The 57,172-nt window shown below is 65.5% G+C and carries 53 protein-coding genes and 2 tRNA genes (2 of these 55 cut by a window edge); 20 read left to right on the forward strand and 35 right to left on the reverse strand.

From position 1 onward, the window contains the following. The 7 genes from QX121_RS06970 to QX121_RS07000 form a co-directional block, all read right to left on the reverse strand. A protein-coding gene (locus tag QX121_RS06970; protein WP_315811514.1) for a VCBS domain-containing protein crosses the window boundary here: on the reverse strand, positions 1–1,012 show its start. 14,030 nt of this gene lie to the left of the window's left edge; only the first 1,012 of its 15,042 coding nucleotides appear in the window; the start codon lies at positions 1,010–1,012; its stop codon lies beyond the left edge, outside the window. A 413-nt stretch (positions 1,013–1,425) separates the two neighbouring features. Beyond that, positions 1,426–1,776: a hypothetical protein gene (locus tag QX121_RS06975; protein WP_315811515.1), complete on the reverse strand. Its 351-nt coding sequence runs from the start codon at positions 1,774–1,776 to the stop codon at positions 1,426–1,428. 80 nt (positions 1,777–1,856) lie between these two features. Beyond that, the gene (locus QX121_RS06980; protein ID WP_315798697.1) at positions 1,857–2,693 is read right to left on the reverse strand and encodes a transglutaminase-like cysteine peptidase; all 837 of its coding nucleotides are present in this window, start codon (positions 2,691–2,693) and stop codon (positions 1,857–1,859) included. 454 nt (positions 2,694–3,147) lie between these two features. Continuing rightward, positions 3,148–4,482, reverse strand: coding sequence for an HlyD family type I secretion periplasmic adaptor subunit (locus QX121_RS06985; RefSeq protein WP_315737542.1), 1,335 nt, complete (start codon positions 4,480–4,482; stop codon positions 3,148–3,150). 1 nt (position 4,483) lies between these two features. Then, positions 4,484–6,667, reverse strand: coding sequence for a type I secretion system permease/ATPase (locus tag QX121_RS06990; protein ID WP_315811628.1), 2,184 nt, complete (start codon positions 6,665–6,667; stop codon positions 4,484–4,486). 251 nt (positions 6,668–6,918) lie between these two features. After that, entirely contained in the window at positions 6,919–8,448 is a 1,530-nt protein-coding gene (locus QX121_RS06995) for a TolC family outer membrane protein (protein ID WP_315798699.1), read from the reverse strand. A 637-nt stretch (positions 8,449–9,085) separates the two neighbouring features. Beyond that, positions 9,086–9,171: transfer RNA gene (locus QX121_RS07000), tRNA-Tyr, on the reverse strand. 216 nt (positions 9,172–9,387) lie between these two features. Between QX121_RS07000 and rlmB the strand changes: the two genes are divergently transcribed. Further along, a complete protein-coding gene (gene rlmB, locus QX121_RS07005) occupies positions 9,388–10,218 on the forward strand; it encodes a 23S rRNA (guanosine(2251)-2'-O)-methyltransferase RlmB (RefSeq protein ID WP_315811516.1) in 831 nt (276 codons plus the stop codon). Positions 10,219–10,275: 57 nt separating this feature from the next. Here rlmB and QX121_RS07010 read toward each other — a convergent pair whose 3' ends face one another. After that, a complete protein-coding gene (locus QX121_RS07010) occupies positions 10,276–10,788 on the reverse strand; it encodes a hypothetical protein (protein ID WP_315798700.1) in 513 nt (170 codons plus the stop codon). Between the two features lie 57 nt (positions 10,789–10,845). Beyond that, on the reverse strand, positions 10,846–11,307 hold the full coding sequence (locus QX121_RS07015; RefSeq protein ID WP_315780761.1) for a hypothetical protein: 462 nt from the start codon (positions 11,305–11,307) through the stop codon (positions 10,846–10,848). Positions 11,308–11,669: 362 nt separating this feature from the next. Here QX121_RS07015 and QX121_RS07020 point away from each other — a divergent pair, with 362 nt between their 5' ends. Then, positions 11,670–12,167 carry a hypothetical protein gene (locus QX121_RS07020; RefSeq protein ID WP_315780759.1) on the forward strand — a complete coding sequence of 166 codons (498 nt, stop codon included), beginning with the start codon at positions 11,670–11,672 and terminating at the stop codon, positions 12,165–12,167. Between the two features lie 193 nt (positions 12,168–12,360). Beyond that, a tRNA-Thr gene (locus tag QX121_RS07025) sits at positions 12,361–12,435 on the forward strand. Between the two features lie 53 nt (positions 12,436–12,488). On the opposite strand, the gene QX121_RS07030 is transcribed toward QX121_RS07025, so the two are convergent. From QX121_RS07030 to QX121_RS07040, 3 genes are all read right to left on the reverse strand, one after another. Then, positions 12,489–13,085, reverse strand: a complete 597-nt coding sequence (locus tag QX121_RS07030) for a DUF2147 domain-containing protein (protein WP_315798701.1) — start codon at positions 13,083–13,085, stop codon at positions 12,489–12,491. 172 nt (positions 13,086–13,257) lie between these two features. Then, entirely contained in the window at positions 13,258–13,920 is a 663-nt protein-coding gene (locus QX121_RS07035; RefSeq protein WP_315811517.1) for a DUF3313 domain-containing protein, read from the reverse strand. A gap of 158 nt (positions 13,921–14,078) precedes the next feature. Further along, positions 14,079–14,693: a TetR/AcrR family transcriptional regulator gene (locus tag QX121_RS07040; protein WP_409999320.1), complete on the reverse strand. Its 615-nt coding sequence runs from the start codon at positions 14,691–14,693 to the stop codon at positions 14,079–14,081. A gap of 294 nt (positions 14,694–14,987) precedes the next feature. On the opposite strand from QX121_RS07040, the gene QX121_RS07045 reads away from it, so the two are divergent. Further along, positions 14,988–15,500, forward strand: coding sequence for a hypothetical protein (locus tag QX121_RS07045; RefSeq protein WP_315754087.1), 513 nt, complete (start codon positions 14,988–14,990; stop codon positions 15,498–15,500). A 72-nt stretch (positions 15,501–15,572) separates the two neighbouring features. Here the strand turns inward: QX121_RS07045 and QX121_RS07050 are convergent, their stop codons facing one another. After that, positions 15,573–15,692 (reverse strand): glucose transporter, encoded by a 120-nt coding sequence (locus QX121_RS07050; RefSeq protein ID WP_315737533.1) that lies wholly within the window; start codon positions 15,690–15,692, stop codon positions 15,573–15,575. 169 nt (positions 15,693–15,861) lie between these two features. On the opposite strand from QX121_RS07050, the gene QX121_RS07055 reads away from it, so the two are divergent. Further along, positions 15,862–16,107 carry a hypothetical protein gene (locus tag QX121_RS07055; protein WP_315714645.1) on the forward strand — a complete coding sequence of 82 codons (246 nt, stop codon included), beginning with the start codon at positions 15,862–15,864 and terminating at the stop codon, positions 16,105–16,107. Positions 16,108–16,322: 215 nt separating this feature from the next. Here QX121_RS07055 and QX121_RS07060 read toward each other — a convergent pair whose 3' ends face one another. The 4 genes from QX121_RS07060 to QX121_RS07075 all read right to left on the reverse strand — a co-directional run bounded on the left by QX121_RS07060 (position 16,323) and on the right by QX121_RS07075 (position 18,730). Next, on the reverse strand, positions 16,323–16,562 hold the full coding sequence (locus QX121_RS07060; RefSeq protein ID WP_315737532.1) for a DUF6719 family protein: 240 nt from the start codon (positions 16,560–16,562) through the stop codon (positions 16,323–16,325). 220 nt (positions 16,563–16,782) lie between these two features. Then, positions 16,783–17,496 (reverse strand): porin family protein, encoded by a 714-nt coding sequence (locus tag QX121_RS07065; RefSeq protein ID WP_315771111.1) that lies wholly within the window; start codon positions 17,494–17,496, stop codon positions 16,783–16,785. Between the two features lie 283 nt (positions 17,497–17,779). Continuing rightward, positions 17,780–18,226 carry a hypothetical protein gene (locus QX121_RS07070; protein ID WP_315811518.1) on the reverse strand — a complete coding sequence of 149 codons (447 nt, stop codon included), beginning with the start codon at positions 18,224–18,226 and terminating at the stop codon, positions 17,780–17,782. A gap of 162 nt (positions 18,227–18,388) precedes the next feature. Next, on the reverse strand, positions 18,389–18,730 hold the full coding sequence (locus QX121_RS07075; protein ID WP_315811519.1) for a hypothetical protein: 342 nt from the start codon (positions 18,728–18,730) through the stop codon (positions 18,389–18,391). Positions 18,731–19,020: 290 nt separating this feature from the next. Between QX121_RS07075 and QX121_RS07080 the strand changes: the two genes are divergently transcribed. Then, positions 19,021–19,566: a tetratricopeptide repeat protein gene (locus QX121_RS07080; protein ID WP_315737528.1), complete on the forward strand. Its 546-nt coding sequence runs from the start codon at positions 19,021–19,023 to the stop codon at positions 19,564–19,566. A gap of 145 nt (positions 19,567–19,711) precedes the next feature. Continuing rightward, positions 19,712–21,100 (forward strand): serine hydrolase domain-containing protein, encoded by a 1,389-nt coding sequence (locus QX121_RS07085; protein ID WP_315811520.1) that lies wholly within the window; start codon positions 19,712–19,714, stop codon positions 21,098–21,100. A gap of 17 nt (positions 21,101–21,117) precedes the next feature. Here QX121_RS07085 and QX121_RS07090 read toward each other — a convergent pair whose 3' ends face one another. Continuing rightward, positions 21,118–22,707 (reverse strand): S10 family serine carboxypeptidase-like protein, encoded by a 1,590-nt coding sequence (locus QX121_RS07090; protein WP_315811521.1) that lies wholly within the window; start codon positions 22,705–22,707, stop codon positions 21,118–21,120. 251 nt (positions 22,708–22,958) lie between these two features. Here QX121_RS07090 and QX121_RS07095 point away from each other — a divergent pair, with 251 nt between their 5' ends. The 5 genes from QX121_RS07095 to QX121_RS07115 all read left to right on the forward strand — a co-directional run bounded on the left by QX121_RS07095 (position 22,959) and on the right by QX121_RS07115 (position 28,128). Beyond that, a complete protein-coding gene (locus QX121_RS07095; protein WP_315811522.1) occupies positions 22,959–23,642 on the forward strand; it encodes a hypothetical protein in 684 nt (227 codons plus the stop codon). An 18-nt stretch (positions 23,643–23,660) separates the two neighbouring features. Continuing rightward, positions 23,661–25,808, forward strand: coding sequence for an adenylate/guanylate cyclase domain-containing protein (locus QX121_RS07100; RefSeq protein WP_315811523.1), 2,148 nt, complete (start codon positions 23,661–23,663; stop codon positions 25,806–25,808). 161 nt (positions 25,809–25,969) lie between these two features. Further along, the gene (locus QX121_RS07105; protein ID WP_315776673.1) at positions 25,970–26,749 is read left to right on the forward strand and encodes an NAD kinase; all 780 of its coding nucleotides are present in this window, start codon (positions 25,970–25,972) and stop codon (positions 26,747–26,749) included. A gap of 124 nt (positions 26,750–26,873) precedes the next feature. Continuing rightward, entirely contained in the window at positions 26,874–27,419 is a 546-nt protein-coding gene (locus QX121_RS07110) for a response regulator (protein ID WP_172107934.1), read from the forward strand. Between the two features lie 124 nt (positions 27,420–27,543). Continuing rightward, the gene (locus QX121_RS07115; protein ID WP_315811524.1) at positions 27,544–28,128 is read left to right on the forward strand and encodes an Hpt domain-containing protein; all 585 of its coding nucleotides are present in this window, start codon (positions 27,544–27,546) and stop codon (positions 28,126–28,128) included. Between the two features lie 171 nt (positions 28,129–28,299). Here QX121_RS07115 and QX121_RS07120 read toward each other — a convergent pair whose 3' ends face one another. From QX121_RS07120 to folE, 4 genes are all read right to left on the reverse strand, one after another. Beyond that, the gene (locus tag QX121_RS07120; RefSeq protein WP_315754071.1) at positions 28,300–29,475 is read right to left on the reverse strand and encodes a DUF2336 domain-containing protein; all 1,176 of its coding nucleotides are present in this window, start codon (positions 29,473–29,475) and stop codon (positions 28,300–28,302) included. Positions 29,476–29,765: 290 nt separating this feature from the next. After that, complete coding sequence (locus QX121_RS07125; protein WP_315811525.1) at positions 29,766–30,797, reverse strand: lytic transglycosylase domain-containing protein; 1,032 nt, start codon at positions 30,795–30,797, stop codon at positions 29,766–29,768. A gap of 149 nt (positions 30,798–30,946) precedes the next feature. After that, on the reverse strand, positions 30,947–31,375 hold the full coding sequence (gene hisI / locus QX121_RS07130) for a phosphoribosyl-AMP cyclohydrolase (RefSeq protein ID WP_315749472.1): 429 nt from the start codon (positions 31,373–31,375) through the stop codon (positions 30,947–30,949). 29 nt (positions 31,376–31,404) lie between these two features. Further along, entirely contained in the window at positions 31,405–32,112 is a 708-nt protein-coding gene (gene folE, locus QX121_RS07135; protein WP_315737519.1) for a GTP cyclohydrolase I FolE, read from the reverse strand. 227 nt (positions 32,113–32,339) lie between these two features. On the opposite strand from folE, the gene QX121_RS07140 reads away from it, so the two are divergent. Next, positions 32,340–32,801 carry an iron-sulfur cluster assembly scaffold protein gene (locus tag QX121_RS07140; protein WP_315798710.1) on the forward strand — a complete coding sequence of 154 codons (462 nt, stop codon included), beginning with the start codon at positions 32,340–32,342 and terminating at the stop codon, positions 32,799–32,801. A 135-nt stretch (positions 32,802–32,936) separates the two neighbouring features. On the opposite strand, the gene QX121_RS07145 is transcribed toward QX121_RS07140, so the two are convergent. Next, the gene (locus QX121_RS07145; RefSeq protein WP_315780744.1) at positions 32,937–33,836 is read right to left on the reverse strand and encodes a hypothetical protein; all 900 of its coding nucleotides are present in this window, start codon (positions 33,834–33,836) and stop codon (positions 32,937–32,939) included. A 262-nt stretch (positions 33,837–34,098) separates the two neighbouring features. On the opposite strand from QX121_RS07145, the gene yidD reads away from it, so the two are divergent. After that, complete coding sequence (gene yidD, locus QX121_RS07150) at positions 34,099–34,449, forward strand: membrane protein insertion efficiency factor YidD (protein WP_315811526.1); 351 nt, start codon at positions 34,099–34,101, stop codon at positions 34,447–34,449. A gap of 164 nt (positions 34,450–34,613) precedes the next feature. Beyond that, positions 34,614–34,826, forward strand: a complete 213-nt coding sequence (locus QX121_RS07155) for a hypothetical protein (protein WP_315737515.1) — start codon at positions 34,614–34,616, stop codon at positions 34,824–34,826. Between the two features lie 10 nt (positions 34,827–34,836). Here QX121_RS07155 and QX121_RS07160 read toward each other — a convergent pair whose 3' ends face one another. Both QX121_RS07160 and QX121_RS07165 read right to left on the reverse strand, forming a co-directional pair. After that, entirely contained in the window at positions 34,837–36,075 is a 1,239-nt protein-coding gene (locus QX121_RS07160) for a hypothetical protein (protein WP_409999321.1), read from the reverse strand. Position 36,076: 1 nt separating this feature from the next. Continuing rightward, positions 36,077–37,450, reverse strand: a complete 1,374-nt coding sequence (locus tag QX121_RS07165) for an APC family permease (RefSeq protein WP_315811528.1) — start codon at positions 37,448–37,450, stop codon at positions 36,077–36,079. Between the two features lie 315 nt (positions 37,451–37,765). Between QX121_RS07165 and QX121_RS07170 the strand changes: the two genes are divergently transcribed. Further along, positions 37,766–39,001, forward strand: a complete 1,236-nt coding sequence (locus QX121_RS07170) for an alpha/beta hydrolase (RefSeq protein ID WP_409997754.1) — start codon at positions 37,766–37,768, stop codon at positions 38,999–39,001. 21 nt (positions 39,002–39,022) lie between these two features. Here QX121_RS07170 and QX121_RS07175 read toward each other — a convergent pair whose 3' ends face one another. The 3 genes from QX121_RS07175 to QX121_RS07185 all read right to left on the reverse strand — a co-directional run bounded on the left by QX121_RS07175 (position 39,023) and on the right by QX121_RS07185 (position 42,068). Continuing rightward, positions 39,023–39,373, reverse strand: coding sequence for a hypothetical protein (locus tag QX121_RS07175; protein WP_315737513.1), 351 nt, complete (start codon positions 39,371–39,373; stop codon positions 39,023–39,025). 147 nt (positions 39,374–39,520) lie between these two features. Further along, a complete protein-coding gene (locus QX121_RS07180; RefSeq protein WP_315776681.1) occupies positions 39,521–40,696 on the reverse strand; it encodes an MFS transporter in 1,176 nt (391 codons plus the stop codon). Positions 40,697–40,790: 94 nt separating this feature from the next. After that, positions 40,791–42,068 carry a hypothetical protein gene (locus QX121_RS07185; RefSeq protein WP_315811529.1) on the reverse strand — a complete coding sequence of 426 codons (1,278 nt, stop codon included), beginning with the start codon at positions 42,066–42,068 and terminating at the stop codon, positions 40,791–40,793. A 399-nt stretch (positions 42,069–42,467) separates the two neighbouring features. Between QX121_RS07185 and thrS the strand changes: the two genes are divergently transcribed. Further along, the gene (gene thrS / locus QX121_RS07190) at positions 42,468–44,534 is read left to right on the forward strand and encodes a threonine--tRNA ligase (protein WP_315811530.1); all 2,067 of its coding nucleotides are present in this window, start codon (positions 42,468–42,470) and stop codon (positions 44,532–44,534) included. A 79-nt stretch (positions 44,535–44,613) separates the two neighbouring features. Here thrS and QX121_RS07195 read toward each other — a convergent pair whose 3' ends face one another. Next, complete coding sequence (locus QX121_RS07195) at positions 44,614–45,516, reverse strand: hypothetical protein (protein WP_315811531.1); 903 nt, start codon at positions 45,514–45,516, stop codon at positions 44,614–44,616. Between the two features lie 322 nt (positions 45,517–45,838). Between QX121_RS07195 and QX121_RS07200 the strand changes: the two genes are divergently transcribed. Then, positions 45,839–46,402, forward strand: coding sequence for a nitroreductase (locus tag QX121_RS07200; protein ID WP_315737508.1), 564 nt, complete (start codon positions 45,839–45,841; stop codon positions 46,400–46,402). A 107-nt stretch (positions 46,403–46,509) separates the two neighbouring features. On the opposite strand, the gene QX121_RS07205 is transcribed toward QX121_RS07200, so the two are convergent. The 3 genes from QX121_RS07205 to QX121_RS07215 all read right to left on the reverse strand — a co-directional run bounded on the left by QX121_RS07205 (position 46,510) and on the right by QX121_RS07215 (position 51,224). Then, a complete protein-coding gene (locus QX121_RS07205) occupies positions 46,510–48,984 on the reverse strand; it encodes a putative bifunctional diguanylate cyclase/phosphodiesterase (protein ID WP_315780726.1) in 2,475 nt (824 codons plus the stop codon). Positions 48,985–49,907: 923 nt separating this feature from the next. After that, positions 49,908–50,078, reverse strand: coding sequence for an RNA polymerase sigma factor region1.1 domain-containing protein (locus QX121_RS07210; protein ID WP_315811532.1), 171 nt, complete (start codon positions 50,076–50,078; stop codon positions 49,908–49,910). Between the two features lie 81 nt (positions 50,079–50,159). Continuing rightward, positions 50,160–51,224: a hypothetical protein gene (locus tag QX121_RS07215; protein WP_315771093.1), complete on the reverse strand. Its 1,065-nt coding sequence runs from the start codon at positions 51,222–51,224 to the stop codon at positions 50,160–50,162. A gap of 273 nt (positions 51,225–51,497) precedes the next feature. On the opposite strand from QX121_RS07215, the gene QX121_RS07220 reads away from it, so the two are divergent. Further along, the gene (locus QX121_RS07220) at positions 51,498–52,529 is read left to right on the forward strand and encodes a patatin-like phospholipase family protein (RefSeq protein WP_315811533.1); all 1,032 of its coding nucleotides are present in this window, start codon (positions 51,498–51,500) and stop codon (positions 52,527–52,529) included. Here QX121_RS07220 and QX121_RS07225 read toward each other — a convergent pair. Together QX121_RS07225 and QX121_RS07230 are read right to left on the reverse strand one after the other, a co-directional pair. After that, positions 52,516–52,944 (reverse strand): CBS domain-containing protein, encoded by a 429-nt coding sequence (locus QX121_RS07225; RefSeq protein ID WP_315737503.1) that lies wholly within the window; start codon positions 52,942–52,944, stop codon positions 52,516–52,518. The genes QX121_RS07220 and QX121_RS07225 overlap by 14 nt on opposite strands. 276 nt (positions 52,945–53,220) lie before the next feature. Then, entirely contained in the window at positions 53,221–54,018 is a 798-nt protein-coding gene (locus QX121_RS07230; protein WP_315811629.1) for a rhomboid family intramembrane serine protease, read from the reverse strand. Positions 54,019–54,541: 523 nt separating this feature from the next. Here QX121_RS07230 and QX121_RS07235 point away from each other — a divergent pair. Further along, positions 54,542–55,099, forward strand: a complete 558-nt coding sequence (locus QX121_RS07235) for a PAS domain-containing protein (protein ID WP_315737502.1) — start codon at positions 54,542–54,544, stop codon at positions 55,097–55,099. A 64-nt stretch (positions 55,100–55,163) separates the two neighbouring features. Here the strand turns inward: QX121_RS07235 and QX121_RS07240 are convergent, their stop codons facing one another. Continuing rightward, positions 55,164–57,172, reverse strand: the 3' portion of a protein-coding gene (locus QX121_RS07240; RefSeq protein ID WP_315737501.1) for a tetratricopeptide repeat protein. The gene runs 1,123 nt beyond the window's last position; 2,009 of the gene's 3,132 nt are visible here — the last part of the coding sequence; its start codon lies off the right edge, out of view; it ends in the stop codon at positions 55,164–55,166.

Consider the following 57,172-nt stretch of genomic DNA (forward strand, 5'->3'; position numbering starts at 1 on the left):
CGGTGCCGGCGACCGGCGAATCGTCGTTGACGCCGATCACGATCGTCACCGGCGCGGTGTCGCCGCTGCCGTCGATGGCGATGACGTTGATGGTGAGGTTCAGCGTGTCTTCGGTGCCGAAGACCGGATGATCGAGCGGCTGCAGCAGCGTGACCGTATAGGTCCCCGCGATCGTCGCGTTGGCGTCGAGCGTGACGGTGAAGACCTGGTTGGCGACGATCGAGGGATCACTGCCGATATAGCCGATCAGCTCCGGCTGGCCGTTGACGGTGGTGATCGCAAAATGCACCTCCTGGCCGCCGGACGTCAGCCCGGCAAGACCAGGCTGTGACGCCGCAAACGCAAAGGCGCGGCCGATCACGTCGGTGCCGAAGTCGACGTTCAGCGAACCGGTAAAGCTCGTCGCCACGCCGCCGATGTCGCCGCTGCCGCCGGGCCGGCCTTCGGACAGGCCGTCCTCATTGAGCACCACGCTGTCGGCGACGCCGGCAATCGGCGTCGGATTCGGCGTGACCGGATTGTCGCCGAATTTGGTGGTGGTGTCCTCGGCTCCCAGCAGCCCAAGCGGCGTGCCGCCGATCAGCGCATCGATCTTGAACGTCCCGAAGTTCGCTCCGGCAGGCACGCCCGGCGCACCGGGCGTTCCCGCGGCGGGCAGCACCGACTGGTCGGTGGTGATGGGAAACAGCTCGGCGAACTGATCGCCATTGATGATTCGGTCGGGGCCGACCTCGAAGCTGACGTCCTTCAGCGGGGCGCCGTTGGTATCGAAAACCGGGTCGATGGACACCGTCGACTGATTGTCGAACAGGATGATGAGGCGGTTGCCGATCTTGACGAAGGTCAGCCGCTCGCTGGCGATGTCGCTGAAATCGATCTGGCTCTGACCGTCGAGATGAACCGTAGTGGCTTGGTTGCCCGGCGGTTTGCCGATCTTGAGGTGCTTTGCAGAGGCGCTGGATGGCTGCGAGGACGTGCCGGTCAACTGGGCCAGCAGGACAGGAGCATTCATGCGCCAAAACCTCCAAATATGGGGCGCTTTGGTGGCGCTCCCATTTCTATCGTTAAACTATTATTAAACGAGAATACGGGTCAATATTACCGGTTCTTGTTAATCAGACTTTAGGGACTTTGGGTAAATGCAGTCAAGTGCAGCGGCATTTATGAAGGTAAATTAGTCCGCGCCTATGCTTCCGCGCTACGCATGGCGCAGCCGGAAAGACAAGATTAAATCGGGTTTTGGCCTGGAGAATTACTACTGATCCGCAGTTGTTCCACGCGCAATACTTGCGGAACACCACGCACGCTGTCGTGAATATGAGCTGAGCGCCATGAAAAATGGCCGAAATGGAACTCCGCCTCTCGCGAATTATTTGCGAAAGGCGGGAACTATTCTTGAAAGAGATTGTGCAGCGGCAGAATGCCTCAGATGCGGCTGACCACGCAGGCGACCGGTTCATATTTGCGCAAATACAACAGCGCCTGGTCACCGATACCATCGAGCCACACGCCGCGGCCTGCGTAGCGATAGCCGTCGCCCATCGGAACGAGACGGACCGGAATCGCGTGGCGAGGATGGAGGTAGAGCTGCGCGGTGACGATCTCGCCCGGCGCGAGCACGGGACGAGAGCGCAGCGCGTAACTGCCGCCATTCTCGCAGGCGATCGCAAACGCCGCGCCCGGCAGCACCACGGCGTCGGCCTGCGCGATGCCGATCATCCCACCGATCGCCGACAGGACCACTGCCCCGCAAACCATGACTTGCTTGATATTCACCGCGGCCCCCTGCTCGCCAGCTTCCCGGCGCGCATTAAGACCGCAAACGGCGCCGGCTACAAGTCGTTCGGCTGCGACATTCAGAGCAGCAACGGTCGGCCCGGATCACGGCCGCCGCCGATGTCGGCTTCGGCCGCCGGCGTGACGTCGCTCTCGCTTTCGTGGTGCGGCCGCTCGGCATAGGGCGCCGCGAACAGGCTGACGCCGCGGTGATCGATCGCAAACAACGGCATGAAGGACTGCAGATCGCGACCTTCCATCAGAGCGGCCCGCCGATTGTCGAGCACGAGCCACTTGCCGTCGAGCCGCACTGCGACGACCGCATGATCCTGCCTTACGGCGAGGTCGCGGACCAGAAGCAGCTTGAGATCGGATTCCGGCGTTCCCGCCGCCAGCAACAACGCGTATTTCGCGATCGCGTAGTCCTCGCAGTCACCGAGGCCGCTGCGAAAGGTCTGCAGTGGCGAACTCCAGACGTCCGGCAGGCCGTGTTGCTGATCGTCGCTGACGTAGCGCACCGCCTGGTTGACGCCGCGATTGATGATTTCCGCGCGTGCACGACCTTCGCTGGCGGCAGCCGCCGATCGCATCAGCGCGACGAAGAAGCGCTCCGACGCCGAGCAGCGCGCGTCATCGCCGTTGCAGCGGTCGGTCGACATCCGCTCGCTCGCCATCGCAGCCTGGATGCCGCGCCATTTCACCCACAGCACGCCTTCGGGTGCGCGGAACGTCACCAGGCCGAACGGCTCGTCGCTGGGATTAGCGACCGCCGGCCCCTGCGGGGCGTCGCTGACTGATCCGGCGCGGCCGGCCGGGTCGGTCGATGCCACTTCCACAGGCCCGGAGGCCGCGCGACGCAGGCCGTCGTGCTTGGCGAGCACGGCATTGATGGTGAAGAAACGGACGGGCGGCGGCACCGGCAGCGCGCTATCCGCAGTACCCTGCAGAGATCTACGATTTGAAGTCTCGGCAAACGCAGCGCCGGCACAACCGGCCACGACTGACAACACAAGCGCAAGCCCCAGCGCGCGCGGGCGAACCCGCGGCCGATCGATCCGCAACATCAGTGACGCCCTGTATGCTCCGGGCATCGGCCGACGTCATCGCGTCGATCCCTGTCCCGGTTGTTATCGGATCAGGGATAGGGCCGGCGCGGCTTCGGGCCGGTTAAACCGCGGTGATGTTCGCGGCCAAGCTGCGAACGCGACTAATCGCGGCCGACCAAATCGCGTCGCATTTGAACGATTCAGAATTTGGTAACGCAAGCCGGCTCGCTCCGCCGCGGATCAGCGCAGCGACTTCTGGGATCTCACATATTTTTCGCGGAGAACCGGGTATCGCTGCACTCACACGAGCTGCCCGCGCCTGCGGTCAGCGCTCCCGCAGCGCCTCGTCGCGCAGCATGCGGGCAGGCTTGACCAGATAGTCCAGCACCGATTTCTTGCCCGTCAGGATCTCGACGGTCGCGACCATGCCCGGGATGATCGGAAGCGGCTGCTGGGCGGTCCCGAGATGGTTCTTCTCGGTGCGCACCATCACCCGATAGAAGGTCTCGCCACGCTCGTTCTTGTCGCCCTTCTCGTCGGTGATGGTATCGGCGCTGATGCGCTCGACGCGCCCGTGCAAGGAGCCGTACACTGAGGAATCATAGGCGCTGAGCTTGACCACCGCCTCGTGGTTGGGACGGATGAAGGCGATGTCCTGCGGACGGATGCGGCCTTCGACCAGCAGCGTGTCATCGAGCGGCGTGATCTCCATCAGGCTGGCGCCTGGCGCGACCACGGCGCCGATGGTGGTGACGTTGAGCCTGTTGACGATGCCGCGCACGGGCGAGCGCAGTTCGGTCCGCCGCACCCGGTCCTGGGCCGACTTGATGTTCTCGTCGAGCACGGCGAGATCGCCGCGCGACTTGGCGAGATCGTCCTCGGCCTGGGCGCGAAACGCCGTGACGATGTTGAGCCGGCGCGCGCGCGCCTCCTGCACGGCGGCCTCGGTCTTCACGATGCTCGCCTGCACCACCGCGAGCTGCCCCCGCATGTCGGTGGCCTGGCGGTCGGCGCGGAGCATCTCGATCTCCGGCACCACCTTCTGGTCGAACAGCTTGCGGGTCAGCCCCAATTCGCGATTGAGCAGTGCCAACGTCTCCGAGAAGCGCTTCTCGGTGGCCCTGAGCTCGTCGATCTCCTTGCTCTTCTGCTGCTCCTGCTGCTGCACGACGTCGATGTCCTGCGCGAGCTTGCGCGCATGGGCGTCGAACACGGCGCGCTCGGTCTGCACCGCGCGCGGGGCGTCCGCGACGAGCTCCTCGGGAAACTCGACCGGGCTGCGGCCCTCGGTCTCCGCCGCCAGCCGGATCACCCGCGCCGCCATCGCGCCGCGGCGCTCGCGGATCTCGCCGAACTGCGACGCGAAATTGGTGTCCTCGATCCGCGCCAGCGGCTGATCCTTTTCGACGATCGCGCCTTCCTGCACCAGGAGATCGGCGATGATGCCGCCTTCCAGCGATTGAACCACCTGGGTCTGGCGCGACGGCACGACCTTGCCATTGCCGCGCTTGACCTCATCGAGCACGGCGAAATGCGCCCAGATCAGGAAGGTGAAGAACAGGCCGAGCGAGGCCAGCAGCAGCATCCGCGCCGTCTTCGGCGTGCGCAGCTCGACGGCAGCCCTGATGTCGTTGGAGAACGCGAAATCGCTGAGCGCCATGTCACCGCGTCCCCTGGACCGGCTTCACCGCGTGGCTCGCGGCCGGCGCCGCCGCGGGCTGCTGCGGACGCAGCATGGTGAGGATCTGCGCGGTCGGACCGTCGGCGACGATCTTGCCGGAGTCGAACACCAGGATGCGGTCGACCAGCGACAACAACGAAGGCCGGTGGGTCGAGACGATGATGGACATCTCGCCTTTGGCCAGCGACTTCAGGCGCTCGAGAAATTCGCCCTCGCTGCGGACGTCGAAATGTGCAGTCGGCTCGTCGAGGAATAGCACGCGCGGCTTGCGGATCAGGACACGCGCCAGCCCGATCGCCTGCTTCTGCCCGCCCGACAGGCTGCGGCCGCCTTCGGCGATCATCATCTCATAGCCCTGCGGGTGGCCGGCGATGAAGGTTTCGACGCCGGCGAGCCGCGCTGCCTCGAGCACCTCCTCATCGGTCGCCGCTGGGCGGCCGAGCGTGATGTTGTCGCGCAGCTTGCCGTAGAACAGGTCGGTGTCCTGCAGCACGAAGCCGATGCCGGCGCGCAGATCGGCCGGGTCGTACTGCTGGATGTCGATCCCGTCGATCAGGATGCTGCCTTCGGTCGGCGGATAGAACGCAGTGGCGAGGCGGCCGACGGTGGTCTTGCCCGAGCCGACCCGACCGATGATGCCGATCTTCTCGCCCGGCTTGATATCGAAGGAGACGTTGTCGAGCGCCTTGGTCTGGCTTCCCGGATAGGAGAAGCTGACGTTCTTGAACTGGATGCGGCCCTGGTTGATCTCACGCGCGACGTAGATCTTTTCCGGCGGACGCTCACGGTCCATGGACATCAGCCGGTCGATCGAGCGCAGCGCCGACGTCGTCTGGGTGAAGCGCGTCATCAGGCCGGCGATGCCTGCGATCGGACCGAGCACGCGACCCGACAGCATGTTGGCCGCCACCAGCGCACCGACCGAGAGCTTGCCGTCGAGGATCAGGAACACGCCGACCACGACCAGCAGCAGGCTGCAGAACTGGCTGGCGACGCTCGCCGCGGTCATGGCCATCGACGCCCAGAACTGGACGTCCTCGCTGGAGCGCGCCTGCGCCGCCACCGAGCGCTCCCACACCGTCTGCACCCGGCTCTCGCCGGCCACCGCGCGGACCGTCTCCATTCCGTTCAGCGATTCCACCAGAATGCCGTGACGCGCGGCGGACTGCGCCTGCATCTGCCGCATCGCGCGTTCGAGCGGCCGCTGGATCAGCAGCCCGACGGCGATCATCACCGGCAGCATCAGCAGCGGAATCCATGCGATGGGACCCGCGATGATGAACAGCACGATGATGAACACGACCGCGAACAGCATGTCGGTCGCCGACACCACGGTGCCGGAGGTGAAGAACTCGCGAACCGAATCAAAGTCGCGCAGCTGGTTGGCGAGGATGCCGACCGATGGCGGCCGCTTGTCCATCTTCAGCGACATCACGTGCTCGAAGATGTTCGCGGCAAGCACCACGTCGATCTTCTTGCCTGTCATGTCGATGATGCGGCTGCGCACCACCTTGAGCAGGAAGTCGAATCCGATGGCGAGGAGAAGGCCGATGCCGAGTGCGACCAATGAGGGGATCGCGCCGTTCGGGATCACGCGGTCGTAGACGCTCATCGTGAACAGCGGCGCGGCCAGCGCCAGGATGTTGACGATGAACGCGGCGATCGCGACATGGCCGTAATTGGCGCCGAAGCGGCTGACCACGGACCAGAACCAGTGCGTCTTCGGCACCTCGCCGGCTGCCGCCACGCGCGGATCGGCGACTGTGGCGGGCCGCACTAGATAGGCGAAGCCGACATATCGCGCCGCGACCGCCTCGAAGCGCTCGATCGCCGGCTGTTCACGACGCGAGGGATCGACGATGGTGAGGCGGCCGGCGGCCTCGTCGATCGTCAGCAGGATGCGCGTGGTGCCGTCGTGAAACATCAGCACGCAAGGCAGCACCAGCGCGGGGATCTCGCTCAGCGGCCGTTCGACCAGTTGCGCCTCGAGCCCGGCGCGCTGCGCGGCGCGCTCGTAGAGCGCGATGCTGAGCACGCCGCTGTCGAGCGGCAGTCCGGATAGCAGCGCGCTGCGGCTCAAGGCGCGGCCATGATGAGCTGCGAGGTAAAGCAGACTGTCGCTGAGAGGATCAGTTGCTGCTGCGGCTGCGCTCATCTGCGGCATCACGTGGGCCGTCTCTTCGAGCTCGAACCTTGTCGGACGAATATTCAACGACGCCTCGAAAACCCATCTGGCCCACCGAGCAGCGCGGACCTGCACCCATTGCTTCTTGCTAATAATTTGCCTTAGCCCAATTCTTTGGCTCGCACCTGGCTTTTTCAAGATTTTTGCAGGTGCTTCTCGACAATCTCAGCGCAAAGTAAATGCGTATGGTGAAAAGCCGGCGCGACATGCACCGGCTTTGTTAGTCTCACCTATTTCGGCGCGTGCCCGTTGGGGCTCTGAGCGAATCCGCCGTACTTTCCGGACGCGACGAATAGCGTCGTATCCTCAGGATCGCTCGAGGCCCACCGATCGCCAAAGGTAATCGGCGCAGGATGCTTCGGCGTACCATCATGCAGGCCGAACATCGGCACCGGACCGGCGGAGCTCAGCGGCTGCGGTCCGGGCGCAGGCGCGCTCAGCCGAACAGGCGCCAGGCTATAGCCGATGAAGCCGCTCGGCGTGTCCACCGGCTCGGTCTCCGGAGGATGCCCGGTCTTCAGGTAGTTGAGCATCTGGCCCATCGCGGCGAGCAGCTGATAGTCAGCGAACACAACCACACCGCGCGCCGACACCAGCGACACGTTGGCATTGAAGTACTGGTTCTGCGAGTTCAGGAGATCGATCAGCGTGCGCTGGCCAAGTTCGTATTCCTTGTTGTAGGCGACGAAGGTGCGACGGGCTGCTTCGACATCGCGCACGAGGGCGGCGACGCGATCGGCGGTGATGATCCGGGCCGCCCAGGCCTTGTCGATCGACTCCAGCGCATCGCGCTGCAGCCGAGCGTGCTTCTGCTGCTCCTGGATCATCCGCTGCGCGGCTTCCTCACGGCGCCAGCTGTTCTGACCGCCGTTGAAGATATCCCAGGACGCAACGACCTTGCCGCTGACCTCGTCGTAGCGATTGGTGTAAGTGATCGATTCCTTGCCGGTCGTCGCGCGGCCTTCGAGCGAAAGCGTCGGCAGGAAGGTGCCGGTCGTGGCATCGAAGCCCCGCTTGGCAGCCGTCACATCCGCCGCGGCGGCGCGCAGGGTCGGATTGAACTTGTAGGCGATGTCGAGCGATTCCGCCTTGTCTCTCGGCATGTCGGACAGCCGGCCGGGGAAACGCAGGTTATAGGGCTCGACGCCGACGACCTTGCGGTACTTCGCCCGCGCCACTTCCAGGCTGAGACGGAATTCTTCGAGCACGGCCTGCGCTGCAGCGACCCGCTCCTCGGCCTGCTGGGTGTCGCCCTCGCCGGCCCGGCCGCCCTGGAAACGGGCCAGCACGTTCCTGCGCAGCTCGAGATGAACCTTGAGGTTCTTCTCGGCCAGCGCGACCAGCCTGGAGTAGCGCACCACGTCGACATAGGCCTCGGCGGCATCGAGACCGATCAGCTCGGTTCGCTCCAGCACGCGGTACGCGGCGGCATCGACCCGCGCAGCCTGGCGCCACACTTCATTGATCGAGGAAAAGCCATCGAACAGCAGCTGACGGACCACCACGCCGGCCTCGCGGCCGCGCAGGTAGCGGCCATTATTGGCCGGCGCCGGTGAAACATACTGCTTGAGCATCTCGGGCCCGGCGCTCGCATCGAGCCGGACCTGCGGCAGCAGCGTCCCCTGGGACTGGCGAAGCTCGGCTTCGGTGGCCCGCCGGTTGGCGGCGGCCTCCCCGACACCGGGATTGGTCTTCACCGCCTGGTTGATGGCGTCCTGGATGGTGAACGGCTCAGCGCCCAATGCCGGGCTAAAGCTCATTCCCACAACACATATCAAAATCGGTGTATATATGCTCTTGAACATATGGAACCGATAACAAACGTGAGATCAGCTCGCAACGCGACTCGCCACAGTTGCGACGAAAAACCGCCCGGTTGTGGCAGAATAGCTACGCTCCGCCACATTCTTCGAGGCGAAAGATTCAGGATTCTGAAGCAAAATCAATGCGGTGGGAATGACGCGAAGCCGACGCGGTTGATTTAAAGCCAGCTATTTTTTTCATAAAGAAAATCTCGCGACAGAGAATGTCGCGTTTTCCGTGGTTGCTTCAATATATCGATCGCTTTCGCGGCATTAACTCGGCTGTGGCAGCCGGAACCTCACCCCGCGAGGGTGGACCGGCAACAAGCGATCAATAGCCCACCGTTGCCAAGCCGGCTTGTCCGGAGCCTGGGTTCTGGCGCGTCGTCATGGCAGCCGTGAGCGATTGCCGCCGAGGGATCGAGGAACAACCAAGGATACAATGGAGGTCACGATCGACCGTTGGATTTCCGGATCTCGCCATGACCCAGATGCGCCCCATTGATTTCGGCGCTCCGTCTGCAGGGAATGCGGCGGCAATGCCCAGGGGGTCCCCGATCCTTGCAAAATCTCATGGAGCTGAGAGGCAGTAAGTTGGTGGGGGAGGCAGGACTCGAACCTGCGAAGCCATGAGGCGGCTGATTTACAGTCAGCTCCCTTTGCCACTCGGGACACTCCCCCGTATCGACGGCAATTCGGGCCGGCCGCGGAATAGCAGCGTCGGGACCATCAGCGCCATGGAGACGGTAAGACCGCGGGGCCCGGATGAGTGGGCGCGCGCGGCCGGGGTGGTTATGATCGAACCCGCCCCTCGAAGTCAACCAAGGGACGACGAATTTTCCCGTCTCAGCGGTGCCAAATTGCCAGAATCCGCAGGCCGTGACAGAAGCTCGGGCCATGAGCGAACGCGACCGAAAGCCACCTTTTCGCCGTCCGGGCGGTAAATTCTCCGGCAAACCGCGCGGATTCGAGCGCCCCCAGCCGTGGCGGGAGCGCGGTCAGGACTCGGATGGCCCCATCATTCTCTATGGCTGGCACACCGTGACCCTGGCGCTGGCCAATCCGAAGCGGAGGATTCGCAAGCTTTACCTGACCGAGAACGCTGCCCGCCGGCTCGCCGACGAGCGGATCGAGACAAGGGTGACGCCCGAGATCGTGCGTCCCAGCCAGATCGACCAGCGGCTCGGTCCGGACGCCGTGCACCAGGGCCTGTTGGCGGAGGCCGATCCCCTGCCCTCGCCGGACATCGACACGCTCGCGGCCGAGGGGCTGATCCTGGTGCTCGACCAGATCACCGATCCGCACAATGTCGGCGCCATCCTGCGCTCGGCGGCGGCGTTCGGCGTGAAGGCCGTCGTCACCACCGGGCGCCACAGCCCCGAGGCCACCGGCGTGCTGGCCAAGTCCGCCTCCGGCGCGCTGGAGCTGGTGCCGATCGTCACGGTGCAGAACCTCGCCCGCGCGCTGACGCGGCTGAACGAACGCGGCTTTCAGACAGTGGGGCTGGACAGCGCGGGCGAGGAGGACATCGCGGCGGTCGCCTTGCGCGAGCCACTCGCGCTGGTGCTGGGCGCCGAGGGCAAGGGCCTGCGGCAGTTGACGCGCGAGACCTGCAGCGTCGTGGCACGGCTCGACATGCCCGGCGCCATCAAGAGCCTCAACGTCTCCAATGCCGCCGTGCTCGCACTCTATGTCGGCGCGACCCGCATCGGATTGATGCCGAAATGACGAAGCGCCCGCGCGCATGCGGCGCGCGGGCGCTGGCGTGAACGAAGGTGCGGCTGATCAGTAGTAGCGGCGCAGCACACGCTGGCCGTGATAATAAGGCGAGGCGCCCCAGCGATAGGCGTGGCGGGGCTGGGCATATACCACTTCGGGGGCGACGCGGGTCGCCTCATAAGCATGCCGGCGGTGGTGATAGCGATAGACCGGGAGCGCCTGCTCCTCATAGGCCGGATACGGCGCGAAGGCGCCGGGACCGCTGTAGGTCGGACCCTGGTTGACATAGTAGTACTGCCGCGTCGGCTCGGGCAGCCGCTCATAGCTCGCGCCGCAGGCACCGCAGCCGTGGCCATAGGTGTAGCCGGGCTGATAGAAGTATTGCGGCTGATACGTCACCGTGGGCTGGTAGGTCACGGTCGGCTGATAAGTGACCGTCGGCTGATAGGCGACCTGCGGCGCGCACGGCGTGGCGTAGCCGCACGGCGTGCAGGCGGAGGCGCCGCAGGCGGCGGCCGGCGCGCTGCCAGCGGCGGCCAGACCGGCAATGGCGACAAGTCCTGAAATTATTCCACGCATAACTCTCTCCTGTTGACCTATTTTTGCTTGATTTGACTGTTGATGGCGAGCTGCTCGCTAGCGGCGGTAGGCCGGCGGTGAATTAGAATACCCGCGCGGGCCGCCATCAGGCGGAGCCAGGATGACGGCAGGCGGATACATCGGCACCGCCGGCTCCGGCGGCTGCATCTGCGACTGGGCACCCCATGAGCGCGAATAGCTCTCGGCCGGCTTCGGCAGCTTGCGATCGGCCGGCGGCTCGATCTCCATGCGGCCATAGCCCGGCCTCGCTCCGAGAGTCGGATAGTAATGGCCGACATGGGGCTCGGGCTCGACCGGTCGACCGCCATAGATCGTCGGCTGCATGTAATTGCCCCTGCCAAGACCGTACTGGCCTTCGACAACGGCGTAGGACGCATCGATGCCGTTGATGACGACGGGCACGCCGGGCCGCTGCGGAATGACGATCTCGAAGCCTTCGCTGGCGAGCGCGGCGGAAGACGCTCCAATCAGAATCACAAGAGCCGTTGTAATACGCATGAATTCACGCCCCGGTTGCCATCCTACCAATACCGCAACGCGCGCCCCGATGGGTTAAACGCGCACATCAATCTGCTGGTAAGACTAACGCGCGAGCCACCATTCCGGGTTAAAGCCCCGGTGGGGTTCGAGCGCGAGGGTTAATGGCTGATCATCAGCCGAGAGCGACAATACTGCCAGCATCAACCCCGCCTGCCCTGTCCGCGGGACTAACAGCCTTCGGGTCGGAGCAAGCCGGACCGCAACCGCTGCTCCGGCCTCGCAAAGCGATGGCCTCATGTCGTTCCAAAACATTCCCGGCGCGGCGGGAACGACGGGGCCGGCTTGCGCTTAGCAGGTGGGGCGCAACGACGGAGTATTCCATGACACGATTTGCTATTCTCGGGGCTGCTGTACTCGCAACGGCGCTCGCCGGCCCGGCCATGGCGCGCGACATGCATCACCGGCATATGAACCACCAGCAGGAAGGAATGATGCAGCATCGGCACATGGCCCGCCAGGACGGGGCGATGATGCAGCAGCGCACCGATGCCGGGTGGAATACCGGATGGAACAACAACGGCTGGGATCGCCGCAACAGCGGCTTCTGGCCGGCTGACGTCGCCGCTGGAGCGGTCGGCACCGCTGCTGGCATCGCAGGCGCAGCCATCGGAACCGCCGGCGCCATCGCCACGGCGCCGTTCCGGACCGCGGATGCCTATGCCTACAGTCCCGGCCCCTCTTACGGCCAACCGAGCTATGATCGCGGCCCGAACGGCTACTATGGCGACTGGAACAGCTACGCGACCCGCAACGGCCTGGTCTGCCGCCCCGGCACCATGTTCAAGGGCAGCGACGGGCTGATGCACATCTGCCAGTAAAGATCGCGCCGGAGCGGCTTCGATGATCGGCTCCGACAGGGGCGGCCCAACGGCCGCCCTTTTTGCTGGGTTGATGGGAGAAGCGGCCCTCACGCGGGGAGTAGCCGGACTGCATCAACTCTGGTAGGAACACCGCGCTTCGCGAGACCTCGTCGCAATCTGAGGACGAGATCTTCGCCACCAATGTGCATTCGCCGGCTTAGCTCAGCGGTAGAGCAGCGGTTTTGTAAACCGAAGGTCGGGGGTTCAATCCCCTCAGCCGGCACCAGCTTCCGTGAAGTTGGGATTTGCTGCAGCAATCGCTATCATCGGCCTTAGGCGTCAATTCGCCCTCGTCCTGACCGCTGGCTTGGCGATGCCGGTCGCCGACGGCGGCTTGGGCGCAGTCCACTCTGGATCCGGCAACGGCCCGCCGCCCTCGCCGGTCGCTCCGATGAGTTGGCCGGGCACCTGATCCGTCACCAGCACCCAGCCTTGCGTCGCGCAGAACAGCCCGAGCAGACAGCCCTTGACCGCCAGCATCTTCGGGCCCTCGCGCCAGATCGAGACGGCATAGGTCTTGCCGTCCTCGGCGTTGTAGACCTCGCCGCTGTGGCGGCCGTCGGCGTTCAGCTTCAGGCCGAGCAGCATCTGGTGGCCGAGCAGCAGACGGCCGCGCCTGGCCGGATCCGGATTCAGCCGGTCACGGAACGGCTGCCCCTTGGCATCCGCCGTCTCCTTCATCCAGACGATGTAGCCGCAGACGCGATCGGCCATGGCGCCACAACGCTCGATGCGGACGCGGGCGCGGCCGTCCTCGGTCAACCATGTGCCGAGCGGATCGCTGATGGGAGCGGCGTGACCGCGGCCCTCCGCCATCGACAGCAGCAGGCTGACGACGATGCGCAGGCCAACGCGCAGAACGAATCTCAATGTCATGTCCAGGGACCCCGTTGTCTCCACGGCCTCGAGCCACGCGCTCGTACGGCGAGATTGACGTCGCCAATGGCTGCCGGACATTTGCCGGTGCCCTCGATGCGAAAGCACGCGAAAGACGGCTGCGCGGCGGGCCGCCTTCTGGGGCCCCGGTCGATTCGTCTGCACTGCCCGCTCATTGGAGCTGCGCGACCAGGGCATCGGCCCCCTTGTCGATCCCGGCTTCTGCGGCCGCGAGCGCGCCGACGCTGGCCTTGATGTCGTAGGGAGAGGGATATTGCTTGCTGACGAAAGCGTTCAGCAGCCGCCCGCTCGCGGCATCGAAGATCTCGGCCGCGTAGAACACCGAGCCGGTCAGCAGCCCCTCGCCGTCGCGGGCGCTCTGCACACCGTTGTAGACGGCGCCGGCGAGATCAAAGCGCGAGGCGGTGCCGAGCACCGGCGTGTTGGCGACGGCGCCGGTCAGGGTGAGCCGCACGCGCAACGTGGCCGGCCCTCGCTGGCTCACGACCCGGAAGCGCGCCGACAGACTTTCCAGGAAGCGCGACCGCATGTAGGCGGCGAGCCTCGCCTTGTCCTGCTCGGACATGTCGCCGAACTGGTGATCCCTGCCGCGATAGATCACGACCGGATCGAGCATCACCTTGTCATAGCTGCGCCAGTCCGCGGCAACCGCGTAGCGGTACGGCACCCGCCCCGAAGGATCGGCGGAATTCGGCGCCAGATAACGCGCCGAGGCCACCTCGGAATAAGCCACCGGCGTCACCGTATTGCAGCCGGCGCAAAGACCCGCCGCGGCAATCGCCGCAAAGCCGGACACCCGGAGTCGAACCGTCATTCCCTTTCTCCTCACCTGCGCGGCTTGTTGCGAAGCACAACCAGCGCCCAATCAATAAAACCGACCAGACGGTTTGTAAAGAAGCTCGGTGAAGATTGCGTTAATGTCTCGGTGGGATGCGACCCGGCGCCTGCCGAAGAAGCGGCTTTCGAGGCAGATCAGCGGTCGGACGGGACGCGGTGCTCGAACCCCGTCCATTGGCGGTCGTCGAGCAGGCGGGCAAACAGGCGGTCCAGGTCCGGCTGCTCCAGCGGCGAGACGCGCAGCATCGTCATCAACGCAAGCCCACGGGCCGCCGCCCATCTTAGGACCGCGAGATCGGCGTCCTCGGCCTCGCCGCGGATCTCGGCTACTCTCTCGGCATCCTTGGCACGGGCATCGGCCAGCAATCCCGGCTCCTGGGCGAGCGCGCCGAGCATGGCCTGCGCCACCGAATATTGCTGGGCGATCAGCTCCCGCGAGATCGCGATCTGCGTCGCGAGCTCGGGCTGATCAACCGCTTTGCCGGCTTCAGCCCTGTACCTGGTGGCGAATTCGTCGAAATGCAGGAATTGCTGTTCCAGCAGAGCCTTGAGCACCGCTTCCTTGTTGGGGAACTGGTGCATCAGCCCGCCCTTGCTCAGCCCGCTCTCGCGGGCGATGGCGTCGAGCGTCAGCCGCCCCGGACCATCGCGGGCGATGATGGTAAGAGCGGCGGTGAGCGCGGCCTTGCGCGACCGCTCGGAGCGTGAAGGGTTGTCCATCGAAGACTGCGAAGTGCCCGGGCGGCGCACGAAGGTTGCGAGCAGGAAGATGCCCCGACACCGAGGCGGCTCCGTCATAGGGGCGAGCCACCCTCCTCTGTCAAGAAGAGCTCCGGAAAAAACCGCCGCGCCTCAGGAACCATCTGCGCGGGATTGAATTTCTGCTATCACCTTCCGCGGGTGGGGGACGAAACGAGTTCAGACTGTGGCAACATTGTTGTCACATCTCATCTAGAACTCCTGCTTATCCCCAGAAGTCACTGGTCTTCAACTTGATTTCGTCAGCCGCTTTTGTTGCAATTGAGGCATCGGGGGACAAGCGTCATGACGTGGAAGGAAGAGCGTGATGCACTGATCGCGCAGACCATGGCCTTCGTGCAGTCGGTCACCGGAAAGCCGGCCGACTTCGCCCAGTTCGAGCTGCCTGCCGTTCCAGCCGGCACCCCCGTTACGCCGCAGCAGGCCGCGGTCGAGCGACCGACGCATGTCACCTTGGAGCGTGTGCTCGCCGCCCGAGCCGAAATCGGGGCATGGCGCGGCGGCAACGCGCAAGGCGAGATCCCCGGCGCGGTCGCGGAGGCTGCAAGGCCGAGTGCGCCCCACTCCATCGCGTCCGAGGCTTCGTCCTCAGCCCTGAGCCCAGCTCCCCCGGAGCGTTTCACGAGCATCGCCTCGCAGCTCGATCTGCAGCGCGACATGCAGGCAGAGATTCGTGCCCGGGTTGCTCGCTTCCGGGCCCACCAGGAGCGCTTCAACCGGGAGCGCCAGGAATATTTCAGCGCGACACTCGCGCGCCTGAAAGCATCGGCCGAACGGAGCGCCCTCCCTGAGGACTAAAGCCGGCCGCGCCAGAGGTGCACAACGGCCGAGAGTGCACAAAAGAACGAATCCCGCAATCGACGCGCCCGCTCACAGCCAGGCGCACAGCAGCGCCACATTGGCGACGAAGGCGAGCAGCAGCCCAAAGGCGAGCGTCAGCTGGATCCGCCCGCAAAAGATGTGGAGATCGGTTCCCATGAGCTTAACCATCTGGCGATTCTAGCCCCGGAGTCCCACGGATTCTTTTTTCAAAAATTTAGGACTCGTTTACGACTCGGCCGCGCCGAAAAGGCCCCCTTCCTGCCCCAGGCGCGCCAGTGTCTCGCTACACGTGCCGTTCATTCTCGGTTCATCCTTCGCTTCTCTGGAGCTGCTTGGAATGCCCTACGCGCTATTTTGCAACGACGCCAAGTTGAGCAAAGCCTATCCGACCGAAGGGGATGTCTGGCGGCTGGCGCGGCAGAGCGGGCTTGTGGTGGACGTGATGATCAATGCGCGATCGACCGCGCATCTGCAGCTCGACAATGATTACGAGATCAGACCCTGCGCCGCCGAGCCCGAGGAAGATCCCTGGCAGAACCGTGCCGAAGCCGAGCAGGAGTTCAACATCCCGTTCGCATCCTGACCGGCTGCGGCGGAAGCCCGCCTTGGGTCACACTGCATAAGCCCTGCGCGGCTATTCCCCGAGTCCCGGCGCGCGTAGGCGGCCGAAGACATGCACGCCGTTATGCCCGTCCGCTCCCGCGGACGGCTTGCTTTCATCAAAGATTTTTCGACAGACAGACTCGCGATCAGCGGGCAGCCGGAGCCGCAGCTGGAAGGTCGCCATGAAGCCCGTTCTCAGGGCGTCGCCGTCGCCAGCGATACCGTCTCGGCCGGAAGGGCGACACAGGCGCGCTTGCGGCTGACGCCGCGGATCGCACCGGTCACCTTCAGAACCTTGCCCGACGGGCAGGACGCGGTTTGCACCAGCGCCACCTCGTAGGGGGCCAGCATCAACGGTTCGGACTTCAGAACGGTCTGGGCGGAGCACGGCAAAACAGCCGCCGACAACAACAGCACGGACACCAAGATACGCATGTGGGATGATCCATCAAACCAGCGGACTGATAATATCAACTGATGGCGAAAGTTTCACGAAGGTTTGAAAATTTTTTTGCACTGCGTGAGCGATCCCGAAACCATCGACGGCCAACCGCCGGACAGCAATACACCCGCACCAGATGGCGCGGGCGTGTTGGAAGTGAGGCGTGATCCGGTCCCCGCCGGAAGCCGCCGGCCGCGGGCTCGGTGACCTCGCTTAGTACTTGCTGGCGGCCGGTCCGCCCCAGCCGAAGCGGTAGTTCACGCCGACCTTGACCGTATGCTCGTCGCTGTTGAAGCGGCTGCCCACAACCGGAGCCGGCCCAGCCGTGAAGGTCGTATTGCCGAAATTGTAATATTGATACTCGGCCTTGGCCGACCAGTTCGGTGCGAACATGTATTCGAGGCCGGCACCGACGGTGTAGCCATCCTTGGTATTGCCCGACGTGGTGAAACCCGTCGGCACGCCGGCGACGCTCACCCCGAGATTGTTACCGTCCCGCCAGGCGTAGCCGCCCTTGGCATAGAGCAAGGCCGGTCCCCAGGTGTAGCCAAGACGGCCGGTGACCGAGCCGAGCTGGTTGGCGCCGGTCGAGGTCACGACCGCAGCCCCCGGGAAGCCGAAATTGGTCGTATTGCGATCCATCCAGCTGTACTGGGCTTCGATGCCGAGCACCCAGTTCGGGGCAAACTGGTAGTCGAAGCCGCCCTGCACGCCGCCGAGGAAGCGGCCGTTGTTGCCTTCCAGGCTATTATTGCCCGCGAAGGCGCCACCAAGGTGACCACCGAGATAGAAGCCGGTCCAGTTGTAGATCGCCTGGGGCGGCGTGTAGACGGGCGCCTTGGTGTAGGTGCGCGGAGGCATGTCGGCGGCGAAAGCCGGGGCAGCCAATGTGGTCAGGGCCACTGCACTGAATAAAAACCGCTTCATGGGACGTCCCCGTTATTCGTCTGCGACATCTATCGAACATCATGGCCGCATTTGGGTTGCCCGGCGGCGGTGACACAGCTGTGATTGCTGCTGCGGTGTCACCAGAGGGCAACAAAGGCCTTTTGTTCCATAGGCTTCCCGAATATTTCGTGAAGCTGACGCCGCGCCCGATATTTGGTCGCCGCGAGGCAGCAAAGCGTTCGGGCCATCCCCGATTTGTGATCGGGCAAGCCGCTTGGCAAGGTGCTGCGACGACGTGGCAGGCGGCCGAGGACGTCGCGGCCTAACGCGTGAGGCCGGCAAGCTCCGGGAATGGCGCGTAGGTCGACCCGGCACAGAGCTCGCCTGCATCCTCGACCAGACGATCGAACCGGCCGTCGACGAACACCGCCGCGCGCTCCTGCGCCGGACGGTAGCTGCCGTCGGACTCGCGCGCCGCATAGCGGAGGCAGCTCACATAGCGCAGCCGGCCACCGACCGTCCGTTGCACCGGCTCCGCCATGACGCCGTCGCGCACCCCGACCGGATTGTTCAGGTAGGTCCTGAGATAGGACAGGATCTCGCTGCGGTGGTTGGCCGGAAACGGCTGGCTGCCGACGCCACGATCGCCGGTGTAGGAGATGCCGCGATTGTCCTCTCTCATGAACGCGGCGGGACCTCCGCTGGCGCACCCCGCCAACAGCAGCGCCAGCGCGGTTGCCGGCCACCAGCTCGTTCTCCCCATCCCCAAGGCGCCCAACTCTTGAAAGCCAATCCCGCGGCCGTTCTAGCTCAAAGCCAGAGGCCGGGAAATCCGTCCCGGCTCACGCCTTCGTCAAGCCGCTGCCGCCGGAGCGCTCTGGCGCGCTCCGGCGGTCAACGACCAGATCGGCTCTGCGTGACCTTGGCCGGATCAGCCGCGGCGGGTCGCCGGCGTCACGCGCTTGAAGCTCACCTTGTTGTGATGGCTGAGATGCGCCACGTGGCGATGCTTGTGGCGGACAAGCGAGGCATGCGGCTTGGTCTTCGTCTTGCCGACGGTGGGCTTCATCTCGTTGGCCTTGTCGCCGGCCTGCGTCGCGCCCGGCTTGGTGGCGTAGGTCTTGGCCGCATCGGTCTTGCTCACATCGGTCTTCGCGGTGCCAGTGATCTGGCTGGACTTCGCGGACGTGTCGGTTTTTGCAGGACCAGCAGCGAACGCGGGCGCAGCCAGGATCGACGCGGCGAGCAGAGCAACAGACATTGACTTCAGCATGGTCGTCTCCGTGATGTGAAGATCTGGAGGCACCATCCAGTCTGGATGGGCTCGTGATCATGGAGGCAACGATAGGGAACCGGCACTGAACCGCCCCTGAAGTAAAGTGGTGTTTTCAGTTCATGGACATGAAGGGATAGTCATCGAGGTGACTGGTCTGTCATCATGTCGTCCGTATAATGAACCGATCGCGGCGCAAAATGCGCGCAAATGGCCGGGAATATTTCGCAGCTGCGGGAGTTCTTCTCCGTACGCAGTCACCTGTTGGATCGACAACTCGGGAGATACGAATGAAAAAGTCTGCGATCAGGATTGCCACGCTGGCTCTGTTCTCGATGGCCGTGGCCTCCGGGCCGCTGCTTCTGTCGAAGGCCTATGCCGCGGGCAGCGATACCCCGTCGTCGCCGCCGGCGTCGGATTCAGGCAAGAAGAAGAAGGACAAGAGCTCGAGCATCGAAGATCCGAAGTTCCTGGCGGCCTATCGCACTGCCTACACCTCGATCTACGATCGCGGCGACTACGCCACCGCGATCCAGCAGCTCAAGGCGCTGAACCGCGAGGACGTCGCTGACGTTGCCAACCTGATCGGCTACTCCTACCGCAAGCTCGGCAACTACCAGGCCTCCAAGCAGTACTACGAGCAGGCCCTGGCGGATGATCCGAACCACGTGCGGACCTGGCAGTATTATGGCCTGTGGCAGCTCGAACAGGGCAACCGCGAGCAGGCCAAGTACCACCTCGACAAGGTGGCGCAGCTCGCCGGCACCAACAGCGCAGAATATCGCTCGCTGGCCGACGCGCTCGAGAAGCAGCCGGGCACCGGCCTCGTCTACTAAGACGCGATCGGACCAGATCCGATCTCGACAGTGGCGCAACCCGAAGGGGTTGCGCCATTTTCTTTGTCCGCTGCCCTTCGGGCCGCTATGGATGGGATGTCGTGCAGTCCATTTTCATCACGTCTTTTGAACGGGAGATTGCCTCGTGGAGTCCTGGCTGGGCGCAGCACTCGATTACATCAAGGATTGGCTGGCCTTTCAGGTCGCCGTTTCGGAGCAACCCGGCTGCATCCTTGCGATTGCCCATCGCGGTGAGATCGTCCTGGAGGCGGCCTTTGGCCACGCCAATCTCGACAGCGGCGAGAAGCTGACGCCGCGGCACCGCTTCCGTATCGCCTCGCACACCAAGGCGTTCACCGCCGCCGGAATCATGCGCCTGCGCGAGCAGAAGCGGTTGAAGCTGGACGATCCGGTCGGCGGCTACGTCAAGGATTTGCATCCGGATGTCGCCGCAGCAACATTGAACCAGCTGCTGTCGCACACGGCGGGCCTGATCCGCGACGGCAAGGATTCCGGCCAGTTCACCGACGGCCGATCCTATCTCGACAAGGACGAGCTGCTGGCCGAGCTGAAGCAGCCGCCGGCGATCGATCCCAACAGCCGGTTCAAATATTCCAACCATGGCTACGGCCTGCTCGGCCTGGTCATCGAGGCGATCACCGGCGAGCCCTACCCGGCCTGGCTGCAGCGCGAGATCATGACGCCGCTGGCCTTGCGCGAAAGCGCGCCCGACATGACGCTGCTCGGCAAGGGTGTCCCGTTCGCGCGCGGGCATTCGCGCATCGTGCCCGTGGGCCGCCGGGTCGTGATTCCCGGCGACAATCCGACCAACGCGATCATGGCGGCCGCCGGCATCGTCGCGACCGCGGCCGACACCGCCCGCTTCTTCGCCCAGCTCGCGCCGAACGCAAAGAAGAGCCTGCTGTCGGTCGCGAGCCGCCGCGAGATGGTCCGGAGGCAATGGCGCGTCCCACAGGACATCGAAGAGGCCTATTACGGCCTGGCCCTGATGAGCGGGACGACGGCCGGCTTCGACTGGTTCGGCCATGGCGGCGGCTTCCAGGGCTACATCTCGCGGACGTCAGTCATCCCCTCGCGCGAGATCACGATCACCGTGCTGACCAATGCCGTCGACGGCTGGGCGCCGGGCTGGGCCAACGGTGTCAAGTTCATCCTGCAGGCCTTCGCCACCCATGGCGCGCCGTCGCGCAAGACGCGCGACTGGACCGGGCGCTGGTGGACGCTGTGGGGCGCCGTCGATCTCGTCCCCTTCGGCGCGCAGGTCATGGTCGCCAATCCGGTGTTCATCAACCCGTTCCTCGATGCCGCCCGCATCGAGGTGACCGGACGCGACACCGGGCGCATCGTGCAGGCGGCCGGCTATGCCAGCCATGGCGAGGCGGTCAGGCGCGTGCGCACCAAGTCCGGCGTCGGCGAGATCTGGCTCGCCGGCGCACGGATACGGCCCGAGCGCGTCGTGAAGGCCGAGATGGAGCGGAAGTATCCGAAGGGCCGGCGCAAGAAGGACTCATAGCCCGGGTGTCGCTGCACTCATCGGGCCTCCTCCCTGCCCTCCTTCATCAACGCCTCGGCCTCACCGCGGAACGCTTTCCGCGCATCGTCGCGGGAATAGAACATGTGCCCGCCCGGATAGACCACGAGCTTGACCCGCGGCGGTCGCGCGAAGGCCGGCAATTGGTCGAGCAGTATCTTCGAGCCGTAATACGGCGTGGCGAGATCGAACAGGCCGTGGCCGACCAGCAGCTTCAGCTTGGGATCGAGCGCGAGGATCTGCCGGAGCTCGCCGGTGGACTCCGGCGGGCTGATGCTCCGGCCGAAATCCCATGACCGGTTCACGGCCCCGCTCAGCAGCTCGTAGGAGCCGTCGGGGTGCCAGTTCAGCCTGCGCGTCAGCTCGACCGCGGCACTGGTCAGCGGCGCGGTCAGCACATCCCCGGATGGATCGGAGCTGCGCGAGCGACTCGAATCCGGATAGGGATCGATGCCAAGCACCGAGCCGTCATAGCGTCCGGCGATGCGGCCGTTCTTGCGGTCGAACTCGCGGCGAAACTCCGAGACGTCGAACCGGCCGGCCAGCCTGCGGCTGACCGCCTGGTCGATGCCGGTGAGGCTCGCGACCCTGTCGGCGAGCCGGTTGGTCGCTTCCGTATCGGCCTCGCCCTTGACGAGGTCGAGCAGGAAGTCGCCGCTGGCGTAGCGCTCGACGTCGGCAAGATCGGCGCGGGTGACCGGCCCCTTCATCTGCTTCGCGACGGCGGCATAGCTTGGCAGGCTCGCGACATATTGCATCAGGCTCGAGCCGGAATAATCGCGAAAGTCCATCAGTGGTGAGAGCAGGATCAGGCCGCTGACGCCGATCCCCTGGTCATGTTGAAGGTTGTTGACGATCTTCGGACCGCGAATGCCGCCATAGCTCTCGGCCGTGATGAATTTGGGCGAGGCGAGCCGGTCGTGCTTCTCCAGCCAGCGACGCACCACGAGCGACAGCGAACGTACGTCGCCGTCGACCGAGAAGAACCGTTTGCGCACCTCGTCGCCGGTCGCGACGAAACGGCTGTAGCCGGTCCCGACAGGATCGATGAACACGAGATCGGTAAAGTCGAGCCAGGTGTCGGCATTGGGCATCAGCTCCGGCTTCGACGAGGGCGTCACGCTGGCCGCATCGATTCCGATCCGCCACGGACCGGCATTGCCGAGTTGCAGATAGGCGGATGAGGCGCCTGGGCCGCCGTTGAAGAAGAAGGTCACCGGGCGGCTGGCGCGATCAGTACCATCGAGCTGATAGGAGGTGTAGGCGATGTCCGCCTGCGGCTCGCTCTTGTCGTCGAAGAGGCGGATCGAACCGGCAGTCGCCGTGAACGACAGCGTGCGATCGGGCAGCTCGACCTTTTGGGTCGTGGTGGAATCCGCCGGGAGCTTGTGCTGCTCGGCTGCCGATGGCGAGCTCGGCGGGCTTGCGGCGCGATTGCCGGCCGATCCGGTTCGGTGCGCGCCGGGAGCCGTGGTGTCCTGCGCCGCCGGCGGCGCGTCCTGCGCGTATACGGCTTGGCCGGCGAGCAACGCCGTCAAGGTCAGGGCCATCACACGGGACCACACGACGGACGATCTCGAACCTGCCATCAACTCACTCCCTGGACGATGGATTGGCGCAACGCGCTACCCTTTATCGCTTGCTTTACAAACGCATGAACCGCGGCTTGGGACCAAGCTCAACCAACTCTTCCGTGATCCAGGTCACATCCGGAGCAGTGCCCGTTCTTCGTAAGGTGTGTTATGGGCTCGAACCTCTCCATCGCCTCCGGCGTCCCACCACTGGGACACCCAGGTTTGGGCCAAGAGGCGCGCCGCCGATTGCGATCACGGAGTTCATCATGAAGTTGCCGACGCTCATCATCGCAGCCCTCATCGGGCTCGCCGGACCGGCCATGATTGGACCGCCGGCGGCCTGGGCCGGTCCGCCGGCGGCGCTGGTCGAGGACGTCCAGGGGGATGTGGCCGGCGCCGAGCTGATGGACTATGTCGCGCCCGGCCAGGTGATCAAGCTCGGCCCGGATGGCGCCGTGGTGATGAGCTACCTCAAATCCTGCCGGCGCGAGACGGTCAACGGCTCCGGCAGTGTCACCGTCGGACCCGGCGAAAGCACGGTCGACGGCGCGACGCTCAAGAGCGACATCGTCAATTGCGACGCCAGCCATGCGCAGGCCACCTCGCGTGAGACCAGCGAGGTCGCGGCCACGATCGTGCGCAGCGTCGGGCCGGACAGCGCGCCGGTGGCGCAAGCGATCATCTACAGCGCGTCGCCCATCTTCGAGGCCAAAGGGCGCGGCACGCTGACCGTCGAACGCCTCGACCAGCCCGGCGAGCGCCAGCAGGTCGAGCTCTCGGGCCGGCAATACAAGGGACGATTCTACGATTTCGCCGGCACCAGTCACCCGCTCACTCCCGGCGGCACCTATGTCGCGAGCTTCAGCAACTTGCGCATCGTGTTCAAGGTCGACGCACAGGCCAAGGCGGGCCCAGGCCCTGCGGTCGGGCGATTGATCCGGTTCAACTGAGACCGAAGGCTCCCGTCGGTGGCGATCGGACGTCGGACGCGCGACGCGCTTGCCGTCATCGCCATCGCGCTGGCGTGCGCGGGCCTGTTCGTGTCGCCCCTCTTCGAGCGCGGCCGCGGCCTGTCGCTGGATGCGCTGACATGGCTGCGCTTCGAGACCTTCGGCAACCGCCACGATGCAGCAGCGAGTCCGGCGGTGGTGATCGCGGTCGACGAGGAGAGCTACCAGGCGCCCCCCTTCAAGGGCGCGCCGCTGTTGACCTGGACCGGCGAGATCGGGCGCGTGCTGACGGCCGTCCTCGACGGCGGCGCCAAGGTGGTCGGCTTCGACATCGTGTTCCAGACTTCGATCGAGCAGTCGGAGATTCCGCTCGGCGACAGCACTCTCGGCGAGAAGACGCGCGGCTTCGATCGCGACTTCCTGCGCGCGCTCGCTGCCGCGGCCGCCGGCGGCAAGGTGGTGCTGGGCGAGATTTTTGCCGAGCCGCCGATCCTGCCCGCGCCCGGCCAGCGCATCGCGGTGCGCCAGCAGCAGAACCTTCGTCCGCTCAACACCTATACCGACAGCGATGATGTCGTCCGCCGCCATCCGTTGACGCTGTCGGTCGATGGCAAGGCAGTTCCGAGCATGGCGCTGGAATTGGCGGGGCGCGCAACCGGCACCGCGCCGGTCATTGCCGCTGATGGCATTGCACTCGGTGCGTACATGGTGCCCGGCAGCGTGCCGGGCACCATGACCCTGAATTTCTCGGGCGGCGCCCAGGATATCCCGACGTACTCGTTCGCCGATTTGCGCGCTTGCGCGCTCAAGGGCGACAAGGACTATTTCCGCCGCGAGTTCGCCGGCAAGGTCGTCCTGCTTGGCACCGTCGGGATCGAGGATCGGCGGCTCACCTCGAAGCGCTTCGCGACCCGCGCCGAGGGCGCGCGCCGGCCGCGCTGCGTGCTGGACGAGCGCAGGATCAACGAGACGTTCGCCCGCAGCACCATTGCCGGCGTCTACATCCACGCCACGGCGGTGAACAATCTGGTGCGGCAGGACGCGGCCACCGAGCTCGGACGCCCAGCGATCTTCGCCATCGCCGCAACCATCGCCCTGTTGGCTGCGCTGCTCGCGCGATTGCTGCGCCCCGCCTCTGCGGCGGCCATCCTGGCAGGGCTCGCGCTGCTCTACACCGCGCTCGCCACCGCCCTCTTCGACCATGCCTACGCGCTGCCCTTGGTGGAGCCGCTCGCGGCCGGCGTGCTCGCGCTGGCTGCGACCACCGGCTATCGCTTCATGGTCACCGACAAGGACCGGAGGCTGCTGCAGAAGAGCTTTGCCTATTATCTCGCACCGCACGAGATCGACCGCATGCTGGCCTCGCGCCGGCTGCCGCAGCTCGGCGGCGAGACCCGCGAGGTCACCGTATTCTTCTCCGACATCGAGGGCTTCTCGCGCCTCGCCGAGCAGATGACGCCGGAGCAGCTCATGGCGCTCACCAATGAATATCTCTCGGCCATGACCGACGTCATCGAAAGCCACGACGGCTATGTCGACAAATACATCGGCGACTCCGTGGTCGCCGTGTTCGGCGCTCCGCTCGACGATCCCGACCATGCACGCAGCGCGGCGCGTGCGGCGCTCGACTGCAAGGCGAAGCTCGCCGAGCTCAACCTGATGTCGACGGCATTCCAGGGCATCAAGGTGGCGCAGCGCATCGGCATCAACAGCGGCGCCGCGCTGGTCGGCAATTTCGGCTCACAACGTCGCTTCAACTATTCCGTCATGAGCGACGCCGTGAACGTGGCCTCGCGGCTCGAGGGCGCCAACAAGTTCTACGGCACCACGATCATTGCCTCCGAGAGCACGGTGACGCTCGCCGGAAACGAGTTTGCCTGGCGCGAGCTCGACACCATCCGGGTCAAGGGGCGCGAGCAGTCGTTGAAGATCTACGAGCTGCATGGCCGCGCAGCCGAGCTCACGCCGGAGGAACAGGCTCTCCTCACCGGCTACGCCGCAGGCCTCGCGCATTGGCGCGCCGGCGAACTGCCGCAAGCGGTCGACTGCTTCGCGCGGGGCGCACCGAGCGATGCTCCAAGCCACTTCTTCGCGGAGCGGGTGAAAGCAAGCTTGGCGACCGGGTCCTTGGCCTGGGATCCGGTGCGCAGCCTACAGGAAAAGTGACGCCACGATGACTTCCGCGCGTGCGCACACGTCCGGGCCATATCAGCCTCATCCCGGCCCCATTGCCCCAGGATACCGGCCGCGATGGACAAGCACGGGCAAGGTCGGCTAGACGACACGGCGCCTGTTACCGGCCAACCGACCAGCGAGCCCTGCGACGCATGACCACGTCCAAGCGATATGAGCGGATCGCCTTCGTCGCGAGTCCGAGTGCCGAAGCCCAGGCCGCACTGGCGCAGCTCTCCGCGCTGTACGGCAACTCCGATCCGGACCTGGCGGACGTCGTGGTCGCGCTCGGCGGCGATGGCCTGATGCTGCAGACGCTGCACGACCACATGCGCTCGGGAAAGCCGATCTACGGCATGCATCGCGGCACGGTCGGCTTCCTGATGAACGAGTTCAGCACGATCGATCTGCACGGGCGGCTCGAAGCGGCGCAGGAATCGGTGATCCATCCGCTGCTGATGCGGGCGACCGATGCCGCTGGCGTCGTTCACATCCACCACGCCATCAACGAGGTCTACCTGTTTCGCCAGACGGCGCAGACGGCGCGGCTGCGCATCCTGATCGATGAGCGCGAGCGCATGCCGGAGCTGATCGCCGACGGCGTGCTCGTTGCCACGCCCGCAGGCTCCACCGCCTATAACCTCTCGGTGCAGGGCCCGATCCTGCCGATCAACGCCGCGCTGCTGGCGCTGACGCCGATCAGCGCCTTCCGGCCGCGGCGCTGGCGCGGCGCCCTGCTTCCGAACACGGCCTATGTGATCATCGAGGTGCTCGAAGGCGACAAGCGCCCAGTCGCGGCGGTGGCGGATCATGACGAGGTCCGCAATGTCCAGCGAGTCGAGGTGCTCTCCGACAAGACGATCTCGATGCGGATGCTGTTCGACGCCGGCCACAGCCTGGAAGAGCGGATCCTGAGCGAGCAGTTCGGCTACTGACATCGGGCGCTTTTCCGCGCCTTTTTCCTCCTTCGCCGCCCCGGGCAACGCTTTGTTAACCCGCGGCTCCGTATGGTTAATGCGGGTATACCGCCATCACCGGTGATCCTTTCAGGCCGGCCAAATGTACCGCATCGACTTCAACAAGCTGCGCTTTCTCGTCTGCGACGACAATCCGCACATGCGCCGCATCCTGCGCACGCTGCTGCATTCGTTCGGCGCCCGCGAGGTCAACGAGGCCGAGGACGGCGCGACCGCACTCGAGATGTATACTCATTTCTCCCCCGACATCGTCATCACCGACTGGGCGATGCCGATCTTCGACGGGCTCGAGCTTGCGCAGATGATCCGGCAGCCCGAAGCCAAGGGCAACCCCTACGCGCCGATCATCATGCTGACGGGACATTCGGAGAAGCGCCGCGTCACCGTCGCGCGCGATGCCGGCGTGACGGAATTCCTCGCCAAGCCGATCTCGGCGAAGGGACTGTATCAGCGCATCCTCAACGTGGTTGCCAATCCGCGTCCGTTCATCAAGACCAAGACCTACTTCGGTCCGGACCGGCGCCGCAACACCAACACCGCTTATATCGGGCCAGAGCGTCGGATCGGCGGCGAGGCCGAGATCTTCCAGCAGCCGTCACTTCTGGATAAGGCGCGCTCCGCAGTTTAGGAGCGCGGCAGTGAGCCCGCGTTAACGCAATCCGGGGATCGACGCCCAGAGCGCCCAGTTCCTCGGCTATGAATCGGGGCAATGAGTCGATTTGCGTTGGTCGGCATCATCAGGGGATATCGAGATGGCGAAAGACAAGGCCCCGGCGATCCAGGTCAAGACCTACGCCTCGCATCACGTCATCACCCAGCCCAATCCGCTGAAGCAGGTGCTGCGCCGCGCCGAGGAGAAGGATCTCGACGATCCGATCGCGCGCGCGGAAGCCGCGCTTGCCGGGCTGTCCGGCGAGTTCAAGTCGTGGATGGACACCGAGGCCGATCGCCTGACGAATGCTTACGGTGCCGTTCTGAACAATGGCTTCGACGACGACGCCTGCGAGGAAATGTTCCGCGCCGCCCACGACATCAAGGGCGATGCCGCAACCTTCGGCTATCCCGCCGCTGCCGAGGTTGCCGACAGCCTGTGCCGGATTATCGAGCACGCGCCGGATCTCGAAAAGGTCCCCGTCGAGCTGTTCGAGCATCACGTCAACGCCATCCAGGCGATCGTGCATGATCATACGAAGTACCACAGCCCGACCGTCGCTGCCGAATTGAGCCGCCGGCTGCGCCGCGTCGCCGACGACTACCTGCTCCAGGTCAACCGCAACCGGCCGGAGCATCTCGAAGCGATCCTGGCGCCGAGCCTGGTGCCGAGCGATCAGCCGTAATCGGATGGCGATCACGTAGGGTGGGCAAAGCCGCCGCCGCAAAGCGGCGGCAGCGTGCCCACCATGGATCAGCAATCTCTGCGGCAAGTCGGTGGGCACGGCGCCACCGCGCGCTCGAACGTGGCGATATCTGCGACGCGCCTTTGCCCACCCTACGGCAGCGGACACGCCTCACGCCGCGATCAGTCCGAACTCCAGCCCGGCCACGAAATCCTCCGCCATCACCTCGTCGCAGAACTCGCGGGCCTCGTCGCGGGCGGATTCGGTGGCGAAGCGGCGCAGCAGGATCAGCAACGGCTCGGCGGCATCACGGTCGGTGGCGCAATGGGTGAGCACGCGCTCCACCATCTTGCGGCGCAGGATCGCTGCTCCGCTCAAGGTGTCGGCAAATCCATTCTCGCGGCAGACTTCGAGCGCGATGCTGAAGGCCTCGAAGGTGGTGTCGGGAATGCCCGCCTTGCGCAGCAGCCCCTGCAGGCTGGCGCGGCCGCGATCGTTGAGCAGCGCCGACACCCGGGCCCGCGGCATGTCGGCGAGCTCCGACAGAGCGATCTCGAACAATTCGACGTTGCCGGAGAGAAGTGCGCGCAGGATCAGGCCCGCGGTGAGTTGCGAGGTTGCACGCAGATGCTGGACCAGCCCGCGCAGCTCCTCGCCGCGCGACCGCGCCGCGATGGTGATGGTCGAGCGGTCGCGCGCCTCATTGGTGATGCGCCCTGCTTTGTCGGCACTGAGCCAATTCCTGGCGACGACGAACTGCGCCAGTGTCTCGGAGAGCTTGTCGACCAGCGCCGCCCGCGTCGCGGCCGGCAGGTCGTCCAGGACCAGCATCGCTTCGCGGATGGCGGCGAGATGGCCGTGGCGCTCGACGATGCGGTCCCAGGAGAACGGCGCTAGCTCGGCATAGGCGTTCTCGATCAGCTCGAGCGCGGCGGCGGCGCTGCCGACTTCGGCGATCGCGGCGCAGACCGGCGCCGGCAGGCCGACGCGGCGCGCGATCGCGCATTGTGTGTCGGAGTTGCCGGTCGCGACGATGTCGACGAGGTCGGCATCGATCAGCAGCGGCGAATGTTCGAGGATGATGGCGGCGACAGAAGCCTGGTCCGTGGCGAGCGCCTGGACGATGGCGGCCGGCGCCTCCTCCGAGCGGGCGAACACCTCCGCCATGGCCTGACGCACCAACGGCGACGGATCGTCCAGCAGCATGAGGAGCGCGCCCTCCGCGGCGCCGCGATCCTCATCGCAGAGATCCGACAACAACCACGCCCGCGCGAGCGCCCTGGTGGCCTCTGCCCGCTCACCGGCGGGTGCGGTTCTGACCCAACTGAGAAACTGCCGAACGATCATGGTCTTTCCGGCTTACGCAACTTGCAGACAAAGGCCACGAGGGCCTCAACAGCACCGAAAATAAACCACGACGCTTAACAAAGCGTTCACCATAAGTAGCTGGTTTTGTTGATGTTTTGTTAAGGAGGTAAATCAAAACTATATTATGCTACCTCTGGATGTCTCATTTGGCCGTAGTCCAACGGGCGAAATGCGGCCGCCGCCGGCAGTGCAAGCCGTGGCGAAAGGTCGAAAATAGTTCTTTTTGATCAATGGTTCAGCGACGAGTGCGGACCGCCTTAGCCGGCACATCAGCCCGAAAAGGTGCCGTGGGGATCGCTGAACAGGTCGAGTCTGCGCTGGCCATTGCCGCCGCCATCGTTACCGCCGCCCTCCGGCGAGGCCGCGCTAGCGACTGATGAGCGGCCCCACAATTCGCGGACGGTCGGCGAGACCGCCTGGCTCGACTGGCCGTCAACCTGGAATAGCGAGCGAAACATCGGGTCCGCCGGCCGGTTGGCGGCCGATGCGTCGGCCGTCGTCAAAGATGCGGCTTGCGACGAGCCGCGCGCATCCGGAAACATCGACAGGAAGGTGGCGGTGTCCGTCGTCGGCAGCGCACCACCGCCGGCCGCATTGGCCGCGACATTCGCCGATGCCCCTCCATAAAGGGCGAGCGCCCCGCGCGTCGCCGAGGAGTTGGCGGCGCCGGCATAGCGCGTGTTCAGCACCGCATAGACCTGGGACACGCTGCGGGCTTGTCCGTCGCGATCGTAGAAGATCGGCCGGTTGGCCGCGGCGGCGCTGGGAAACATCCGCGCGGCCGACGCATTCGGCGTCTCCTGGGTGCTGGTGATCAGCTTTGCGGCGCCGCCGACACCCATGAAGTGCGCCATGTAGAGCTCGGCATCGGTCGGCCGACGGCCGATCTTGCCGGCGAGCTGGAAACTGTTCGATTGCGTGAGCGCAGCGGCCATCGCGGACGACGCCTGCGGGTCGTCGCGCAGCTTCATGATCGCCTGCCGCATTCCGGGATCGCTGACCGTGTAGTCGCCGGACGATGTCCGGGTGATCGCGTCGGCATATTGGCCATAGCCGAGATCGGCGCCGGCTTCCTTCACGGTGCCGAGCCAGGTCTGGTCGATGAACTGGTAGAGCCCGCGCGCTGATGACGTCGAGGCGCCGGCGGTCGGATTGAAGTCCGACTCCATCTTGGCGGTCGACAACAGATATTCGAAGCTGGTGCCGACGCTGTCAGCGGCCTGCTTGATCGCGCCGGCGACCTTCGCCCGGACGCCATCGAGGAAACCGGTGGACGAGGAGTTGGATGCGTCGACCGACATGGGAAGACCCGCTGTTTGCAGATTCGCTGGCAGACGAACGCGCCGGAAACGTCCGGCAAAATGCGGCGGGTATGGTTAATGGCGGGTTAATTCGCAGGGCCCGACCGGGCCAATGAACGACCGGGCACGTCAGGACGCAGGTCGCTGGCCTACTTGCGATAGACCTCGGCGGGATCGAACAGCCTGTCGGCATCGACGAACACGAGCCGCGCGCCGCTGCCGTCATCCGATCGCTCGACCTTGCGATAGAAGCAGGAATGGCGGCCGGTGTGGCACGCCGCGCCGGCCTGCTCGACGCGCAACCAGACCGCGTCCTGGTCGCAATCGGTGCGCATCTCGACCACGCGCTGGGTCTGGCCCGAGCTCTCACCCTTGCGCCACAACGCATTGCGCGAGCGGCTGAAATACCAGGCTTCGCCGGTCGCCACCGTCTTGCGCAGGGCCTCCTCGTTCATGTGGGCGACCATCAGCACGTCGCCGCTCACGGCATCGGTCGTCACACAGGTGACGAGGCCGGCCGCGTCGAACTTGGGCAGGAAGGCCAAGCCCTCCTCGCGCTCAACTGAGGATGAAGACACGAAACTCTCTGCTCAACGGGTCGGCAGGCTTACCGTTGCGGCGACCGCACCATGGACAGGAAGCGCGACTGCTCGGCCGGATTGTCCCTGAACATGCCGGTGAAGCGGCTGGTGAAGGTGATGGCGCCGTGCTTGGCGACGCCCCGCACCGACATGCAGGTGTGCTCGGCCTCGATCATGACGGCGACGCCGCGCGGCTTCAGCACCTCGTCGATCGCGGCCGCGATCTGGGCGGTGAGATGCTCCTGGGTCTGCAGGCGGCGGGCGAAGATGTCGGTCAGGCGCGCCAGCTTGGACAGGCCGACCACCCGCTCGACCGGCGTATAGGCGATATGCGCGCGACCGTAGAAGGGCATCATGTGATGCTCGCATTGCGACGTGAACTCGATGTCGCGAATCAGCACGAAGTCGTCATAGCCGGCGGTCTCGCCGAAGGTGCGGTCGAGCACCTCGGCCGGGCACTGGTGATAGCCCTGGTACAGCTCGTCATAGGCCTCGACGACCCGGCGCGGCGTATCGACCAGCCCCTCGCGGGTCGGATCCTCGCCGATGTAATTCAACAGCGTATAGACTGCGGCCTCGGCCTCGGCCCGCGACGGCCTGGCACGGTCGGGCCGCACGGCGGCAGCGAGAAACTCGGCGGGATCGAGCTCTGCAGCGCGAGCGTCAGTCAGCTTGGCGTCTAACGGCTTGCCCTCGGGCTTGTTCGCACGCAACGTCTTGATCAAAGTGTCCATCTCAACTCCGTTCGACCGGTCGGCGGTCCGACCGGAGTGTCACCGGCACAGCATCACCTTGAGGGCGTCACCTGCAGAGGTGCCACACGCAGGCTTGGCGCCTCTCGCGCCGGACGCCTGTGGATGTGGCTGGAATTCCTGCCAATCGTTTCCATATACTCGCAATATAGGGCGATGAAACCCGGCCGCCAAGGCCGCCACGCCGGTAATTCCGGGACGTCAGGCACATGCTGAACGACATCTACAACAAGCGCATCATCGAGCTCGCCGGCAACATTCCGCGGCTCGGACGGCTGGACCACCCGGACGCCACTGCCACCGCCCATTCCAAGCTGTGCGGCTCGACCGTCAAGGTCGACCTCAAGATGGACGGGCCCGTGGTGACCGACTTCGCCCATGACGTGAAGGCCTGCGCCCTCGGCCAGGCCTCCTCTTCGATCATGGCCCGCCACGTCGTCGGTTCCAGCGCCGCGGAGCTGCGCGAGCTGCGGGAGACGGTCCGGAGGATGCTGAAGGAGAACGGTGCGCCGCCGGAGGGCAAATGGGCCGACATTGCCCTGCTTGAGCCGGTGCGAGACTACAAGGCCCGCCACGCCTCCACGATGCTGACGTTCGACGCCGTGGTGGATGCCATCGGCCAGATCGAGGCCAAGACCAACGGCGAGCAGCCGGCCGCGGCTCAGGGCTGAGGCGGCACCGCTTCCCACCCGTGCGTGCAGACTGACAGATCCATAGCCCGCATGAGCGCACCGGCATGCGGGAGCGGTCGTCGGCAAGCTCATGATTGGACGCGGAGGTCCGGCTCGCCCCGGCGACGTCGATGCCTATTGCTGCGGCGTCGTGGCGACCGTCGCTGGCGGCAGAGCCTCGGCGGTACGCGACAGTTGCCCCTTGTCGCGGTCCAGCGCCACGGAGAAGCGGTCCTGCTGCTTGTCCTTGGCCTGCGGCTTCTGTGCGAGCTCGGCGACCGGCACGGCCCCCTTCGGCGGCAGCACCTCGGCAACCAGATCCGTGGTCACGACGTTGGTGAGCCGCAGCTCGGCGCGTGACAGCTCATGCAGGTCCTCCCAGGGCGGCACGTTCAGCGCCAGCGACAGCAGATCGCCCGCTCCGCCCATCTCGAAGGTGTATTTGGCGAGACGCCCGATGTCGCGCTCGACGATCATCAGGTCCTGCGCCGTATAGCTCGCCGCCTTGGCGTCGTCGGCGCGGTCTCCCATCCAGATCTGGTGAACGCGGACATGGGCCGTATCCGGAACATAACGCGTGGTTCCAGCCAGCAGCAGGAACACGCACATCGACTCGCAATAGGCCTCGGGCATGACGCGCGGCCGGTCACCCGCGCGGCTCGGACGCTGGGTCATGCCGACGGTGGTGCGCATCTTCAGCCCACGGAACCGGCGGCCCAAGGTGATGGCGTCGTTGACCGAGCCGCCGCTGGAGTCGAGCACCAGGGTGGCCCCCGTCAGGTCGCGATCCCTCGCGAAATCCTCGAAATCCTTCGGCGTATCGCCGGTGACGATCCCGACCGCACTGACCCAGCCGCAATTTGGCTCGCAGGCGACCCAACCGAACCGCATCGGGAGTTTGCGCTCTTCGAGCGCGCCGCCGGCGCGCGCCGTGTTTGACATGATGGTGATCGCGCTACCGACCACCGCACCAAGCGCTGCAACACCAAGTAGCATCCAGCGCAATTCACGCGACCGCAGCAATCTCACGCGCAATCCGTCCCCCTCGTCAAGCTCGGTACGCAGTTCCTCGGTTTTCTCGCGGAAAGACCTGACAACCTGGCCTCAAATCCGTTATTAGTCTGTCACATCCTTGTCGGGAAACGTATCCGGGCAATCACCGACCGTCCAGCTGCGGCGTGCTGCGGCGCCGCTGAAAACCGGCCATTGTTGCATCACATCACCACAAATGAACGCGAGCCGGGTTCCCTGCCGAGGAACCGGTCAAAAGTTCGCACATCCATCTGGCATCGCGCTCATGAAGCACTCATGCTCTGACACCGGCTGCCATTCTGCGCACATCGGGTCGCTGCTGGCCCGACTCCCGCGGCGCGCTGCTCACGCGCTGATCTGGCTGTACCGCCACACATTGTCGCCGCTGGTCGGCTACAATTGTCGGCACCTGCCGACCTGCTCGGTCTATGCCGATGAGGCCATCGAACGCTTCGGACTCTGGGCGGGCGGGTGGATGACGCTCGCCCGTCTGCTGCGCTGCCAGCCCTTTGGCACCTCGGGCATCGACAACGTCCCAACAACGGCTCCCGCAGGCGCTCACTGGTATCTGCCTTGGCGCTACGCGCGATGGCGCGGCGTCAACGGCCCGGGCTGATGTGCAGCGCAACAGACGTCGCGCTCGTCAATTGATCTGCAGCACATGGCCCTGGCGAAATCTCGGGCTACGATTATCCTTACGTCACGAGCCGGCGCTCCCATCAGGAACCGCGCTGCCTCGACCTGCATTGATGTGATGCTTCCTTCGGGAGGAAAACAACGATGCGCTGGACAATCAGCCCCAGAAGCAACCGTTCCCGCAAGAGCATCGGTCCCGATCAGGCCGGCCACCACGACGCACGCCAGGTGGATCTACTCTGCATCATCGCTTTGTTGATCGTCATTGTCGGTGCCTGGCGCTATCTTGCCGACAGCACCGCCCTGCCCCCGCCGACGACGTCCTACATCGTGCCCAGCCAGAGCGTGCACTGGTGATATTCACCCCCTACCATCTCGGCCAGAAGATGAAATCGTCGCGCCGCGGCGGCGGATAGAGAGGAACCGGCTCCAGCGGCCGCGGCACGCGCCGGGCGCGCGGCGGTGGCTGGTAATCCGTTTCTGCAGGGGCGCTCGCTTCGGCCGAGACCGTCGCGTCGGCCGGAGGCGATCTCACCGCGAGCAGGACATTCGATTCACGCGTGCGCCAACGATAGCCGATCCCGAATTCCAGCGGCTGCGCACGCTCGAACAGCCTCGCATAGCTCCTCTGGTACATGTCCGGGAATTTGTCGATCGGCCCGGCATAGCGCCCGAACGGCAGGAAACGCCAGGCCCGCGCCTCATAGCTCGCGAGCGGGATGCCGGAATCGTCCTGGATGACGGTGGCGCTGTTCTTCAGCAGCCAGCTGCGGACCCGTGCGAAGCCGTTCTCATGCAACAGATAAGACGCGCTCTTCAGGAGACTGTCGCCCGGCCCCAGCGGCTCGCAGAACTTGAACAACCCACTGGCCTTCACGCCGGAATCGGAGAGATCAGCGGAGAAGTAGTAGAGCGTCTTCGCGACCCCGTCGGCGCCGGCAAACAGGATGCGCGCGCCCTTGGTCGCATTGCGCGTCGGCGGCTCGTTGTTTCCGTGCAATCCGCCATTCTCGTCCAACCAGATCAGACTGGCCTCGCGGATCGTCTTGCCGGTGCGCGCCAGGAAGACGTAGAGGATTGGCAAGGTCCCTTCGAGTTCGCCTTCGCGCAAGTCGACCTTCATGTCCTTGGTGATAAAGAAGGAGAAACTCAGGATCGATTGCAACGAGCGTTCGACATAGGACAGCGCCGGGCCGATGCTGCCTCGGGGCAATCTGGTCAGGTCCGGGATCGGGCCGGTCGGCTCGAGCGCCACCAGGACATAGGTCGTTGCCTTCGGATGAAAGGCATCGGCATAGAGAAAATCCGGCCCCGAGAAGAAATAGAACATCGCCGGCCGCGGCGCGGCCAGATTGGCATCCGCCCAGGCCCTGATCTTCGACAATTGTCGCTGCTCGAGCTGATTGAAGGCGTTGTCGAAGAACGCCGCGTGCCGCCGCCACGCCGGATCCTGCACGAAGGGCAGGAGCGGCGAGCCCGCCGCTGGCGGCATGCCCGCCAGCACCCGCGCCGTATCGTCCGGCGTGGTGGTCTGAGCTCGAGCCTCGAAGCTCATGGCAAGGATCAGACATGCGACGGCGAACCAGACTCTCGAGGCCAACAGCATTTCAATCCGAACCCGATGCGAGCGTTGCGGTGATACGGCGCGATCGCGCGTGAGCGAGCCAATAGATCAGCAATCCCGACGCCATTGCGCCTGCGCCGAGCCCTGCCTGCAAGGGCCGCGTCGCGACGAGATAGTACATCATGAAGAAGGTCACGCTGAGGAAGATCAACGGCGTGACCGGATAGCCCCAGGCGCGGTAGGGTCGCGTGAGTTCGGGCTGCGCGATGCGCAGCTTGAACAGTCCGAGCACAGCGAGAAACGAGCAGGACAAGAGCGAGAACTGGACGAGATCCAGCACCGCCTCGAAGCTCTCCGTGAACAGCATCAGGGTGGCCACCGTGAGCTGGAACAGGACGGCATATGCCGGCGCCCCGTTGCGCGAGCGCCGCGCGAACACCGACAGCGCCGGAATGTCCTCGCCCATTGTCATCAGCACGCGCGGGCCGATCCACATCATCGCGGCAATGGAAGGAACCAGTCCGATGCAGATCATCGCGGCCACGAAGCGCCCGCCGGTCTCGCCGAAGATATGACTGCCCGCGATGCTCGCGACCTGGAGTTGGCCCGCGAGCGCGTCCATCGGTGCGGCTCGCAGGAAAACCGCGTTGAGCGCGATGTAGAGCACCAGAACGATCACCGTGCCCAACAGCAGCGCGCGCGGCAAGGTCCGCTCCGGCGCATGCAACTCGCCGATGATGTAGGTCGCCGCGTTCCAGCCGGAGAACGCGTACATCACGAACACCAGTCCGGTCGCGAACGCCGCGCTCGTCACGTGACCGACATCGGTCACGGTTGGCAGGAACGTCACCGGTTGCGGGGTGGCGATGGTGTAGCCGGCGATCAGGAAGGCGGTGATGAGCCCGAGCTTCAGCACGGTCGACAACAGCTGGAAACGGCTCGACTGCCTGATGCCGCCGAGTTGCACTGCTGTCACGAGCCAGACAGCGCCGGTGGCGAGCAGCAGCGGCGGAGCGCCCGGGATGACGGCACGACCATATTCTCCGAACGCCATGGCCGCGAGCGCCACCGGCGCCGCGAAGCCCACCGTCGCCGAGACCCACCCGGCCATGAAGCCGATCGCCGGGTGGTACGCCCGCGTGAGAAAATTGTACTCGCCGCTCGAGCGCGGAAACATCGTGCCGAGTTCGGCATAGGACAGTGCCCCGCAGATCGACACCAATCCCCCGACCGCCCACAGCACCAGAATGGAGAAGCCCGACGGGATGTCCCGGACCTGGAAGCCGAGGCTGGTGAAGACGCCGACCCCGATCATGTCGGCGATGACGATAGCAGTCGCGACCGGAAGCGACACGGATGGAACCCGGTCGCCGTCTGTCCGGCCCCGGCCGGGATCGTCCGCCTCGGATGCAGCCATCTCGTCGAAGGACGCCCGGCGCCCCTTCCTCTGCCTCAGCCCAGGTTCCCCCCGAAGCATTCAAACATCGTTAACGGGCGTTAAATATGACCTTCATCAAGGGTATTTATGAACCGATTTCGGACAGGCTGGGCTGCGACATTGCATTGGGCCGCCAGGCGTCCCACAATCGCGACACGTTCGCGTGGTGTGTCCCGGTGCGCCCGGGGTCGACCGGACACGATCCTTAACGCGACCTCAATTTCGGCGGCGCAGGTTGAACGAAATCCGCTGGTTGAAGAGCCGTGTTGCGGCTCGAACTCGTCTTGGGGACGGATGATCGGGGAAGACCATAACATCTTGAGGTCTGTGCGCAGAGGTTGGTGCCTCTGGTGGCGCGCGGCTTTGGCGCTGGCGATCTGCCTTTCGTTCACGCATTGCGGCAAGGCCCCCAATCCCGAGGCGTTGGCCGCCAACGCGTCGACGGCCCAGGGGCTGACCTTCGACGATCGTTTTCCGGCACCTGAATTCAGCGACCGTTTCCCGTCCGCGCAGGAGAGTTTTCGGCTTCACACGCCCTCCGACTTCGCCCCGAAGCCGGCGCCCTCTCAGATCGCATCGCTGGAGCCGCAGCGGCCGGGACGGCCGCAGCGTGAGGAACTGACGACCCTCATCAGCATGAAGTCGTCGGCCTTTCCCTATTTCGGCAACAATCCGGCGTCCGACGCACCGTTCCTGAACGTCAGCAGCGGTGAGCGCCGCGGCCACCGCAGCTTCTCCGGCCGCGTCTACTGGCAGGACCAGACCTACAACGACAGCCGTGTGCTGGTGCACGTCCCCGAACAATTCGATGTGCGCAAGCCGGGCGTGATCGTCGTGTTCTTCCATGGCAACGGCGCCACGCTGGAGCGCGACGTGCGCGACCGCCAGTTGGTGCCGCAGCAGATCACCGCGGCCGGCGTCAACGCGGTGCTGCTCGCGCCGCAGATGGCCGTCGACGCCGCCGATTCGAGCGCCGGCAAGTTCTGGCAGCCCGGCGGCTTCAAGCGCTTCATGGACGAGGCCGCGGCCAGCCTCGCCCGCCTGACCGGCGATCCGGCAAGCGCGAAGACTTTCGCCGGCATGCCCATCGTAATCGTCGGCTACAGCGGCGGCTTCCTCCCCACGGCATGGAGCCTCGAGGTCGGCGGCATCAGCGACCGCGTGCGCGGCGTCGTGCTGCTCGATGCGGTCTACGGCCAGCTCGACAAGTTCGCCAACTGGATCGAGCGCAGCCGCTCCGGCTTTTTCATCAGCTCCTACACGCGCTATACCGCGCGGCATGATCAGGAACTGATGGCGATGCTGCGCAATCGCGGCATCGAAGTCTCCGAAGACATGGACCGGCCGCTGCGCCCGGGCAGCGTCGTCTTCGTCGAGACCGACGAGGGCATCACCCATCGCGACTACGTCACGCAGGCCTGGACTCGCAACCCGATCAAGGATGTGCTGGTCAAGATGGCGGCCGCCCAGCCGCCGATCCGGATTGCGGCCGGAGCCCAGGACATGTCGAACCGCGTGTCGAGCCGCTGAGAGAGCGGCCGCCGCAACGCCTCAGGACTTCGGCAGCTTCTCGACGAAGCCGTTGAAACAGGCGAGCCGCTCGTCCTCTTCCTTGGTGAACTTGCAGTCGCCGACCGCCTTGGCCTTCATCGCCTTCGGCTTGGCGGCTGGCGGAATGACGGCGTCGTAGCAGTTCAGGCGCTCCTTGGTTCCGTCATCGATCTCCAGGCAGGCCTGGAGCTTGGCGGCCGCCGATTGCGGCTTGGCCGGCGCTGCGGCGGCGGTCTTCGTCCCCTTCGGCTTGACCTGCACCAGCGGTCGGTCACCGACCATCGGCGCGCTCTGGGCCAGCGCAGGGGTGCACAGCAGCACTGCAGCCAGGCTCAACATCATCTTCTTCATGCCATATCTCTCTCATCCGACCCGTGGGCACGCGAGGACGTCCGTCGATGCTACTCGCCGGCCGTGGCAGAATCCACGCCCCAGCAGCCCCCACGACATCGGCCTTTAATCCGGTCGGGCCGGCTTTGCCAAGCGTCAACCCGCTGCTCAGGCCGGAACCGCGATCCGCGCGCGCTGGCGGCTGGCCAGGATTGCCAGCAATGCCAGGGTCAGGAACATCAATGCGACGTAGCCGGTGGCGCCGAGCAGGTCGCGCGCGAACAGGCTGCCGCCGATCGCGGAGCCGATGGCCTGGCCAATATAGAGCACGGAGGTGTTGAGCGACACCGAAGCCGAGGCGAGCGGCGGCGCGGCTGCCACCAGCCGAACCTGCTGCATCGAATTGGTGGACGCAAACCCCAACCCCCAGATTGCGACCGCCACCGCCATGAGGCCGTAGGTGCCTGCCGCCAGCGTCCAGGCCGACACGCCGGCGAACATCAGGCAGGTGAACAAGAGCGACGTCCGGTAGGCTCCCCAGCCATCGACGATCCGGGTTGCGATGACGACGCCGAGAAAGCCGCAGGCGCCGTAGATCGCGAACACCAGGCCGATCTGGTTGGAGTCGGCGCCAGTCAGGCGCTTCAGCAACGGTCCCATGAAGGTGAAGATCACGAACTGTCCCGACATCTGCAGGGTCGTGACCAGGAGCAGCAGGACCACCAGGCGGTTGCGGCCGAGTTCGGTCCAGGTCTTCAACGCGACCGGCGCGCCCTTCAGGCCGGATGGCAGGCGCCACGTCAGCAGCACGAAGCTGACCGCGCCGGCCGCACCGACCGCGAGATAGGCGGCTCGCCAACCGGAATGACTGCCGATGAAGGTGATCATGGGCAGCCCCACGGCGGCCGCCAGCGACCAGCCCAGGAAGACATAGGCGATGGTGCTGCCGCGTCTCTCGACCGGGCTGATCAGCGCCGCCGTTCCGGCGGCCTGCGGTGTATAGAGAGCGCCGACCGCGAGCATCACGAGGCGCAGCGCGAGCAGGCTCGCATAATCGGGCGCAAACGCCGAGCCGAGATTGCCGAGCGTGAGCACCAAGAGCGTCGCTGCGAGCAGACGGCGGCGGTCGAAGCGGCTCGTCAGCCAGGCGGTCAAGGGCGAGCAGATGCAGAGCACCACCGCGCCGAAGGTGATCAGGAGCCCCGCCGTCTGAACGCCGACAGCAAGATCCGAGGCGAGCTCCGGCAGCAGGCCGGCGGGCGCGAGCACCGAGCAGCCGGTGACGAGATTGCCGAGCATGAGCGCGGTCGGCGCAAAGCGCCCGGGAGCGGATGTGGATGTCATCGCGCCTCAATAGCAGAGAATTCCATGCATTTGCATGAAAATGTCTCATGCCGTCCATGACTTTCTCTCGTCCTGCCTCCTTCGTCCATTCTCGTCAGCGCGCGGGGGCGGACTGCGCCGCCGAGGCCTGCGGCGAGGGAATCTGCGTCCACGGAACCGGCGTACTCGTCGGACGGGCGATGGCCTTGGACGGCGGGCAGCTGTCGGTCAGCATCTTCAGGGCAGATTGCAGGCCTTCGCTGCTCACCGGAAATGTCGAGACATTGCGACGCGCGACATTCAACAGGGAATCGCTCAGCTCGGCCGACGGCATCAACGACAGCGTTTTCACCTGGCTTGCATTCAGGAACACGCCCCAGGTCTCGCGATCGCCCGACCGCCGCGGCGGCGAGAGGAAATTGAGCCGCATATCTCCGCTCGCCATCGCCAGCGGACCCGGCGGCGAGCCGGCCGGCGCGATGCGCTCGACGTCGAGCTCGAAGCGGTCCTGATCGAAGCAGACCATCTGCAAGCGCGTGGTCTGGAACGTGCTCTCACCGTCCCTACGTGCGAGAATGGTCTTGTAGGCAATCCCTCGGCTGGCGGTCTCGAACATCCAGGAGCTTTCCACCCGCTGCCGCCTGTCGAGCGCAAACCGCGCGATCTCCTCCCGCGTCAGGATGCGCATGCTCTCGAACGGGACAGACCGCGCCACCGTCAGCAGACCGGGATCCGCGCCGAGCTTGGTGATGTAGTCGAGCACCATCTTGTCGGCCCGAGCCATCGCCTGCTGCATCGCCTGCGCCCGCATCTCGCGGGTCGGCACGCCGCCCGTGAAGTTCAGGATGACGCGCGGAGAATGCACCGCGAGCGTCGCATCCGCTGCGATGTCACGTGTGGACGCGCCGAGCAGCAGGTAGGGACAGGCCGAATTGCACGTCGCCCCCCGCGTCCAGACCTCGCCATGCAGCTCGCGTCCGGACAGCTTCAGCTTGCTACAAGCTTCGCCCTCCTGAGGCTCGAAGCCGCACTCGCGCAAGGTGGTACGTCCCACCCGCACGGTGGCCTTGCGCTCGCGCAGCATGTCGCCGATGGCGAGCGCCTGCTGCAGATTGCCGCCTGGAGAATTGAAGTAGATCGGCAAACTGCGCTCGCCGATCTGCTTCATGAACTTGCGGAAGCGCGCGGCGGCGCCGCCGTCGATCTTGCCTTCGGCGGCGATCCAGCTGTCACAGCCATGTCCACAGGCGTCCGAGGAGCCCTTGACGAGCGCGAACGCAATCGGCGCCGAGCCATCTGCGATCCGCGGCGACGGGGCGCGGCGCGCGGCCGGCCTGGACTCCGTTGCAGGCCTGGCCGGGGGCCTTGGCTGGGCCGCCGGCTTCGGCTGCAAAGCCTTTTGCTGCGAAAAAGTCTTTTGCTGCGAAAGAGGTCTTGGCTGGACCATGGATCTGGACTGGTCCGCGGGCCTTGTTGCCGCCGGAACGGCCGCGAGCGACGACAGGCTCGACAGCACGCACATGATCAGTGCGGCCCCAACATGAATGCCGCCGCGCCGACAAACGGAGAGCGGCGCCTCCCCTGCAGACTCCATCGCCAAACGCGTCCCCACGCCCCGAACACTTGAAGTTGTATCATACCGGCCCGCGGCGGCAATCTCCGCATCGCCGCACCAGCCGCAATTGGGCGGTTTTCCCGTCCCTCTCCCGGTTGCAGCCTGAAAATCCCCTGCTATACCCCTTGCTCCCGCTTACCTGCGCTCGTTCGCAGGAGTGAGCTCAAGGAGTGACCCATGTCCGATCCGAAATCGCCTGATTCCAAGTCCGACCAGCAAAAGTCCAATTTCCAATACAGCCTCAGTAACCTGAAGCCCGCCACCCCGGTCGAGAAGATCACCATCAGCTTCCCAGACGGCGCCCGGCGTGAATATCCCAGGGGCACCACCGGTCTCGACATTGCCAAGGGCATCTCGCCCTCGCTCGCCAAGCGCACCGTCGCGATGGCGCTGAACGGCGACCTCGTCGACCTCGACGATCCCATCACCGATGACGCCAAGCTCGAACTCGTCGACCGCGACGACCCGCGCGCGCTGGAATTGATCCGGCACGATTGCGCGCACGTGCTCGCCGAGGCCGTGCAATCGCTGTGGCCGGGCACTCAGGTCACGATCGGTCCGGTGATCGAGAACGGCTTCTATTACGACTTCTTCCGCAACGAGCCGTTCACGCCCGAAGACTTCGCCGCGATCGAAAAGAAGATGCGCGAGATCATCGGCCGCGACAAACCCTTCACCAAGGAGGTGTGGGACCGCGAGAAGACCAAGCAGGTGTTCCGCGACAAGGGCGAGGCGTTCAAGGTCGAGCTGGTCGACGCCATTCCGGGCAACGAGCCGATCAAGATCTACTACCAGGGCGACTGGTTCGACCTGTGTCGTGGTCCGCACATGACCTCGACGGGGAAGATCGGCAACGCCTTCAAATTGATGAAGGTGGCGGGCGCGTATTGGCGCGGCGATTCCAACAACCCGATGCTGACCCGCATCTACGGCACCGCCTTCGCCAAGCAGGAGCAGCTCGACGCCTACCTCAAGCAGATCGAGGAGGCCGAGAAGCGCGACCACCGCAAGCTCGGCCGCGAGCTCGACCTGTTTCATTTCCAGGAGGAAGGTCCGGGCGTCGTGTTCTGGCATCCGAAAGGCTGGAGCATCTTCCAGGCGCTGATCGCCTATATGCGCCGGCGTCTCGCCGGCGAGTATGACGAGGTCAACGCGCCGCAGATCCTCGACAAGTCGCTGTGGGAGACCTCCGGTCACTGGAACTGGTATCGCGAGAACATGTTCGCGGCGCAGTCCGCCGGCGACGAGGCCGAGGACAAGCGCTGGTTCGCGCTCAAGCCGATGAACTGCCCGGGTCACGTGCAGATCTTCAAGCACGGCCTGAAGAGCTACCGCGACCTGCCGCTGCGGCTCGCCGAGTTCGGCGTCGTGCATCGCTACGAGGCCTCCGGCGCCATGCACGGCCTGATGCGCGTGCGCGGCTTCACCCAGGACGATGCGCATGTGTTCTGCACCGAGGACCAGCTCGCCGACGAGTGCCTGAAGATCAACGACCTGATCCTGTCGACCTACTCGGACTTCGGCTTCGAGGGCGAATTGACGGTCAAGCTCTCGACCCGGCCGGACAAGCGCGTCGGCACCGACGAGATGTGGGATCACGCCGAGCGCGTGATGGCGACCGTGCTGAACGAGATCAAGGCGCAGAGCAACCACATCCGCACCGAGATCAATCCGGGCGAAGGCGCGTTCTACGGGCCGAAGTTCGAGTATGTGCTGCGCGATGCCATCGGCCGCGACTGGCAGTGCGGCACGACGCAGGTCGACTTCAACCTGCCGGAGCGGTTCGGCGCGTTCTACATCGACGCCGACGGCGCCAAGAAGGCGCCGGTCATGGTCCACCGCGCCATCTGCGGCTCGATGGAGCGCTTCATCGGCATCCTGATCGAGCACTATGCCGGCAGCTTCCCGCTGTGGCTGGCGCCGACGCAGGTGGTCGTCACCACCATCACCTCGGAAGGCGACGAATACGCCAAGCAGGTGCTGGCGGCGTTGCGGCGCGCGGGTCTGCGGGCAGAGATCGATCTGCGCAACGAGAAGATCAACTACAAGGTCCGCGAGCACTCGCTGCAGAAGATCCCGGCCCTGCTCGTCGTCGGCAAGAAGGAGGCCGAGACGCATTCCGTCTCCGTCCGCCGGCTCGGGCGCGACGGCCAGACCGTGATGCCGACCGCGGAAGCGATCGCCGCTTTGGTCGACGAGGCGACGCCGCCGGACGTGCGGCGCCGTCAGCGCGAGGCGGCGTGAGCTGTCCCGGTTCGTAGCAGCGACATGCGGGAACAGTTTCCCCGGGTGTCGCTTGCGTTCACCCGGGCTACGGGCGCTGCTATGCTGATACGCTGGCCGCTGCATCCGTCGCGCTCCCATCCCGGCCCGCCGCCTGCCGCGCCACCTCGGCGCATTCGGCCATGTAGAGGAACATCGTCGCGAGCATCCGCTCGATCGCCTCGCGTCCCCTTGGCAGGATGGTGATGGCGTCGGTGCCGCGGACGAGCAGGTCCTTCTCCTCCGCATCACGCAGCAAGGTCAGCACGTGCTTGCGCGACACCGAAAAACGCGTCGCCAGTCCATTGATGGAGAGCGGCACGGGACCAGCGGGCGGGAACGGCTGGTCCGGCCCGCCCCCTTGGGCCAGGCTGAACAGGATCACCATGCCGGCGGTGCGCTCGGCAAACGGCTCCAGCTCCGGCGCGCCATCGAGCACCCGCACGCCCGCGATGAAGCGGCGGCCAAGCTCGAGCACGAAGGTCTTCACGAAGGCCGGATCGTTCAGCGCCGCCCGATAAGCCACGGCGGCCGGCAGCACCGCGCTCATCGCGTCGAACTGCACGCCCCATCGCTCGCGATGCAGCGCGATGAGCTTGTCGGTCGGCACCAGCGGACGCCGGCGTCGGTCGAGATTGGAGGCGGACGCGACCAGCCCGGCCGCGCGCATCAGCGCCAGCATCGCCTCGCAGCGGCCGCGGCTGCACAGGCCGAGCCTGACGCACATCTCCTTCATGGCGCCGACGGTGAGGCCGAGCTCGCCATCGCGCTGCTCGGCGAAGTGCAGGTACAGCGCGACATGTGGAAACAGCGCCCGTGCCCGGTCGCTCAGCAGCGCATTGAGGATGCGGTCGCCCCGGTAGAGCCTGACGGCAGCCTCGGTCGACGCCCGCATCGCCACGGCGAAACCCGGCTCGCGGCGCAGCCGCACGACGGCATCAACTGAAGGTGTCAGCGCTGTCATTCCCACCGCAAGTCTGCTGCCCCGGCCGGCCGCGAGCTGCGGTCTCCAGCGTCATCTTTTTACCGATCCACCCAAATTTCCACAATTGCCACGGCCGAGGCTGGCGGCGGACCGATGGCCGCAGCCAACCAGGCCGGGGCCGCCGTGTGAGGCGAAAGATTGCAGGATTCACGTCACGGCTGCACGGCAGCTTGAGCAGAGCGCGCACCGCCTGCGGCTGCGGCAACAGGCGGTAGAACCGATCAAAACGCCGTTCCGTGGTCTCGTTGCAGGCGAAGGCGCATGCTATCTGTCCCGCGTGCAACCAACGAGACATCACGACGTGACCGATGCGATTGAACTGCTGAAGACCCGCCGCTCCGTGAAGCCGCGCGAGATGAGCGGCCCCGGCCCCTCGCCCGCCGAGCTCGACACCATCCTGACCATCGGCGCCCGCGTGCCCGACCATGGCAAGCTCGCGCCGTGGCGCTTCATCGTGTTCGAGGGCGACGGCCGCCGCCGCGCCGGTGAGGTCATCGCGTCCGTCTTCGCCAAGAACAACCCGCAGGCGAGCGCGGCCGAGCTTGAGGTCGAGAAGAACCGCCTGATGGAGGCGCCGCTGGTGATCGGCCTCGTCAGCTTCACCCGGCCGCATCCCAAGGTGCCGGCCTATGAGCAGGAGCTCTCCGCCGGCGCCAGCGCGATGAACATCCTGACCGCCGCCACCGCGCTCGGCTATGGCGGCTGCTGGCTGTCCGGCTGGTTCATGTTCGATCGCGATGTGATGAACGGGCTCGGCCTGAAGCCGGAGGAGAAGCTCGCCGGGCTCATTCATATCGGCAAGCCGACCAAGCCGAACGAAGACCGCCCGCGGCCGGCGCTGGCGGAGATCGTGACGCGGTTCTGACAACGAAGCCCGCAGTCCGTAGCCCGCATGAGCGAAGCGACATGCGGGGACGGTGTTCCCGGGGCCGCTCCGCTCGCCCGGGCTACGCACTGCGCACTCGTCAACCATCACGCTGCCTTCGACGACCGCGCGCCGAATTGCGCCAGCAACCCCGCGATCTCCGATGCCGGCTTTGCGGCGCTGAACAGAAAGCCCTGGACCTGGTTGCAGCCTTCGGCGCGCAGCCAGTCGAGCTGATCCGATGTCTCGACGCCCTCGGCGGTGGTGATGATGTTGAGGCTCTTGCCGAGGCCGGAGATGGCCCGGACGATGGCGAGGCAGTCGGAGCGCTGCGCGAGGTCCTTCACGAAGGAGCGGTCGATCTTGATCTTGTCGAACGGGAAGCTGCGCAGATAGCTCAGGCTGGAATAGCCGGTGCCGAAATCGTCCATCGAGATGCGGATGCCGAGCTGGCGCAGCTGATGCAGCGTCGCCAGATTGGCCTCGGTCTCCGCGAGCAGGATCGACTCGGTGATCTCCAGCTCGAGCCGCTCCGGCGCCAGCGCCGACTGCGCCAGCGCCTGGACCACGACCTGCACCAGGTTGCGGCTGCGGAACTGCACGGCGGAGAGGTTCACCGCCACCTTGATGCCATCGGGCCATCGTGCCGCCTCGTGGCAGGCCTCGCGCAGCACCCATTCGCCGAGCGGCACGATCAGGCCAATGTCCTCAGCCACAGGGATGAAGTCGGCCGGCGAGATCATGCCCTTGTCGGGATGACGCCAGCGCAGCAGGCATTCGAAGGCAGAGATGGCGTTGGTCGCGACATCGACCAGCGGCTGGTAGTGCAGCTCGAACTCGCCATGCGCGAAGGCGCGGCGCAGATCGTGCTCCATGTCGCGCCGCTTCTGCGCCTGGCGGTCCATCTCCTTTTCGAAGAAGCGATGCACGCGGCCGCCGTCCTGCTTGGCGCGATACAGCGCCATGTCGGCGTTCTTCATCAGCTCCTCGCAGCTCGCGCCGTCGCCCGGCGACAGCGCGATGCCGATGGAGGCGCCGATCACGAGCTCATTGCCGTCGATGTCATAGGGCGCGCCGAGCGCCGCGATCAGGCGGGCGGCACATTCGCTCGCGTCGTTGACGCCACTGCTCTGGCTGATGATCACCGCGAACTCGTCGCCGCCGAGCCGCGCCGCCAGCTTGCCGCCATGCATCTGCTGCGTCAGGCGGCCGGCGACCGCCTGCAGCAGCCGGTCGCCCATCGGATGACCGAAGGAGTCGTTGACGGTCTTGAACAGGTCGAGGTCGATGCACATCACCGCGATGCGCCGGTCGGCCGCGCCGGCGCCGTCGAGCTCCTGCGTGAGGCGCTGCTGGAAGAACTCGCGGTTCGGCAGGCCGGTCAGCCCGTCATGGTGCGCCATGTAGGCGATGCGCGCCTCGGCGCGACGGCGCTCGGTGATATCGACGATCGCAACCAGCACGCCGTCGCGGCCATCGAAGGTGATCTCTCGGCCATAGGTCAGCACCTCGATCTCGCTGCCATCGGCCTTGCGATGGCGCCAGTCGCGATGAAACAGGTCACCGTCGGCAAGCCGCAACAGCGCGTCATCCAGGCTTTCCCATTCGCCCGGCGGCCAGAGATCCCAGACGTTCATGCAAAGGAGGTCCGCCCGGCCGTAGCCGTAGTGGCCGACCATCGCATCGTTGACATTGAGGATCTGCGCGGTCTTCGCGTCGAGAATGCACATCGGCACCGGATTGGCGTCGAACAGCAGCCGGAACGACGCCTCGCGCCGCTTCAGCGCGGTCACGTCGGCAATGGTCAATGAGATGATGTCGCCAAAGGCGTGGGCGCCGAGCCTGAGACTGCGGGCTTCGCTGTCGAGCTCGAACTGGTCGCTTCGCCCCTGCGTGACGACATCGAACAGCCGCGCCATCACCTCGGGCGTGCACAGCATGTTGCCGCCCTGCTTCAGGCGATGCCATTGCAGCGTCGCCGATGGCAGCCTGAGCAGCTCGGCCGCCGCGCGATTGTGATGGACGACCTGAAAATCGCAGGGCATGCCGACGCTGTCGCGGATGGTTGCGAGCGAGACCACGCCGTCATCCGTCGTCGAGAAGATCGCATCGAGCAGATTATATTGCGCGTCGCGCTCGTTGACATAGGTCCCGACCAGCGTGCTGCCCCACCGCGAGTTGGTCGGCAGCGCCAGGACGTCATAGCTGCGAACCATGCCGTCGCGCACGCAATGCGCATGGGCGAGATAGGGCTGGCCGCTGGCGAGCGCGCAGTTTGCGGCCTCCACCAGCACGGTGGCGCAATCCGGCGACACGGCCTCGACCGCGACGCCCGAGCGTTCGTCCTGCAACCATTGTTGGACGTAGCGGCCGCTGCGCGAAATCTGCAGACCGCCGTCTTCGTTGTTGAGCACCGCGATATGATCGGCGAGACGGCCGAGGCTGCCCAGCATGACGTCCTCGTAGCGCGGCAGGCGCTGGCCGGGCTTCAACGCGGCCTGCCATTTGCGCCTGAGCACCGGGATGTCGTCAAACAGATCGCTGCTGATCGTCGTCAACGCCTTGGTCGTCGCGGCACTCATCATTTCCACTCAATCGCCACCCTGTCGGTCCCGGCGGTATCTGAAGCAGACGCGGCTTTAACGAGCTGTAAATGCATTGGCTTCGCGCGTGGCGCGCAGCCATTGTGACAGTTTTAAGTGGTTCCATGGTTATCGCGCATTAGCGACTGTGACAGCATCGCTTCACGTTCGTCGCCTATGTCGCAACGGCGAGGTCGATACCGATACGGCATAGATGCGGATGTGAACCTGCGATCTCGCGACAATCTCTGCCCGAGTTTTGCTGATCGAACCGCCCTCTTCGAACAGAGGGCGCAGGGAGAGCCGGACCTCGACTGAGGTCCGTGGCCCGCCTGCGAAAAAAATGCAGGCGGCAGGTACCACGGGTCAGCCGGAAACCCGGCCCTCCCTGCGCGATGGCTGAACGGCTGCTTCGCGTTCTCCCTGGTGCGCCGGGCTTTCTGGGCACCATCCCCACGCGAAGCGAAGCCTCAACGTGAGTTGATATCAGCATCGGGATATCAGGACCGCGCGACTTGACCGTGCGCAGCGAATTGTTCGTCGGCGCGAGAGACTCGCGCTGCAATCCACCACGCCCACCGCTCCCCGCCTCGCGTCTCGTGACGACCGCGATACGCCCCTCATCTCGAGGCGGGATGCGCGGAAAGATCGACCTGATTTGCCCGACGGCACAAGAACTAATAACTGCGACAAAGTAACCCGACGGGCAGATGCGGCACGACTTAGCGAGTCGTGTCGCGCACCACTGCTTCGACAATCACCGCTGTCGTCCCGGCCTTGAGCCGGGACCCATAGCCACCGGCCGCGGTGATGCGGGCCACTGACAGCGACGTCCCCCGATAGCATCCGCGGTATGGGTCCCGGCGTTCGCCGGGACGACACCCGTGGTCAGGCGCGCTCCTGCCCAAAACGCTGTTCTTGCATCAGTCCTCCTCCAGACGGATGCCTGCGTCGCTGAGCGCCCGCATGATCCGCTCGATGTCCTCGGGGTCGACTGTGTTAGCCGGGCAAAGTGCGTTCAGCTCGTCGAACGTGATCCAGCCCTTGCGCTCGCCGATCTCGATGGCCTGGCGGATGATGTGGGATATCTGCATGCGGCTCTCCCGGAGACTGGCTCTCATAGATAGCGGGGAGAGTCGGTGTCCTTCTGCCGGGCCATTTCGCGTGCGAGCCGCTTACCGCGCGAGCACCTCGACCTCGCCGTCGACGCCGTTGACGACGCTGAAGGAGCGCTCGAACACCTTGCCTTCGTTCTTGGCGATGGCGCGGTAGTCGCCTTCGGACAGCACGACCTTGGGGAAGGCGCCGATCGATTCCTTGATCACGTCGCCGCCGGGGTTGATGACCGACCAGGCCGTGTTGGCGAGCGCCTCGCCGCCCTTGTCGGAGACGAGCTTCAAGGTGATGACCGCGGCGCGATGCGTCACCGTGACATCGGTGAGCTTGCCGGCCTGGACGCGGATGTCGGAGCGCACCACCGAGTTGGCGTCGCCATAGTTGGAGACGATGTAATAGGTCCCCTCCGGCAGCATCAGCATGTCGCCGGCGGCGACGTTCGGCACCAGCGGCGCCCGCTCGCGGCCGTCGAACTGGCTGCCCTTGTAGATGGCAAACGAGATCTGGTTCTGCGGGATCTTGCTGGTGCCGACCCTGCCCTCGAGACGCAGGCCCCCGGCCGGCAGCACGAAGGATTCGCGATCGGTCTCCGGCTTCAGGTTCACGGACCTGACCGCGCTGACGAGGCCGAGCGCGACATGAACGACATAGGTACCGGGCGGCAGCACGATGTTCGGCGTCGCGCCGCGATCCTCGCGCAGCATCTTGAAGGCGCCGGATTCGTCCGGCCGGTCGGCGAACACGCGCCAGACCAGCCCGCCATTGATGTTCGGCAGGTCCTTGCCGAACCGCGCCGACAGCGACAGCACGCCCTGATTGGGGGCTGCGGCCGGCGGAGCGGCAACCGGGGGGATCGCAGCCGGCGCGCCGGGTGGAATCGCGGCGACCGGCGGTCCCGGCAGCGCCTGGGGTGCCGGCGGCGGAATGGGGCCGGAGGGTGGTGCCAGGCTGACCGCTGCCCCGGGATCGGGCACCGAGGCCGGCGGAACCGGCGGCGGCCGGTCGCTGAACAGTTGCGCTGCGGCCGGCGACATCGAGAGTCCGGTCAGCGGGCACGACAAGGCGAGCACAAGCCATAGCCGCCCGCTGCGCCGGAATCTGGTGAACCCGCGACCTGTCGTCATCGTCCTGCTTTTGACCGAAAACGCGGCAAATTCAAGCCTCTACTCAACTGTCCCCGAGGAACCGCATGAGCGGCGTGCGACTTGGTCGCATTCTCCGGCGGTGAGCGGCCGGGGCGCGCAGTTCCGTCCAGGGGAGCGTTCACATCAGCGGCATCCGATGCTTCCGTCGACCCGGCATAAAGGATGCTTCTGGTAGGCTGGTGCTAGACTGTCATGCGTCATGAGTCCGTTGCCGACTCATTGCACGCAGTATGCGTAGGCGTGGAGATCTCGGTGCTGGATATTCTGAAAGGACGCCGTGCGAGCGGAACCGAAGGTTCCGATGTCGGTCTTGGGACGATCCGCAAGCCGGTCATCGGCTTGGCACTCGGCGGCGGTGCGGCGCGCGGCTTTGCCCATATCGGCGTGCTCCGAACCCTGATGGCGCACGGCATCGTGCCCGACGTCGTGGTCGGCACCTCGATCGGGGCCGTGGTCGGCGGTGCCTATGCGGCCGGCCAGCTCGATACCCTGGAGGAATGGGCGCGCAGCCTGCAGATGCGCAACATCCTCGGCTATCTCGACATCCGCCTCAACGGCTCCGGCCTGATCGGCGGCGAGAAGCTCGCCGCCCAGCTCGAAGCCTCGCTCGGCCGCGTCACCATCGAGGAGCTGCCGATGAAGGTCGCAACCGTGGCGACCGAAATCCGCACCGGTCACGAGATCTGGCTGACCCATGGCAGCCTGGTCGATGCGATGCGCGCCTCCTACGCCCTGCCCGGCATCTTCGCGCCGGTCCTGATCGGCGACCGCTGGCTGGTCGACGGCGCCATGGTGAACCCGGTGCCGGTGTCGGCGGCGCGCGCGCTCGGCGCCGAGATCGTGATCGCCGCCAACCTGTCCAGCGACGTGTTCACGCATTCGACGACGATCTACTCGCATGGCCAGCCGGTCGAGGTGCCGGAGACGGTGATGGAGAGCGCGCCGCCCAAGCGCCGCTTCGGCAGGCTGTTCTCGCCGGAGCGCGCGGTGAAGCGGCAGTTCTTCGGCGGCGGCGGCCGGCCGGGCATCTCGTCGGTGATGGTCGATGCCTTCAACATCATGCAGGACCGCATCACCCGCGCACGTCTCGCCGGCGATCCGCCGGACCTTCTGATCTCGCCGCGCGTCGGCCAGATCGGCTGGTTCGACTTCCACCGCGCGGCCGACCTCATCGCGTTCGGCACCAGGGCGGCCGAACGTGCGCTGGATTCGATCCAGGAGACCATCGGCCAGGCGACCGGCACGGTGACGCCGACCGGCGGCGGAGCGACTACGCCGTCTTGATGTACTGACGCAGGGCTTCCTGCTCGGTCTCGTATTCCTGGACGCGCCACTTCACGACGTCGCCGATCGAGATCAGGCCGACGACGACGCCGCCCTCGATCACCGGCAGATGGCGGAACTTGCCGTTCGTCATCACTTCCATGATCGAGGCGACGGTATCCGCCGGCTTGCAGCTCACCACCCGCCGCGTCATCACGTTCGACACCGGCTCGGTCAACGCCGAGGCGCCGCGCTCGCCGAGCGCGCGGACGATGTCGCGCTCGGATAGGATGCCCTCCATCCGGGAGCCCGACATCACCAGCACCGCGCCGATCTTGCGGTCAGCGAGCCGCTTGGCGGCCTCGGCGAGTGTGGTCTGGGACTCGACGCTCTCGACCTGATGGCCCTTGATGTCGAGGATCGCACGTACTGTCATTGCTCGTCTCCTTCAGGGGCCGGTGTGCCTTCTTGAGCGAGGCGTCGTTGCGGCCGATGCTTCCAGCGATCGTCAGTCAAGCGAGTCTTCAATCAACAGTCTGGCAACGCAACGGATCCAATCCTCCCGATCACGCCTTGGTTGCATTGCACTCGGCAGGCTGGCCTGCGCGGCACAAAATGGCCTGCTTTCGTTCATCCGGAATCGTGCTCCGGTTGCAGTGGACGCAAATGATGAATGAAATCACCCGCGCTCGCAAGCGCAGGATTGCGGCAACTAACGGTCGACCACGTCGGACGGTAACGCAGGCGCAGCATCGTCACGTACATGCGGGGTGGGATCGAACAGCGCAAACAGGATCAGGCCGGCGATGAAGCCGCCGATATGAGCCTGCCAGGCGACGTCGGCGCCCTCGGCGCCGGGCGTGATGCCGCCGATGCCGAACACGATGTTGACGCCGAACCACACTGCCAGAAAGCCGAGGACGCGCGGATTGCGCAGCGCACGCGACAGCGACAACGCCGGAACCCTGGCCGCCGCCTCGGCATCGCCGCGAGTGAACGACAGGAAGCTGCCGCTCACGAAGGCAAAGCGCATCGCGGCCGCCATGGTGCCGGACACCGAGGCCGAGGCGCCGATCATCGGCGCCAGCGCGTGCTCATGGGTGAGCAGATGCGCCAGCGCACCGGCCGCCGCCGTCACCGCCATGAACAGATAGAACCGGGCCGCCCCGAAGCGGCGCGCGAGCGCGCTGCCGAATGGCAGCAGCCACAGCACGTTGAAGCCGATATGCGCCAGATTGGCGTGCAGCAGCGAATAGCTGACGAAGGTCCAGATCTTGGCCGGCGTGCCGCCGGGAAACGCCCCGTCCATCAGGGTCTGGTCGTATCGTTTCGGGACGAAGGCGAACAGGTCGATGATCCAGCCGTTCCACTCGTCCGGCAACAGCACGCGCAGATGGATCACCGCGATCAGCAGGATGTAGGCGGTCAGTGCGACCGGCAGATTGAGGATCGGCTCCCGCGCCTGCTGGAGCGGCGGATCCTGCGTGAGGTCTGACGAGGAGGAATCCAACGGAACGCACGCCTTCGACGAGAGGAACAGATCCGTCAGATAGGCGGCTTTGGCCGGCCTGTGCAAGCGCACGGCGGCAGAGTTGATGTGCGGCGCGGTGGCAGCGGTGGAGAAAGGGCGGCGGATCCGCAAAAAGAACGAGGGAGGGTCCTGAGAAAACCCTCCCTCCGAGACTTGCCGGCCTCTGCCGCGTCCGGAGCGCCCGGGTTTGTTTTCCCCACCCCGCCCCGTCGCGACGACCAGACTTGTTTGACGCCGCCTGCGTGTACCTCACCGTATCGCGGCGGGCCTTCCACCGTCCGGCCGCGATCTGATGAACGCATTGTTAACGATCGCTCGGCGGCCGCCAAGCTCATCGTTAATTTAACCTTAACGCGCGGAAGGCCGGGGGAAAGCCGGCACGATCGCACCATCGGCATGGACGCTGCACCGCCCCTCCTGCGAAAACAAACCAGGGAGGCGCCTGGACGAAAGCGGGACAGCAATGTCCTCCGTGACGTCGAGGGCGCGAGGGATCACCGAGATGAAACATCCGTCCAATCGCGAGCTCTTCGCCTATTGGAACGACAGGCGCGGCCATGCCAAGGCGCCGGAGCGCTGCGACTTCGAGCCGTCGGCCGTGCGCGAGCTGCTCGGCGACATCTTCGTCTTGTCCTGCGACGCCGACAGCGGCTTTCCGTTCCGCATGGCCGGCACGCGGCTGTGCGCCCTGCTCGGCGGCGACGTCAAGGACAGGAGCTTCCCGGCGCAGTTCGCGCCCGCCAGCCGCCGCGAGATCGAAGAGATCACGATGGTCGTGTGCGAGGAGACGCTGCCGGCGATCGCCGGCGTCAAGGCGCAGGGACCGGATCGCACGACGGCGCATTTCGAGCTGCTGCTGCTGCCGTTCGCGACGCGCGCGCACGAGCCGATCAGCCTGACCGGCCTGCTCGCCCCGTTCGAGACGCCGCGAGGCGCGCTCGGACCGCTGGAGATGGTGTCATGGCGCTACATCCATCCGCCGGCCGAGCCGATCGTGCCGCGCGCGCTGCGCAAGCTCGCGCTCGCCCGCGGCTTGATGGTGTATGAGGGCCTGCGCTGACTACGGCTCGCGTAGTTAGGACTTCTGTGCAGAAGCAACCGCAAATACTCCAATTGCGTTACCGCTAGCGGATTGTTGTAAGGGCCGAGAGTTTCGCCTGGAACCTTTCGCGCACCTTCTCTGCCCCGCTCTTCGGGTCTTTGGCTATGAGTGCGTTGACGACGACGAGGCCCTTGCGATAGGCGTCGACGGCGTCTTGCAGGGAGCGGTCATCTTTTCCCGGCTCGCTCTGCTCGCGCGCGGCGTCACCGATGCGCTCGTAGCCTTCCGCCAGCTCAAGTTGACGCTTGCTATCGTCGGGAAACCTTCCCGCGAGCTGCAGCCGGATTTGCAGACCGGCATCATATTCCTTGAGCGCGTTTACGAAGTCGTGCTGCCTTCGCCAGGCGCTCCCAAGCCTATCGTGTGTGTCGGCTACGTCGCGCGTCCATGCCACTTTATTGAGGTCCTTTGCGGTGATCTCCTCGCGAATTGCCAGGGCACTGCGGTATCTTTCGATCGCGCCCGCCGGGTCCTGCTCTGCCACCGAATCGCCGATGATGACGTATTGCCGGGCGAGGCGAATTTTCCAGTCGACCTTGTCGGGATCGTCGCGGGCGAGGCCGGCTGAGAGGTCGACTGCCATCTGGAAGTACTTCAGTGCGTCGTCGAGCTGGTCTTGCATCTTGTGCACTCGGCCGATCTGCTCGTAGATCCTCGACAAATTGGATCGATAGATGTTGTTTTTCGGCTCCCTGCGGACCAGGGCTTCCCGTATCGTCATTGCCTGCTCGTATTCCGCCAGAGCTTCCTTCGGACGATCGTGCGCAGCAAGGACATCGCCGATCCGGGTCCGAGCATCCGCCACGGCCTTCTGCGCATCCGGATCGTTCGGGTCCTGAGCCAGGAGAGCGGTGCCAATCGCAAGGGATTTCCGGTACCAATCCAGAGCCCCCTTCCAGTCCGTATTCAGGAGGCTGTCCGCAATCTTGTTCTCGACGAATGCGATTCTTGGGCGCGCTGCGCCGTCCGCGGGGTTCTTGTCAGCCAGCCGCTGCGCAATCCGTAGCGCGTAATCAAGTTCCGCTGCGGATCGCTTCAGGTCACGGCCCTCGAAGGCGTCTCCGAGGCGGAACGCAACCTCATAACGCAGCTTCTTCCACTCGTCGTTCTCGGCGTCGTTCTCGAGGAGCTGGTCAGCGAGGTCTTTGGCCTCTTCGACTTGTGTTAAGGCAGCGTCATGTGCTCCAACCAGCAGGTACACATCCGAGAACTTCGTCAGCAGCTTGGCGCGATACTCCATGACTTCCGGCCGATTCTCGACGGCACCGAAGATCTTCTCGGCGCCGCGCAGCAGCCGTTCAGCACTCGAAACCTGGATTGCGCCGGTATTGAGCTGATCCTGAATTACATCGAGCACGCTCCCGACGACGGAAAATGCACTTTTCGCGCTCCGCAGCGCGGATTGCTCCTCCAAATCCGCCTTTCGCCAGCCCCACACCGCAAAAACGAGCAAGGCCGCCATGACAATCAGCGCGCCGTTCCTGGCGCGGGAATATCGTCGCGCCTGCAGCTCGTTGTGGGCCCGACTGGCCGCCACGAGCTCCTTGAGCTCCGGCGCGCCCTCCATGTAGGACGCCGCGTCGTCCAGAGCGGCGCCGGAGAGCAGATAACCGGCGTCGAAGCCGGATGCCTGCCAGCGCTGCGCCGTCGCGATGAGCTGCAGCTTCGCCTTGGAGCGGTTCCGCTCGTCCTGCAGCCAGTCGCGCAATCGCGGCCAGCCGTCGATCAGCGCGCTGTGGGCCAGATCGAAGCGATCGTCGTCCCAGCCGACGCCTGGACTACGCCGGATGAGCTCGGCATCCACATATCGCTCCAGAACATGGTCGACGCGACCGGCAGGCGCGATCTGCACCAGAACGTCCCGCCGCACCCGGCGGCGGATGAACCCCTCCACGTCGGGCTGCACCAGTTGCAGGAAGACGCACCTCGCGGCCGCCTGGTCGTCAGACGTCAGACCGGCGTAAATCGCTTCTGCCGTACGGATCAGAGCGTCTCGCGGCTTGCCCACCTTATGATAGGCTTCCCAGGTGA

It is taken from the genome of Bradyrhizobium sp. SZCCHNR2028 (assembly GCF_032380995.1).
GTDB lineage: Bacteria > Pseudomonadota > Alphaproteobacteria > Rhizobiales > Xanthobacteraceae > Bradyrhizobium.

Coding starts and splice junctions, on each gene's coding strand:
- QX121_RS07030 (WP_315798701.1), bottom strand. CDS start 13,085: ATGACATTGAGATTCGTTCTGCGCGTTGGCCTGCGCATCGTCGTCAGC.
- QX121_RS07210 (WP_315811532.1), bottom strand. CDS start 50,078: ATGCAGATATCCCACATCATCCGCCAGGCCATCGAGATCGGCGAGCGC.
- QX121_RS07035 (WP_315811517.1), bottom strand. CDS start 13,920: ATGACGGTTCGACTCCGGGTGTCCGGCTTTGCGGCGATTGCCGCGGCG.
- QX121_RS07215 (WP_315771093.1), bottom strand. CDS start 51,224: ATGACGACAGGTCGCGGGTTCACCAGATTCCGGCGCAGCGGGCGGCTA.
- QX121_RS07165 (WP_315811528.1), bottom strand. CDS start 37,450: ATGGCTGCATCCGAGGCGGACGATCCCGGCCGGGGCCGGACAGACGGC.
- QX121_RS06990 (WP_315811628.1), bottom strand. CDS start 6,667: ATGCCGCAGATGAGCGCAGCCGCAGCAGCAACTGATCCTCTCAGCGAC.
- QX121_RS07010 (WP_315798700.1), bottom strand. CDS start 10,788: ATGCGTGGAATAATTTCAGGACTTGTCGCCATTGCCGGTCTGGCCGCC.
- QX121_RS07055 (WP_315714645.1), top strand. CDS start 15,862: ATGCCCTACGCGCTATTTTGCAACGACGCCAAGTTGAGCAAAGCCTAT.
- QX121_RS07050 (WP_315737533.1), bottom strand. CDS start 15,692: ATGGTTAAGCTCATGGGAACCGATCTCCACATCTTTTGCGGGCGGATC.
- QX121_RS06985 (WP_315737542.1), bottom strand. CDS start 4,482: ATGGCGCTCAGCGATTTCGCGTTCTCCAACGACATCAGGGCTGCCGTC.
- QX121_RS07225 (WP_315737503.1), bottom strand. CDS start 52,944: ATGACAGTACGTGCGATCCTCGACATCAAGGGCCATCAGGTCGAGAGC.
- yidD (WP_315811526.1), top strand. CDS start 34,099: ATGAAGCACTCATGCTCTGACACCGGCTGCCATTCTGCGCACATCGGG.
- QX121_RS07095 (WP_315811522.1), top strand. CDS start 22,959: ATGAAGTTGCCGACGCTCATCATCGCAGCCCTCATCGGGCTCGCCGGA.
- QX121_RS07160 (WP_409999321.1), bottom strand. CDS start 36,075: ATGCTGTTGGCCTCGAGAGTCTGGTTCGCCGTCGCATGTCTGATCCTT.
- QX121_RS07155 (WP_315737515.1), top strand. CDS start 34,614: ATGCGCTGGACAATCAGCCCCAGAAGCAACCGTTCCCGCAAGAGCATC.
- QX121_RS07140 (WP_315798710.1), top strand. CDS start 32,340: ATGCTGAACGACATCTACAACAAGCGCATCATCGAGCTCGCCGGCAAC.
- QX121_RS07115 (WP_315811524.1), top strand. CDS start 27,544: ATGGCGAAAGACAAGGCCCCGGCGATCCAGGTCAAGACCTACGCCTCG.
- folE (WP_315737519.1), bottom strand. CDS start 32,112: ATGGACACTTTGATCAAGACGTTGCGTGCGAACAAGCCCGAGGGCAAG.
- QX121_RS07015 (WP_315780761.1), bottom strand. CDS start 11,307: ATGCGTATTACAACGGCTCTTGTGATTCTGATTGGAGCGTCTTCCGCC.
- QX121_RS06995 (WP_315798699.1), bottom strand. CDS start 8,448: ATGAGCTTTAGCCCGGCATTGGGCGCTGAGCCGTTCACCATCCAGGAC.
- QX121_RS07125 (WP_315811525.1), bottom strand. CDS start 30,797: ATGTCGGTCGACGCATCCAACTCCTCGTCCACCGGTTTCCTCGATGGC.
- QX121_RS07060 (WP_315737532.1), bottom strand. CDS start 16,562: ATGCGTATCTTGGTGTCCGTGCTGTTGTTGTCGGCGGCTGTTTTGCCG.
- rlmB (WP_315811516.1), top strand. CDS start 9,388: ATGAGCGAACGCGACCGAAAGCCACCTTTTCGCCGTCCGGGCGGTAAA.
- QX121_RS07195 (WP_315811531.1), bottom strand. CDS start 45,516: ATGACAGCGCTGACACCTTCAGTTGATGCCGTCGTGCGGCTGCGCCGC.
- thrS (WP_315811530.1), top strand. CDS start 42,468: ATGTCCGATCCGAAATCGCCTGATTCCAAGTCCGACCAGCAAAAGTCC.
- QX121_RS07175 (WP_315737513.1), bottom strand. CDS start 39,373: ATGAAGAAGATGATGTTGAGCCTGGCTGCAGTGCTGCTGTGCACCCCT.
- QX121_RS07235 (WP_315737502.1), top strand. CDS start 54,542: ATGAAACATCCGTCCAATCGCGAGCTCTTCGCCTATTGGAACGACAGG.
- QX121_RS07020 (WP_315780759.1), top strand. CDS start 11,670: ATGACACGATTTGCTATTCTCGGGGCTGCTGTACTCGCAACGGCGCTC.
- QX121_RS07065 (WP_315771111.1), bottom strand. CDS start 17,496: ATGAAGCGGTTTTTATTCAGTGCAGTGGCCCTGACCACATTGGCTGCC.
- QX121_RS07170 (WP_409997754.1), top strand. CDS start 37,766: ATGATCGGGGAAGACCATAACATCTTGAGGTCTGTGCGCAGAGGTTGG.
- QX121_RS07080 (WP_315737528.1), top strand. CDS start 19,021: ATGAAAAAGTCTGCGATCAGGATTGCCACGCTGGCTCTGTTCTCGATG.
- QX121_RS07075 (WP_315811519.1), bottom strand. CDS start 18,730: ATGCTGAAGTCAATGTCTGTTGCTCTGCTCGCCGCGTCGATCCTGGCT.
- QX121_RS07110 (WP_172107934.1), top strand. CDS start 26,874: ATGTACCGCATCGACTTCAACAAGCTGCGCTTTCTCGTCTGCGACGAC.
- QX121_RS07120 (WP_315754071.1), bottom strand. CDS start 29,475: ATGATCGTTCGGCAGTTTCTCAGTTGGGTCAGAACCGCACCCGCCGGT.
- QX121_RS07180 (WP_315776681.1), bottom strand. CDS start 40,696: ATGACATCCACATCCGCTCCCGGGCGCTTTGCGCCGACCGCGCTCATG.
- QX121_RS07045 (WP_315754087.1), top strand. CDS start 14,988: ATGACGTGGAAGGAAGAGCGTGATGCACTGATCGCGCAGACCATGGCC.
- QX121_RS07090 (WP_315811521.1), bottom strand. CDS start 22,707: ATGGCAGGTTCGAGATCGTCCGTCGTGTGGTCCCGTGTGATGGCCCTG.
- QX121_RS07105 (WP_315776673.1), top strand. CDS start 25,970: ATGACCACGTCCAAGCGATATGAGCGGATCGCCTTCGTCGCGAGTCCG.
- QX121_RS07205 (WP_315780726.1), bottom strand. CDS start 48,984: ATGAGTGCCGCGACGACCAAGGCGTTGACGACGATCAGCAGCGATCTG.